Source organism: Acidomonas methanolica (assembly GCF_004346035.1).
GTDB lineage: Bacteria > Pseudomonadota > Alphaproteobacteria > Acetobacterales > Acetobacteraceae > Acidomonas > Acidomonas methanolica.
The window spans coordinates 1-56,783 of record NZ_SLZN01000018.1; the positions used below are offsets into that span (position 1 = coordinate 1).

The window sequence follows — 56,783 nt, forward strand, 5'->3', positions numbered from 1 at the left end:
ATCCCGAACTCGGCCGTCAAATGCCCCAGCGCCCATGATACTCTGCCTCAAGGCACGGAAAAGTCGGTCGCCGCCAGATCAATCAGTCCAGCCTGAATTTATAGCCCTCCTGTACGGCGTATGATGATGACCGTCAGAAGTGGGCCGACCGCGTAGCAGAACGCCGTCAATCCGAGAATAAAGAAATCTGCTGCTCCCAGTCTCATGATCGCGTTTCCTCGCGTGCTCTCCTGGGGAGAGATGCGGGAGTGGGGACGGGAAATCAAGTCGCCTCTTGGAGAGTTGCGCGCGACCCGCTACAGCCTCTCGTGGCAGGTTCTTAACGAGAGGAAAGGTCCGATTGTCGTCATGAGGGCATCATCGGGTTCTGTATGCTCAGGGGACTCGGAACCCGTGCTTGATCTGCGGCCGTTGCGCTGGAGCGATCAGCTTCTGGCCGCCTGGCGGGACATCCGGTGGGCGTTCAGCCTCTTTCCTCTCGCGCTTTCTCTCGGCTGGCTGGATATCAAGCTGCGCTATCGGGGGTCCGTGCTGGGGCCGTTCTGGCTGACGATCTCCACCATCGTGATGGTGGGCGCGCTCGGCGTGCTCTATGCGCGGCTGCTTCATATGGATCTGCGCGGCTTTCTGCCTTTCCTGTCCCTTTCCCTGGTGCTCTGGGGATATATCAGCACCTTGGCCAATGAGGGGCCCGGTACCTTCGTCCAGCAGGCGGCCCTCATCCATTCGGCGCGGATGCCGGTAAGTGGCCACGTATTGCGCGCCATTATCCGCAACCTGCTGGTGCTGGCCCATAATATCGTGGTCATCGTGATCGTCTTCGCGATCTTCCATGTGATGCCGCGGCATGGGCTGCTCATTCTGCCCGCGTTCGCGCTCTGGCTGGCCGACAGCGCCGCGCTCACCTTGCTCCTGGGGCTAATCGGGGCGCGTTTCCGCGATATTCCGCCCCTTGTCGCTGCGCTGATGCAGATTCTGTTTTTCGTGACCCCCATCATCTGGCGTCCCGAGTTGTTGCAGGGCAGCAGGCATATCCTGCTGTTCGACCCGTTCTATCCGCTGATCGAATGTGTACGCGAACCCTTGCTCGGCGCCTTGCCGTCCCGGACGATCTGGGAGGCGGCCCTGCTGCACAGTGTCCTTCTCTGGAGTGTCACCCTGGTGCTCTTCGCCCGCTTTCGCGCCCGCGTGGCTTATTGGGTGTAAAGATTTTGACCCGCGTTCTCGTCGAACAACTCCACATCAGCTTTCCGCTCTATCATGGCGCCAGCCGTTCCCTGCGGGGGACCATGACAGGCGCGGTTTCCACCTGGCGCTCGGGGCCATCCGCCCGTCTCGCGCGTGAGACGCACAGGCGAATCGTGGCCAACGTGCTGGAGGGGCTCAGCTTCACGCTCGAACGCGGGGAGCGTCTGGGGTTGATCGGCGGCAATGGCGCGGGCAAGACCACGCTTTTGCGCGCCCTGGCCGGGATCTACGAGCCTGTCAGCGGCCATGTGCGGATTGAGGGGCAGCTCGGGACGCTGCTCGATCCGTCGCTGGGCATGAATCACGATCTCACCGGGCGGGAAAACATCCGCCTGCGCTGCCTCTATTTCGGTCTGGATCGCGCACATACCCAGCGCGTGATCGACAATGTGACGGAGTTCGCGGGGCTGGCGGCTTTCATGGACATGCCGGTGAAGACCTACAGCGCAGGCATGCGGGTGCGCCTGGCGTTCGGCGTGGCCACGGCCATTACGCCGGACGTGCTGCTCATGGACGAATGGTTCATGGCCGGGGACGCCAGTTTCATGGCGAAGGCGCGGGAGCGTCTCGAATCCCTGTTCAAACGGGCGGAAATCCTCATTGTTTCCACGCATCAGCCGGACGTGCTGCTCCGCTGGTGCACGCGCGTGCTCTGGCTGGAAAATGGCCGGATTCGCATGCAGGGACCGCCGGCCGAGGTATTGGACACCTATCTCGGCGCGTGACGTCCCACGACAGCTGATCGTGCGGAAAAGACGGATTGTCAGGAGAAGTGGCGCGAGTGACGGGGCTCGAACCCGCGACCTCCGGCGTGACAGGCCGGCGCTCTAACCAACTGAGCTACACCCGCAAAAAACGATTTTACTCGTATTTACAACCGCTTGGCGGGAAGGGCTTCAACCGCCCCGCTGCGGTGAGAGGGGAACTACCAGCACGGCTGGCGGAACGCAACAGGGAGAGGCGATTTTTTTTCATTTCCAGGCATGGTCCATGCCTGGTGCGCCGTGCGGGCTCGGCCTTATTGGCGCGGGCGGACGGTGGCAAACAGCGCGGCATTGCTCTAGTCTGCTTCCCTCGTTCCGGACCCATTGAGAGCCGTAGCCGGTCACACCGGTTCACGGATAAGTCTCTAATTTGTTGTTTTGGCGAGCATCTTTATCCGATCAGCCGATTCTGTCTGATCGGATGATGCTCTAATGAAAGAATGTGAGAAGCCATGGCGGGCAGCGTCAACAAGGTCATTCTGGTCGGCAATCTCGGGAAGGATCCTGAGGTGCGCAATGCCCAGTCCGGCAGCAAGATCGTCAATCTGACACTGGCCACGAGCGAGACCTGGAATGACAGGAACAGCGGCGAGCGGCGCGAACGTACGGAATGGCATCGCGTCGTGATCTTCAACGAGCGTCTGGCCGAGGTGGCGGAGCGTTTCCTGCGCAAGGGTCGCAAGGTCTATGTCGAGGGCCAGTTGCAGACGCGCAAATGGACCGATCAGTCCGGGCAGGAGCGTTACACGACGGAAATCGTGCTGGACCGCTTCCGGGGCGAACTCGTCCTGCTCGACAGCGCGCGCGGCGGAGAAGGCGAGCCGGGCGGATACGAGTCATCCGCGTCATCCGGCGCGTCATCCGGCATGTCCTCCGCGCCGCGCCAGATCAATGCGCCGCGCGGCGGCGGCTCATCTCCGGCACGTGGCGGCGCGGGGGGATGGGAACCTCCGGCCGGCGATCTGGATGATGAAATTCCGTTCTGAGGTGTATTGCGCCAGTCTTCTGGCGTAAAATCCCAATTCTCGCCTCGAAAGGTGAGGGTGGGGTGATTGGCACGCTGCTTGCATCGTTTCTCCCGAGAAATCTTCGGGAGTTTCCTTCACCATGCAAGCGCTTCATTTCCGTCGCCTCGTCATCATCGTCGCCCTGCCTGTTTTTTGCCTCGCGGTCGCGCGCACCGCGGCGGAGGCGGTGGACCAGCCGGTCACGATCAACCAGATGGCCAATGACATCGATCGTGATGTCGTCGCGGACGGATCGACTCTCTCCACCATGGGCGGAGACATTCATCTCGGCCGCGCCGAAGGGGAGGTCACCTTGCGGACGATGGGGGGCGACATCAGGGTGGAGAGCGCCCAGGGGCCGCTTCAGGTCCAGACCATGGGCGGAGACGTGCGGATCGGCAGCGTCGCGCGTGACGTGGATATCCGAACCCAGGGTGGCGAGGTCTCCATTCATGCCGCCTCGGGCGCCGTGAGGGCGGATACGGCGGGCGGCGACATTGACGTCGCCCTCGCCGAGGCGCAGGCGCCGCGCGCCGTTTCCCTGCGCGCTCTGGGCGGAGATATCGTCCTTCATGTGCCCGCCGATTTCGACGGCACCGTCGACGCCACGATCAGCTATACCCGTCATTTCGATGGCCTGCCGCGCCTTATCGAGCCTTTCGGCCTGCCGCGCACGGAAACGCCGGGCTGGATCGCCGGCTTCGGCTCCGAGCGCAAGATCATCCATGTGACAGGCACGGTCGGTCATGGTCGCGATCACATCACGCTGAGCACCGTCAACGGCAATATCCGCATCGTGAAGGCGTGAATTCGCGTCCTTGACGTGCAGCCCCTGAGGTGCGGCCCTTGACGCGCGGGGGAGGGATCGCGAAGTCACGTTTACTCCTTTGCGCGAAGGCTCCTCATGCAACTCGTCAATCGCTACGCCACGCTGCCGCCCCGGTTCTATGCGCGCATGACGGCCAGCCCGGTGGCCGCGCCCCGGCTGCTGAAGCTCAACGTCCCGCTTGCCCGCCATCTCGGTCTCGATCCGGAGTGGCTGGCCGGGCCGGAGGGCGTGGCCCTGCTCGCGGGCCATGCGTTCCCCGAGGGGCTCACACCTGTGGCCACCGCCTATGCCGGGCATCAGTTCGGCCAGTTCGTGCCGCAACTCGGCGACGGGCGCGCGCTGCTTCTGGGCGACGGCGTCGATGAGGACGGCCGGCCCTATGAAATCCAGTTGAAGGGCTCCGGCCCCACGCCGTTTTCCCGGCGCGGCGACGGGCGTGCGGCGCTCGGTCCGGTGCTGCGCGAGTATCTGTTGAGCGAGGCGATGGCGGCGCTCGGGGTGCCGACCACTCGCGCTCTGGCCGCCGTCGCCACGGGCGAGTCCGTCATCCGCGAGATCCTGCTGCCCGGTGCGGTCTTCGCGCGCGTTGCCGCCAGTCATATCCGCGTGGGGAGTTTCCAGTATTTCGCGGCGCGGCAGGATGTCGAGGGGCTGAAGGCTTTGGCCGATTTCGCCATCGCGCGTCATTATCCCGATCTGGCGGAAGGAAACGCGCCGTATCTTGCGTTCTTCGGGGCGGTCGTGGCGGCGCAGGCGCGGCTGATCGCGCGCTGGATGGCGCTCGGCTTCATCCACGGCGTCATGAACACCGATAACTGCGCCGTTTCGGGCGAGACGATCGATTACGGTCCGGCGGCCTTTCTCGACGAATACGATCCCGGCAAGAGCTTCAGCTCGATCGATCAGGGCGGCCGATACGCCTACGCCAATCAGCCGCGCATCGGCATGTGGAATCTCGCCCGCTTCGCCGAGGCGTTGCTGCCGTTGATCGCCGAAGACGCGGAGGCCGCGGCCGCGGCCGTCCAGCCCGTTCTCATGCGTTTTCCCGAGACGTTCGAGGCGGAATTCGGTGCGCTCATGCGCCGGAAGATCGGGCTGGCCACGCAGGAGGAGGGCGACAAGGAGTTGCTGGGCGGTTTCCTCGACCTCCTCATGCACGCCAAGGCAGATTTTACGCTCTCTTTCCGCCGTCTAGACGATCCTGACCGGCTCGGCGATCTTGAGGGCTTCCCCGCCTGGCGCGCGCAATGGGAGGCGCGTCTGGAACGGGACGGCGGACGGGACGCCGCGCGGGCGCGGATTCTGGCGGCCTGTCCCGCCGTCATCCCGCGCAATCATCGCGTCGAGGCGGTCATCGACGCGGCGCTGCGTGACGATTTCGCGCCGTTCGAGGCCTTGCTGGACGCCGTGACCCATCCCTTCCGCGACAATCCGGATTATGAGCGGCCCCCGACGCAACAGGAGCGTGTTCATGCGACATTTTGCGGTACCTGAATGGTTGCTTCTCGGCGCGTTGCTTCTGCCGCTATACGCGCAGGCCAGGCAGCCCGCGCCGCCCATGACGCCTCGGCCGCCCGTCGCGGCGATCCAGCGCAGGGAAGACGCCCAGCGGCAGCTTCAGGCGGCGGAGCAGAGGCGCTTGCAGGTGCAGTCCGCCCAGCCGGGCGTCGAGCGGCAGCACGCGCTTCTCAACCAGCGTCTTGCGCCTCCGCCACGCATGCGCCCCAGACCGCCCGCCATCGGGCCGTCCGGGCCGCGCTGACGACGGCCTTGTCCTCCTTCGGCCTGTCCCGCTTCGTCTCCGACCAGCAGATTCGTGACGGCCGGAAACGGCGGAGTGACGTTCAGAGCGACCCGATGATGCCGAACTGGAAGGAGCGGAGAACGACGCCCTTCTGCGCCCAGGACGAGTTGTAGAGATAGGCCGAATATGTGCCGAAATCGTACGGCGCGCGGAAGCCGAGCAGATTATAGACGTTGGCGTAGAGCGACCAGTGCTTGCTCAGCGCGTAGTTGACGGTCAGGTCTACGTCCCAGAACGCCTTGGTGTGGCAGCGATAGGGCACGAAGGAACTGTTCGAGATGACATATGTGCATCCCGAGGTGGAACTGCCCTGGTAATTGTCGTCAGCCACGTCTCGATAGCCGCTCGTATAATAGAGGGTCGGCGTGAGGGACCATTTCTTCCAGATGAAGGTGTTCGACCAGTTGGCGCGCCATTTCGGCGTGCCGGAGGAGGAGACCGCCTGGTACGGGCCGAGCGTTCCGGCATAGCGGTTCACCGTGCCGTTCGGATAGACGAGGTTGAAACGATGAACGAACGTCGCGTTCCCCCTGCTGACCCACTGCACGTCGCGCAGCTTGCCGGGCAGGCGCGTATGCGCGAGGAAGCTCAGATCGAACCCGTCCGTATAGATCTTGTTGGCGTTGATGTAGCCCACATTGACGATGCCGGGCGACGGCGCGCCGTTGGGGTTTTGCGAATCGACCGGATTCGGCGTGATCGTCACCCCCGCCGGCAGCGTGGCGTTGGCCGCCGCGAGGCCGCCGGTGGCGTACGCCGCCGCCCAGTCCTGCGCCGCCTGGTTGGCGATGGAGGAGTTCGGCGTGATGTAATGGTTCTTGCGGATGTAGTAATAGCTCGCCGAGAGCGTCAGCCATTTCGTCGGTGTGAAAACCGGACCCGCCGTGAAGTTGGTTGCGATTTCGGGACGCAGCTTGGAATTGCCGGCGGTGTTGATGCCCAACCCATAGACCTGCGCGTAGGCGTCGGCCTGCCCGTTCGACTGGTGCTGGGACAGCCAGTTCGCGTCCTGAATGGAGATCTGGGTGTAGCCCACATTGCTGCCGTTGGTTTCGGCGAAGCTCGGCACGCGGAAGCCCCGCGAGAAGGTGCCGCGCAGGCTCAGTTGCTCGAAAGGCTTGAACACGACGCCGACCTTCGGCGAGAAATGAGAGAACCCTTCCGAATAATGGTCGTAACGGCCCGAGACGTCCACATCCAGCTTCTTGACGATCGGCGCGTTCACCTCGAAATATCCCGCCTCGACCCAGCGATGGCCCCGGGCGTTGACGGGATTGATCTGACCCGTTCACTGATTCGCGGGATCGAGGGGGTTATAGGGGTTGGCGCTGGGATCGTTGAGGTATTCGTAGCGGATATTCGTGCCGATCGCGAGGCGCACCATGCCGCCGGGCAGCTTGAACAACCCTTTGGAGATATGTGCGTCGCCCGAATATTCCTTTGTCAGGGCATGAATCGTGTTCACGGGCGCGATCATGTTCAGCACCGATTGCGGCGTGGTCCACGGATCGGCGAAATTATAGGCGCCGGTGGAGATCGCCTCCTGCAAGCCGCTGATCTTGGGCACGCCGGTGATCGTCTGGTTGAGCGTCGTGTTCATGCCGACGAAATTGACGTCGTAATCCCACTCCCCGCCCCAATGCGAGTTCAGAAAGCCGCTATAGCGGACCGAACCGCGGAAATTCTGGCTGAACTCGCTCGTGCGCTCGACGAGTTGCGGCATCGTCGCGTAGATCGCTGCCTGATCGCCCTGCGCCGCATAGGGATCGCTGGGATTGAGCTGGCCGTTGGCGAGATAGACGGGCTCGAACGTATTGACCGTCGAAGCGTTCAGGCTCTGTGAGTAGGTGCGCGCGGGCTGCGGCGCGCCGGTCAACTGGGAAAGGACCTGCGAGTAGTTGAACATCACGACGAGCTGCGACTGATCGTTGACGTTATAGGTGCCGTGGATCGTCGCGTTGATGCGCCGCAGGGAGGGGGAGACTTGGGCGTATCTCTGGCTGTTCATTGTGCAGGTCTGGCTCTGGCCGTTATCGCCTGAATACAGCGCCCCCGTCACCGGGGAGCCGAGATAGCCGCAGCCTTGCTGGGCGTTGACGAAGGTGGTGCCCCCTGTCGCCGCCCCGTTGGTGACCGCGCGTGCGATCGCGAACGGTGTCTGGGCGAAGTTCTGAATGGCGCCGTTCTCGACGACATTGTCGTTCCCGTTCGTGCCGCCGATGCCGGTCAGGTCTCCGTTATTGTACGGCGGCTGCAACTGACGGTAAAAGAGCGGATCGTCCTGCTGGTATTCGGAGTTGATATAGATGTTGTACCTGTCGCGATGCAGGTCGCCGAAGCCGTACGTGGCGTAGAGCTTCTGATGCCCCTGGTCCCCGCGCTGGGTCAGTCCGCCCTCGGCATTGCCCTCGAAGCCCTTGATTTCCTTGCGGGTGACGTAGTTGATGACGCCTGCGACGCCATCCGCGCCATAGGTCGCCGACGCGCCGTCCTGCAGCACGTCGATGCGCTCCATGATGGAGGCGGGAAACCAGTTCGTATCGACGAAATTGCGCTCGCCGTCATCGGCCAGAGGGTAATAGGACAGGCGCTGCCCATCCATCAGCACCAGCGTGGAATCCGTCGAGAGACCACGCAGCGAGGGAGCGGAAGACCCCGCCGCGAACCCGCCTCCGGCCGACCAGGCGTTGGTCAGGTTGCCCGCGCCGTTGGATGACAGCGACTGCAGGGCGTCAGTGATGTTGTGGACGCCGCGCTGTTGCAACTCGGATCGCGTAAATTGCACGATCGGCGAGGCGTTGGTCAGGTTCGGATCGTGGAACAAGGTGCCGGTGACGACGATGCTCTCGGATTCTGCTGCGCGCAGCTCGCGGGTACGCGCGCTCAGATCGGCCTGGCGGTGCGCGAGGTTGGCCCCTGCTGTTGCCCCCACAGGGGGCGATGTCTGAGTGCCTTCAAGCGGTTTGCGGAGGGCGCGTCCATGATGCGCCGCGCCATGTTTGATGGACGACGTAACGGATTGCGTCTGGGCAATGGCGGGACCGGCCCACGTGACGAGCCAGCCCGTCGCCAGACGCAAGGACAACCGCACACGGCGTCGAAGAAGGAAATGTCTGATAGGAATCATACGGAAAAATCCTCAGAGCCTGAATTTTTTTGTTTTACTTTTCAAGGTACTGCGGTCACGCTTTTCTGTCCCCCACCGGAAGTGGAAGGCGCGTCGTCTTCAAGCGTGGATAAATTATTACGAAGTCAGATTGTTGCGATATCGTTGCATGGCCGTCGTTGCCCTGACAATGCGTTAAGCCAGAGAACTGTTCGAAGGATGACGATGTGTTGCATTTCTGTCACGAAGCGCCGTCAATCGCTCGCAGCGATCCCGACCGCTTTTCCGCCGTCGTTCAGTTTGATTCCGCAATAATCAGGCTTGACTGAAATTACGTCCTGACGGGCCGGGCCGATAAAATCAGCGTCTCGCGGAAGGGAAGAGGCCGCGATAGAATGTCAGTTCGCGCGCGAAACTGTCCATGATGGTCTCCCGTTGCCGGAAGCCGTGCCCTTCGTCCGGATAGACATGCAACTCGGCCCGGGTTCCGTTCGCCCGCAATGAGGCCGCCATGCGCTCCGCCTGCGCCAGCGGGACGACGCGATCCTGGCCGCCATGCAGGAACAGCACCGGCACATGGATGCGTTCCGGGTGGAAGAGGGGGGAGCGTTCGACGTAAAGCGCCTCCGCTTCGGGCCATGGGCCGATCAGCCGGTCGAGATAGCGCGCTTCGAATTTATGCGTTTCCTGCGCGAGCGCGCGCAGATCGGTGACGCCGTAGAGCGACGTTCCGGCGGTGAAGAGATCGCATGTCGCCAGCGCCTCCAGCACGGTCAGGCCGCCCGCGCTGCTCCCCCGCATGAAGCATCGCGCGGGGTCGGCCAGATTTCGCGCCAGAACATGCCGGACAGCGTCGATGCAATCCATCACGTCCAGCAGGCCCCAGCGGCCCTCCAGCGCCGTGCGATAGGCGCGTCCGAAGCCAGTCGAACCACGATAATTCACATCCAGCACGGCAAATCCGCGCGATGTCCACCATTGCACCTTGAAGGCGAATGCAGTCCCGGCCCGCCCGGTCGGCCCGCCATGAGCCATCACGAGCAGCGGCGGCTTTTCTCCGGGCGCCAGAGAATGACGTGCGTTGGCGGGCGGGTAGAACAGCGCATGCGCCTCCGCGCCGTCCGATGTCGGGAAGCGCAACGGCGCGGGGCTGGAAATATCCACCGCCGCGACGCTGTCCGGCAGGGCGAAGGCCGGACGATGGGTCAGATGAGGGGAGCATGTCGTTTCCCCCGGCCGCCCCGTGACGATGGCCGCCGGCGCGTCCGGCGGCGCGTCCAGCCACGCGAAGCCGTCGCCGAACGGCTCCGGGCTCCAGAACGGCGCGCTCAAGGCGGTGTCTTCCCAGATTCCGTCACGCAGAAGCCGCACCCTGGCGATGCCGTCGCGCACCACCAGCGCCAACAGCGCGCCGCCCGGCAGCGGCGTCAGCGTCCGCTGGCCGAACACCCAGTGCGGGAAGCCCGTTTCTCCGCCCGGATCGGGCAGCCATTCCATCGCCCAGTTCCGGGCGGGGGCGAAGCGCACGGGCGCCCAGCCGTCCCGCGCGTCGCTATTGGCGAGCAGGTTCCCTTCCGGCGTCCAGACCGGCTCGATGACGCTGCACACTCCGTCCGCCCCGGCCAGAACACGCGCGGGGCCCAAGGTCACTTCGCCGCCGCTCCGCTCGATGGGCGCAAGACAAAGCCGGGTCGCGTCCCAGGGCATGTCCGGATGCGCCCATTCGATCCAGGCCAGCCAGGAACCGTCCGGAGAGACACGCGGGGCGGCGTAGAAATCCGCGCCGGCCAGTAGTTCGACCTGCCGTCCGTCCGGTCCGAGCCAGACGATGGACGCACGTGGCTCCGTCAGGCCCTCTGCCTCGGCCTCGCGGACGGCCAACAGGCCGGCTCCCGCCGTATCGAAGGCGAAATCCGCATAACGCGCGCCGCTCTCGCAATCGCCTGCGATCTCCCGCCACGTTCCCGCCGCGTGGCGCAGCCGGACGACGCCAGCCTTGCGATCGCTCGTCACGATACGGCCGTCAGGCGCGACGGCGTAGGGCGCGCCGCCATATTCATGGACATGAGTGCCGAGATCGAACGGCGGCGGCGTCTCGTCCAGGATCGTGCCGTCTTTATCCAGAGAGACCAGCACCACCCGTCCCTTCTCCCGGGGGCGGCTTTCGAGCCAGTACAGCCGGTCTCCGGCCACGCGGGGCTCCGCCAGACCCAGCGCCCGTCCCGCCATCAGCTCGGGCGTGACCCAGGATGACCAGAATCCGGCGGAAGGGCCGGAGCGTCGCGGCGACGAAGCAGACGAAGCGGGCATGCGGCGATCATACTCGGGCCTCCGGACGAAGGCGAGTCGGGCGAAGGCGGTTGCTCTTGACTTCCGAAGCCGGTCGGTCGCTTCTCCCGGAACGATCTCCCTCTCCGGCGGACAAGGATATTCCCCCCTGCTGCACGTCTTCCAGCACCTCCTGAACCAATATGGCTACGGCGTCATCGGCTTGGTGGTGATGCTGGAGGCCATGGGCCTGCCCCTGCCGGCCGAGAGCATCATCATCGGCAGTTCGCTCTACGCCGCCGGCAGTCATCATCTGGAAATCCGCTGGATCGTCGTCTCCGCCGTCGTGGGGGCGATCATGGGCGACAATTTCGGCTATCTGATCGGAAAGGCGCTCGGGCATCGCCTGCTCGAACGCTATGGCGGCAGGGTGGGAATCACCGAGGACCGCCTGCTCCTCGGACGTTATCTCTTCCGCAAATGTGGCGGCCTCATCGTGTTCATCGGCCGCTTCATCGCCGTCTTGCGGGTTTTCGTCGCCCTGCTCGCCGGAGCGAACCGGATGCCGTGGCATTCGTTCCTGCTCTACAACGCGCTCGGCGGCATTGTCTGGGCAGGCGGTTACGCGGTGGCGGCCTATGTTCTCGGCAAGCAGTTCCTGCGCCTGTCGGGGACTGTCGCGATCGTCGCGGGCGTCTGCGCGGTGATCGCCGCGGTGAGTGTGTTCTTCTTTTTCAAACACAACGAAAAGCGTCTGACGGAAGAGGCGATCGCCGATGCGAAGTTGCAGGATGCGGGCGGCCACGGTCATCGCAGAAGAGGAAGGGGAAAATCCCTATGACGACGGCGCGCTGGACCGCATCCGACCTTCCCTCCCTCGAGGGCCAGACCGCTTTGGTCACCGGCGCGACGGGGGGCCTCGGGCTCGAAGTGGCGCGGGAGCTTGCGCGCGCCGGTGCGCACGTCATCCTCACCGGACGCGATCCGGTCAAGGGGAATCGCGCGCTCGTCTCCGTCCGCGCCAGCGTCCCGAACGCCGATCTGCGCTTCAATCCGCTCGATCTGGCCGCGCTCTCCTCCATTCGCGCCGCCGCCGATTCCCTGCGGGCGACCGGCACGAAGCTGGACATTCTCGTCAATAACGCGGGGGTCATGGCGCCTGCCCGCCGCATGACCACGCGGGACGGGTTCGAGCTGCAATTCGGCACCAACCATCTGGGCCACTTCGCCCTGACGGGTCTTTTGCTTCCCGCGCTCGCCCAAGGCAGGGGCGTTGTCGTCACTGTCGCCTCTCTCGCCGCATGGCGCGGCAAGATGCCGTTCGACGACCTGAATGCCCGCAGGCGTTACGGACCGTTCGCGCGATATAGTCAAAGCAAGCTCGCCAATCTCGCCTTCGCGCTGGAACTCGATCGTCGCGCGCGTGTTCATGGGGCGCGCATCCATTCCCGCGCCGCCCATCCCGGCTGGTCCAGCAGCGACATCATCGCCAACAGCGCGGCGCTCGGCGAGGCGTCCGGTCGGGTCGCTCGCACGCTCCGCAAGGCGCAGAAGAGCATTGGCGGCGCGGTGTTCCGCCTTCTCGGCCAGGATGTCGCCCATGGCGCGCTGCCGATGCTCTACGCCCTGTCGCCCGACGCGCTCGACAGCGGATATTATGGTCCTCAGGGCGCGGGCGAGCGCCGCGGTTTTCCCGGCTCGGCGGCCATTCCGCCCGCGGCTTCGGATGCGGTGCTCGCGCGGCGGCTCTGGGAGGTCTCGGAGGAACTGACGGGCGTGCGATACGACTGGGAGACCGTCTCATGAGCATGACCCTGTCGCAGTTCCTCGACTCTCTGGAGGATGTCATTCCCCCGCCGGGCCTTGAGCCTGCCCTGGAGGCGCTCTGGTGGGCCGGCGGGAAGGATTTCGCGCTCGCGCACGAGATCGTCCAGCGTCATGAGGGGGAGCCCGATTGCGACTGGGTTCACGCCTGGTTGCACCGCAAGGAGGGCGATCAGGCGAATGCCCGTTATTGGTATCGCCGCGCCGGCCGCTCGCCCCGGCACGGTCCCGTCGAGGAGGAATGGCGCGCCATCGCCACCGCCCTTCTCGCGGGCTCGGGGTATTGAGCGATATCTAGAGGCGTCGGATCACGCGAAACGCTGTCAGCACGGCGGCGCTTCCGAAGATGAGCACGCCGGCGCACTGGCCATAGAGAATGCCGATCGGGCCGAAATGCGCGCCGATCCAGCAAAAGGGGATCGTCCCCAACGTCGCCCGTCCCCAGTTGAAGCCGGTCGAATAGAGCGGATAGCCGAGATTGTTGAAAGCGGTGTTCGCGACGAACAGCAGCCCGACAAAGAAGTAGCTCCCCACCAGCCAGCAGCAGAACAGTCGGGCGAGTTCCGCGCCCACGCCGTATAGTCCAAAGAGGCGGATCACCTCGCCATGGAACAGCGCAAGAAGCACCCAGGTCACCAGGACGCAGAGCGCGGTCAACAACAGGGCCGCGCCAAGCGTTTCCTGCACGCGGCCCTTCTTTCCCGCCCCGAGATTCTGGGACATGATCGGCCCCACGGAGCCCGTCAGCGCAAAGACCATCGCGAAGGCCACGGGCACGATCCGGTCGATCGCCGCCTGGCCTGAAATCGCCTCCAGCCCGAACTTCGCCATGAAATGGGTGACGAACACCCCGCCCACCGGCGTCGCCAGATTGGTCGCCATGGCCGGAAGCGCGACCTTGCCGATCCGCGCCACCGCCGGGCGGACGGCGAAGAGGCGTGGCCATTCCAGCATATGGTGCCGACGCAGGCTGGCGAACCCCACGACCAGCACGACGCTCCGGGCGCAGAGCGTGGAGATCGCCGCTCCGGTCAGCCCAAGATGCAGAATGAAGATCAGGATCGGGTCCAGCACGGCCGAAATGCCGGCTCCCGCCAGCGTCACCTGCATCGACCGCCGTGCATCTCCGACCGCGCGCAGCAGGGAGGATTGCGCCATTCCGAAACAGATCAGAGGCAAAGATGGTGCCACGATATGCAGGAAATTCGCGGCCTGCATCTTGGCCTCGCCACTCGCTCCGATGAGATCGAGCAGCCATGAGGCCAGCAGCGCCGTCGCACTTCCCAGCACCGCCGTGCCCGCAATCATGACCAACAGAAAGGCGGAGGCGAGCCGTCGCGCCCGCATGGGCTTCCCCGCCCCCAGCAGTCGGCCCGTCACGGCGCCGAGCCCGATCGAAAGGCCGATGGAAACGGCGATCTGCACATAGCTGACGGCGGCGGCGAATCCGATCCCCGCCGTCAGGGCCGGGTCATGCAGGCGGGAAATATAGTAGAAGTTCAACAGATCGACGGCAAAAACCGCCATCAATCCGATCGCGCCCGTCCCCGCCATGACCACCACATGGCGCATGATGTTGCCGGTGACAAAGCGTACCGGGCGCGTGGCGGCCGGGTTATAGACGGGCGGAGGGGCCGATTCGCTCGCCCCGTCCTCGGTTTCACGCTCGCTTGGCATCGGGTTCGGGGAGTCCATGATGAGCGAAGTTTGCCTTCTTCCGCATCGCGCAGGAAGGGAGCCAGCCAAAAAAACGCGCCATAAGGAATTTGTTAACCATCCTCGGTGAATCCTGCTCCCAAGGGCGAGGGACAGCGCGCGCCCCGGCACCACGCGCTGCACGGGGAAGGAATCACCATGTCGATTTTCGGGGCGATCAACACCGCCGTCAGCGGGCTCGACGCACAGTCCAAGGCCTTCAGCAACCTCAGCAACAATATCGCCAATAGCCAGACCACCGGCTACAAGGCCGACACCACCGCTTTCGAGAATTACGTCACGGGAGATGAGGATTTTATCTCCGCGGTTGGCGGCGATGATTCGATCAAGGCCATGACGATCCAGCACAACGACGTGCAGGGGGCGATCACCAGCAGCACCAACAGCCTCGCCGTGGCCATCTCCGGCAACGGCATGTTCAACGTCCTCCAGGCCACCGGCGGCGCGAACAGCGCCAGCCCTGTTTATAATTCGCAGCAATATTATACGCGTAACGGTGATTTTTCAGTCAACGCCAACGGGTATCTGGTCAACACCTCGGGCGACTTCCTCGAGGGCTACGCCGTCGGCTCCACCGGGAGCGTCGCCGGCACGGCCGCGCCGATCCAGGTGACCGGGCTGAACACGCCGTCCCCCACCACGACACTCACGCTCAATGCCGCGATCGGCGATACGGCGGGCGATGTCTCCACGAATACATCCACGGCCACGGCCTATGACGCCTCAGGCAACGCCGTTCCCGTCACGCTGGATTGGGCACAAAGCGGGTCCAATCCGCTGGACTGGACAGTCGGCGTCGCGGGAAGCGGCACGACGACCCCCGTCACCTTCAACAGCGACGGCTCCCTGGCGTCGGTCGGCGGCAGCACGTCGAGTGGAAATGCCAGCATCACCGTTCCCGCTACCTCGACGACCGAGGCCCGCGCCATGACCCTTGATCTCGGAACGATCGGTTCCTCGAACGGCGTCAATCTGGCCAGTTCGAGCGCCGGGGTGACAAGCAACCCCATCATGACCACGGACAGCAAGACACCCACGGGCGTGACCATCACCTCCGCCGGCCTCGTGGAAAAAACCTACTCGGATGGAACGACCGATCCCGTCGCCCAGATCAAGCTGGCCATGTTCACCAACGCGAATGGTCTCGCTTCCACTGACGGACAGAATTACACGGCGACGCCGGCTTCCGGGCCGGTGACCTACGAGACCGTGGGCGCAGGCGCCGCAGGGACGCTCGACACCTCGTCCATCGAAGGGTCGACGACCGATCTGACCGGCGACCTCTCGAATCTCATCGTGGCCCAGCAGGCTTACGGCGCCAATACCAAGGTCGTCACCACAGCCGACCAGTTGATGCAAACCACCATCGCGATGATCCAGTAACCTTCATCAGACGAGGCTTTTCCTTATGCTGGACCTGTCGGCCTCCCTGGCCATAGCGACGAGCGGATTGCGGGCGACTGAATACGCCATGGGCGTCGCTTCGCAGAATATCGCCAATGCTGGCACGACAGGGTATACCGAGGAAGTCGCCAATGTCCGCTCTCTTGACGTGGAGGGGCAGGGCGGCGGCGTCGCTTCAGGCCCTACCGGCCTGGCCAGCGACATGGCGTTGAGCAATGCGGCCAACACTCAGAACGCCGTCGTCGCGTCATGGTCGGTTCAGAGCAATGCGCTCTCGGCCATCGCCTCCCTGCAAGGTTCGACAGACGCCAGCTCAGGCAGCAGCGCGACGTTGTCGGACGAATTGGGTAATATTCAGGGCGCTCTGATCTCCTTGACCTCCACCCCTTCCAGCACAACCGCGCAGAATACCGTCGTCAGCGATGCCCAGACCCTTGTGACGTCGATCCAGACCCTCGCCTCCGCCTATCAGCAGCAGCGCCAGAACGCACAGGACGCCGTTGTCAGCAGCGTGAATACGATCAATACCGATCTCACCACAATCGGCAGCCTGTCCCAGAAGATCATGCTGTTGAATGCACAGGGAGAAGACAGCGCGGATCTTGAAAACCAGCGCGACACGATCGTCAGCCAGCTTTCATCCCAACTCTCTCTCACCACCCAGATCACCTCAAACGGTGACATGATTGTCCGGACGGCGAGCGGAACGGTGCTGCCCACGCATGATACCAATGCCGTTTCGACGGATGGCGTCTCCGACTCATGGCCGCTTTCGACAAGCTCCGCGACGGTGGATGTCACAAAGGCTTATCCCGGCACAAGCTCGTCCAACGCACTGCCGGGCATCTATCTGCACGGGCGGGACATCACGGCGAATCTGACCGGCGGCATCCTGGGGGCAAATATCGTCCTGCGAGACAGCACTCTGCCGACCATGCAAGCGCAACTCGACTCTTTCTCCTACAGTCTTGCCACGCGTTTCCAGTTTCAGGGCCTCCCGCTCTTCGTGAGCAGTGCCAGCGGGGTGATTCCGTCCGGCAATTCGACTGAAACCGCACCGGATGGGCTTGTCGGCTTCGCGCAGAATATTTCCGTGAGCGGCTCTTATACTTCTGATCCGAGTGAGATCGTCGGCGGATCGTCGGCGGACGACCTGACCGCAGTGCAAAACATGCTGTCGACTGGTTTTGCTTCCGGCCTGTCGGCGCCCTCCAGCGGCCTCGGAGTCAATGGCACGTTATCCACCGGATATGACGGCAGCGTCGGGCTGGTTTCGCTGGCGACCACGCTGACCGCCCGGCAGGCCGAGGTGATCGATACGGCAAGCAGCAACCTGACCACGTCACAATCCGCGCAGACTGTTTTGCAGACGAAGCTCAACAGTGCCACCGGCGTATCGGTTGATAACGAAATGTCCAACATCGTCGCGTTGCAGAATGCCTATGCGGCGAATGCCAAGGTCGTCGCTGCGGTACAATCCATGTTCAATGACTTGCTCAGTGCGATCGGAGCCTGACATGACGTCCGTTACCGCCTCTTTCGGCTATTCAGGTATTTCCCTTGGCCTGGTCCGCTCCTCCGCCACGCTGGCGGCACAACTCGATGATCTGGAAACACAATCATCCACCGGAATCGTGTCCGATACCTATGCCGGCCTCGGGGCGGACCGCGCTCAGGCGCTCTCGCTCCAGCCAGCCATCACCCAGATTTCCGCCTGGAGCAGTAACGTTTCACTTGCCCAGACCAATCTTTCGACCACCCAGACCGCGCTTGGCAATATCCAGACTATCGCCGATACCCTGACGACTTCGTTAGAGACATTGAGCGGCACGCCCACGAGTCAGACCGTCTCCGCTGCGTCCGCCGCTGCGAAAGACGCTTTGAGTTCCCTTGGCGGCCTGCTCAACACCCAGTCAGGCGGAAGCTATGTCTTCGCAGGACGCCAGAGCGACGTACCGCCTGTCGAGGATACCGCGCTCGCCCAGTCCTCTCTGGCTGAGACCATTTCAGGCCTCGTCAACCGCGATGATATGTCGGACGGCCAAACCGTTCTTTCCAGCACGCTGGCCGCCGTCAGTTCGACCACCGCCGGTTCGCCATTTTCCGCGCAGCTTTCCGTTTCCCCCACAGCCGCCGCCACACTCAATACCGTCACGAGTATTGGCGAGTCACTGAGTGTCGCCACCGGTGTCACTGCGACGCAAGGAACGAGAGCGACTGCGACGTCCAGCGGCTCTCCCATCCGCGATCTCATGCGGAACCTGATGGTCGTGGCGTCTCTCTCATCCACCAGTACGACGGCCGAGGGGTATCAGCCCCTCATCGGCGGCCTCATTCAGTCCAACACGCAGGTTACGGGTCAATTGACAGATATGTCGGCGGATCTCGGCCTTACGCAAACACGACTTACTGCCCAGTCCAGCCTACTTTCAACTATGGGAAAATCTCTGATCACGCAGCTCGGCAACGCCAAGGACGCCGATCTGGCCAGCGTCTCCACTGCGGTGAGCCAGACGAAAACTCAACTCGAGGCATCCTATTCCCTCATTGCCGATATGAAGGGCATGACGCTTGCCAATTACCTTTGACTCTACGGTACACGTCGGCGAGAACCGATGAGGCTTTCAGGAGAATTCAGGAATGTTCTCATAGCGGCGATAAAGGAATTCATTCTCGCGCTGCTCCTCGACGGCTGCCTTCACGCGGTTATGAAAGGGCGACAAACTGCAAACAGGGTCGGTATTCGCGGCATCGCCCGTCAAGGCGAGGGCTTGGCACCGGCACCCGCCCCAGTCGGTTTCCTTCAAGGCGCAGGATCGGCACGGTTCGGGCATCCACTCCGTTCCCCTGAAAAGGGTGAAGAGAGGGGCGTCATTCCAGATGGCCGACAACGATTCATCACGAACATTGGGAAATATCACGCCGGGAATGGTCTCGGCCGCGTGACACGGCAGCACCCGTCCTGACGGCGATATATTGACGAATCGCTGTCCCCAGCCGCCCATACAGGGCTTCGGCTGATCTGCATAATAATCGGGTGTGACGTAGTCGATGACGAGCGTCGGGCCATATGCGCGTCGGGCGGCCTCGACCGCGGCTGTCGCCTCTTCCAACTGCTCCCGCGTGGGCAGCAGGGCACCACGGTTCTTCAAACCCCAGCCGTAATATTGCGTGTGTGCGATTTCGACGCGGCTGGCCCCCAACTCACGCGCCAGCGTGATCATTGCGGGCACGCGCTCCACATTCAGTCGATGCACGACGAAATTCAGGGTCAGCGGAATCCCCTCGGCGGCGACGAGACGGGCCGCCGTAAGCTTCTTCGCCTGTGCTCCACGCAACCCGCCTATCCGCTCCGCTCCGGCCTCGTCCACATCCTGGAAGGAAAGCTGGACATGATCGAGCCCCGCCTCCGCCAGAGCCTGGAGTCGTGTCGCATCCAGCATGACACCGGAGGTGATGAGATTGGTGTAAAGGTCGCGGCTGCGCGCGTGCGCGACGAGTTCGACCAGATCGGAGCGCGCCATTGGCTCGCCGCCGGAAAAATGCGCCTGCAAGACGCCCAGCGCGGCCGCCTCGTCGAGCACCCGTTTCCATGTCGCCGTGTCGAGTTCCGCCGTTCGGCGTTCGAGTTCCAGCGGATTGGAGCAATAGGGGCAGGCCAGTGGACAGCGATGCGTCAGCTCGGCCAGCAAACTCATGGGGGGAGAGGGAGTGCTCATATTGCCAGCACCTTTCGCTCCACCAGGTCGGTCAGCAGCGCATCGACGTCGCCCGCAATCACTTCGCGGGGAGCGTCATATGCCGCTGCCAGTCGATCGATGATTTCATGGACGGAAACCTGCCCGTCCACCAGTTGCAGAACCGCGGCGGCCGTCGGATCGGCGATGAGAGCCTTCTCCGGCGCCTGTATCACCCACACTCCGCGCACGACATCCTCCCGCAGCCTGTGGCCCCGGGCGAAGGACGGCACGCAGTCAGGGGCGAGATTATTCACGCAAACGCCTCCGCCGTGTCGGCCCCGAGGAAGACGCCCGGCGGCGGATGCCCTTCGACATAGGCGTGCTGAAGCGCGTCGAGTTGAGACCACAGCACGGCGCATTTGAACTCCAGCGCCGCCGCGGCGGCGTCCTGCTCTCCGGCGGTGCGCGCGTGTTCCTTCACATAGGTGAGAGCGAAGTCGGAATCGCGCGGAGCCTGCGTCAGGCGCGGCTTGAAATAGGCCAGAGTCTCCTCGGAGATGAAATCGTAATGCCGCAGCATCCCCGAGACGCGCTCGCTTATGATCGATGGGGAGAACAGCTCCGTCAGCGAGGACGCGATCGCCTCGAGAATGGACCGCTCGCCCACGAAATGCACATAGGCGTCAACAGCGAATTGCGTCGTCGGCAGGAGGCCCCGAAGCGACTCGACATAACGACGCGACAGCCCGAGGCCGTCGGTCAGTTTCAGCCACCGCGCGATTCCACCTGTTCCCGGTTCGCTCCCGTCATGATCCTCAAGCCGCCGCCGCCATTCGCGCCGCAGCTCCGCCGTCGGCAGACGGGCCAGCAAAGTCGCGTCCTTCCGCGGGATGGACGCCTGATAATAGTAGCGGTTCAAGGCCCAGGCCTGCACTTGCAGCCGGTTCAGCTTCCCGTCATGCAGGGCCCGATGAAACGGGTGGCGATCATGATACCGCGCGGCCCCGATCGCCCGCAGGCGCTGTTCGAATGCGTCAGGAGAAAGAACGCCCATTATGGGACTCCCAAGGTGAAACGCTGGCCGTCTTCCCCGATAAGCCAGCCGGCTTTCTCGACTTCCCTGCGCTCCGGCGTGTCGGGCAGCAGGATCGGGTTCGAATTGTTGATGTGAACGAGCACCCGCAGTTCCGGAGCCTCGGTCAGCGTCTCGAGAACGCTTCCGGGACCGGAAACGGACACATGCCCCATCCGCAAGCCGGTCTTGGGGCTCAATCCGGCGCGGATCATCTCGTCATCGCGCCACAACGTCGAATCGAAGAACACGGCATCCGCCTTCCGTACGCGCTCCCGGATGTCCGGTGTGATATCCGCGCAACCGGGAATGAAGAGGAGATGGGAATGCCCGTCCGTGATGTCCAGTCCGATCGTCTCGCCCGGCCGGCTCGGCAGGTGCTCGACATAAAGCGGCGCCTTGCCCGGCACGTCGAACGGTGTGGCGCTCAGGCCGGACGGCGCGCCGGTCGTCAGAGGCAGGTCGATCCGCTCCCCCGGCGTCAGTGCGCGGCGCGGCACGATGGCCGGGTCCAGAGCGCCGAAGATCGGATTGGCGTCAAGCTGCGCGAGGGTGGCGTCCGTCGCATAGAGAGCGAAGGGCTGACGTTCGCGCATGGTCAGCAGACCCACCACCGCGTCGATCTCCCCGCTGGTCAGCAGGACGCCCTGAATGGGGGTCGAGCGTGGCGCCTCGCGCGGATGGAGCGCGGGCGTGGCGATGATCTGCGCGCGCAGATCCGGCGCGGCATTGAGCAGGAACCAGTGCGCGCCGTCACCGCTCACGGCCAGGGAGGTCTGGGTGCGCGCGGCGACGGCGCCGGAGAATGCGGCCTTGCAGCCGGGTGCCGCGGAATTCCACTGGGGAAAACCGCCTCCCGCGCCGCTGCCGAGGATGATGGCCTCAATCATGGCGGGGAAACTAGACCAGCTTGGCGTGACGATACAGGGCCTCTCCCTTCTCTTTATCGTGTGAAGAAGGAGTGGAGTTGTGACGGCATCCGCGTTATGCCGGAAAACCGGATGACCCTGGGGTGGTCGGAAAAGGGAAAAGTGATGGCGGAGAAAACCGCGAACGACGTTCCTGTCATTGGCTATCGCGCGCTCATCGTGCTGCATCTGTGCCTTGTGGCGTTCATCGCGCTGGTCGCCTGGATCGATTATCGCCTGCCGGTCTGAGAGGCCGTTTCAGAACGTCCGAAATCGCCTGTGGAAACTGTTGGCCGCCACCGCCAACAGATAGGCCAGGGCGGCCAGCGCACTGATCCAGAACGAAACAGGCGCATCGCTCCACCAGGACAGGGCCAGTCCGGCCCATCCCAGCAGCACCGCCAGACTCGCCGCGCCCGCCAGCCCGGGCCAGGGAGAGAGCCCCAGCCGCAGCATCGTCGCGGCCGGGCCGGTCAGCAGGCTGAACACCAGCAGGACGCCCGTCACCTCGGCGCAGGCCGCGCTCGACACCGCCACGATCACCATGAAGCCGACCGAGACTCCGCGCAGCGCCACGCCGCGCGCCGCGGCGAGATCCGGCGCAAGGGTTGCGAACAGCAGGGGCCGGGCAATCACCGCCAATGCGCCCAGACAGAGGATCGTCAGCCCACAGAGCAGGATCAGCGTCAGGCGGTCCACGCCGAGAATATTGCCGAACAGCAGGAGCGTGGCGCTGCTCGACGCCGCATTCGCCCATTGCAGGAACAACGCGCCGCAGCCCAGGCTCGCCGCCAGAAGCAGCCCGGTGGCCGTATCCCGGCCGCGCTGGCGATCCGGCGCGCGCGCGGTGTCGCCCGGCGGCTCCCATCCCAGCACCACCCCCGCCAGCGCGGCCGTCAGCGCCATGCCGGAGAGCGGGGGGCAACCGAGCAGCATCGCCCCCGCCGCGCCGGTAAAGGCGATATGAGAGAGCGCATGGCCCGCGAAGGCCTGACCGCGCAGGACGAGAAACCATCCCGTCACGCCGCAGAGCAGCCCGACGAGCGTCACCGCCAGAAAGGCGTGGCGCATGAAGTCGAAAGCCAGCATGGCGCGGTGTCAGCCTCTCGTCACGATGTGGCCGTCTTCCAGCACCACTTCGTGAGTGGCCAGCCGGTCGAGCGGCGACGCCCCGTGGACCGACAGGACCAGCGGGAGATGTCGTGTCTGATGCAGCCGTTCCAGCATCTCCGTCAACGCTGCCTGACGCTGCACGTCCAGCGCCGCCAGAGGTTCGTCGAGCAGCAGCAGATCAGGCGCATCGACCAACGCCGCCGCCAGCCCGATGCGCTGTCTTTCGCCGCCCGAAAGCGTGGCCAGCGGCTGATCGGCCAGATTTTCGGCCTCGACCAGCGCCAGCGCCTCCCGCACCGCCGCCCGGCACCGCCCCCCGACGCCCGGCACGCCGAAGCGGGCGCCATGTCGCGCGGACGTCACCAGCGCCCTGCCGGTCAGGCGCGGCGCGGGCAGGGTGAGGGACTGCGGCAGATAGCCGATCCGCCGCCGCGCCGCGCGCGGTGTGCGTCCCAGCACGCGGATACGCCCCGCATTGGGCGTCGTCAGACCCAGCATCGCCCGCAGCAGCGTCGTCTTGCCCGCGCCGTTGCAGCCGCGCAGCAGGGTGACGCTTCCGGGCGGCAGGACCAGTGTCGCATCCTCCAGCACGCGCCGCGTCCCATGGGCGAGGGTGACGTGCTCCAGATCGAGGACGGCTTCGGCGCTCATCGTCCGCTCGTCTCCACGGCATGGGCCACCGCCTCCAGCCGATCCTGATACCAGCGCTGCCAGTGCATGCCCGGCGGCGGCATTTCCGCGAGGGCGACCACCGGCACGTCATGCGCCCGCGCCACCTCTTCGAGCCGGAGTGTCGCCGGGCTGGTCACTGCGGGATTGATCACCAGCATCGCCACCCGGTGTTCCGCCAGCGCCGTCTCGACGGCGGCCACGTCCCGCGCGGGCGGTTCCTCGCGATGCATGACCGCCAGCGCGAGCCGCTCATCCATCACGCGCATGCCCAGCGCCAACAAAAACGGACCGCCGACCGGCTCCGTCACGGCGACGCTTTTCCCCTGTGTCGTCGGCTTCAACGCCGCGATCCGCGCCCGGCATTGCGCGAGGGTCTCGGCGAAGCTGTCGGCGCGCCTGCGGAATATGGCCGCCCGGGCGGGAAACCGCGCCGTCAGTCGCGCCGTCATCCAGGCCGCCACGCGGGCGACCGCCTCCGGATCGTCGAAAAAATGCGGATTGGCGTCTTTCGGCGCGCCCAGCATCTTCGCGATATCCAGCATCTCGCTCTCGCCGGACGCCAGCCGTTGCGCCCAGAGATCGTAGCCGCCGCCGTTCAGCACCAGCCAGTCCGCTTCCGCCACCTGCCGCGCCATGGCTGGAGTGGCCATCACGTCATGCGGGTCGGCCAGAGGCGAGACCGGAAGCACGGCGATCGAAAGGGATTCACCCCCCAGTTGCCGGGCGATGTCGCACCACACGGCTTCGGCGCAGACCACGCGCAAGGGGGCGGCCTGGGCCGATGTTCCGGCAAGCACGAGCGACAGGAAAAGAAAAAACCGGAACAAATGAGGATGCTTCGTTATGTTATAACATGGACGAGACGCGATATAGAAGAGTGGGCCAGGCAAGGGAAGGCAAAAATTCATGGACAAGCACCAGAGCGGGACGACCGACGCTCCTTTCCCCGCCGCCATCGAGGCGCGACTCGAGCAGGCGGAGCAGGCCTGCTTCACCCGCGGCACCCGCCTGACGGAAACGCGCCGTCAGGTGCTCGGCCTCATTCTCGCCGCGCCCAAGCCGCCGGGCGCCTATGATCTGCTGGAGCAGCTTCGTGTCTGGCATCGCAACGCCGCGCCGCCGACGATCTATCGCGCGCTGGATTTCCTGACGGAGCAGGGGTTGATCCACAAGATCGAACGTCTCTCCGCCTTCGTCCCTTGCACGCACCGGCTGAATTGCGATCATGGCGCCGAATGCGGCCATCGCGCCCAGTTTCTCATCTGCCGGGTCTGCGGACATGTGAGAGAACTGGAAGATCTCGACATCGAGATCGCTCTCTCCCGCGCCGCGCAGGCCCAGGGCTTCCGCATCGAGCTGACGACCATCGAGGTCGAGGGTCTCTGCGCGGCGTGCCGAAGCTGACACGACGGTCGGCCCGCCCGCGCCTCGCGCTCGAAGGCGGCAGCGGAAACCGGCCGTCGCATCGTCTGTCGCGACGGCCTCCGGACCTTGTCTCCGCGCAGCCGCAACCTGATCTCTTCGATCATGTGGCGGAATCCGGCCGCGCCGAGGAACGGACTCACCTCTCTCCGCTGGAGGTGCCAGTCACGCTCGTCTCCCTTGCCGCTCTTGGATCGGGGCTGCGCCCGGATGCGTGGCTCTATTGTCTTTGTCCGGTCCCGCAAAGTCGTCGTCTTCTCCGCGATGGGCTGCGGCTCGACCGGCGCGCCCCGCTTTCCCTGCTGGAGCGGCCCGCCCTGTTCGCTCTCGTCGCGATGCTGGCGGAAGCCGGGGAAGCCTGTCCTTCCATTCTCCGCCTGCGCCGGGCGCTGGTTCAGGATTTCCTCGAACCCGACCCGGATTCCAGCGCGCGGGCGGGCGCGCCGTGCTATTGGCTGGTGCCGGCAGAAAACTGAATATGAAAAAACTGAACATGAAGAAGCGATGATGCAAGACGGAATACTGGCGGAAGCGTTGCGCGGCGGGCGGGTCGAATCCCGCCATGAGGGGCGCGCGGTCGTGGTGGATGCGGAAGGGCGCGTCGTCTGGACGCTCGGCGCGGGCGAGGCGGCGGTTTTCCCCCGTTCCACCGTCAAGGCGCTGCTCGCCATCCCTTTCGTGGAAACCGGCGCGGCCGACAGGCTGGGGGCGACGGTGGAGGAACTCGCCCTTTCCTGCGCATCCCATGACGGCGAGCCCGAGCACGAGCGCGTGGGCGCGTCCCTCCTTGCCCGCGCCGGGCGCGACGTCACCTGCCTCGAATGCGGCGTCCACTGGCCGACCTCAGACGCCGCCGCGCGGGCGCTGGCCGCGCAGGGCCGCGAGCCGACCGCGCTGCACAATAACTGCTCCGGCAAACATGGCGCGATGATCTGCACTGCGTGCGACCAGGGGCTCGACCCGGCGGGCTATGTCTACCCTGAGCATCCGGTGCAGAAAGCCGCGACCGAGGTGCTCGCATCGCTGACCGGCGCGCGCCATGACGAGGTGAATCGCGGCGTGGACGGATGTTCCATGCCCACCTACGCCATCCCGCTCCGTGCGTTGGCGCGCGGCTTCGCCCGTTTTGGCGCGGGCGTCCATATGTCTGCCGATCGGGCGGCGGCGGCCCGGCGATTGCGGGAGGCCGTCGCCGCCGCGCCGTTCATGGTCGCGGGCACGCATCGCTTCGACACGAAATTGATGGCTCATTTCGGCCCGCGCGTGTTCAGCAAGATGGGGGCCGAGGGGGTGATGGTCGCCGCCCTGCCGGAATTGGGGCTGGGAATCGCGCTCAAGGCGGCGGATGGGGCGAACCGTGCGCCCGAAGTCGCCCTGGCCGCGCTTCTGCTGCGGTTCGGCGCCTCTCTCTGGTCCGACGCGGACCGCGTCATGCTGGCGGCGTTGGCCGAAAAACCGCTCAGGAACTGGAACGGCATGCCCGTCGGCACGCTGCGGGCCGCGCCGGCATTGTCAGAGGAATCCTTTGCCTGAACGGACCTGTCGCCCTCCTGCCTCGGCTTATCTGGGCGGTCGTCGCGCGGGCGGCGTGGCCAGGGCGGGGTTTTCGGGCCAGTCATGTTTCGGATAGCGGCCTCGCATGTCCCGGCGCAAATCCGGCCAGCCGGTGCGCCAGAAGGAGGCGATGTCCGCCGTGATGGCCTGCGGGCGTCCGGCGGGTGACAGCAGGGCGAAAAGCAGCTTTACCCGTCCTCCCGCGAGTTGCGGGGTGTCTTTCAGGCCATAGAAACTCTGGGCGCGGGCCGAAACCGTCGGGACGGGCTGGGTGTAATCGACGGCGACGCGGCCGCCGGGCAGAGCGAGGGTCGGGGGCAGGTCGCGGTCGAGGCGTGTCAGCTGGTCATAGGGCAGCCGGGCGCGCAGCATGTCATGCACGGACAGGGACTTGACCTGGGTCAGACGCGTCAGCCCGGCCAGACTGGGTTCGAGCCACTCCTCCAGCGACGCCGTCAGCGCATCGTCGCCGAACGCCGGCACATCCAGCCCGAGCGCGGTGCGGGCCAGTTCCACGCGGGACCGGAACTGCCGGGCGGCATCGGTCCAGTCGAGCGTATTGGCGAGGTCCGAGCGGATCTGGGCGAGCAGCAGCGTCCCGGCCTCTTCGGGCGGCAGGGTGACGTTCCGGTCGCGCAGCACCAGCGCGCCGAGGCGCAGGCGCTTGCGGGCGATCAGCACGCCGTTGGCCGGATCGAGGCTCGTTTCCACCTGTTCGGTCGCGCGATCGAGCAAGGTGCGCGGCAGATCGTCGGGGTCGAGCGGGGCGGCAAGCGTGATCTCGGTCGCCATGCGCGTGTGCAGCCCCGCCACGGCGAGGAGCTTCTCGCGCGCGAGCGGATCGGCGGCAGGAAGCCGCGCGCTGCCGCCGCCGGAGAGGCGATAGCGGCCCGGCTCCCCGGCGGACTGGGCAATGCGGTCGGGAAATCCCGCAGCGAGAAGGGCGGCCGCGGAGTCGGGGTCGAGCGGCGGCTGACCGCGCAGGCCGAGGCGTTGCCGATAGCGCCGGGCGGCGTCGCGGATGCGCGCCATGGTGGCCCGATCCCCTGTGGTCCGATCTCCTTCCGCCTCATGCGCGTGACGGGTTCCGTCGATGAGGGCGAGGCGCATCCGGAGGTCGGCGGGCGGCGAGGCGGCGCGCTGGCCGGGAACGGGGCGGGGGCGGAGCGGGTCGCGTTCCTCCAGCAGGGCGGCGAGGGCGGCGGCGGTGGCCTGTTCTTCCGGCGTCTCGGCGGCGCAGAGCATGGCGGCGAGGCGCGGCTGCGCGCCGAGACGGGCCATGGCCTCGCCCGTCTTCGTGATCTGTCCGGCGGAGTCCAGCGCGCCGAGATCGCGCAGGAGCGCGTCGGCAGCCTGCGTCGCGCCGTTGGGCGGCGGGTCGAGCAGGGGAAGCGCCTCGGGCGGCGTGCCCATCAGCGCGCGCCAGGCGGCGGCGTCGAGACGATGGCCGCCGAGATCGCCGTTGAGGATCTCGGGCGGGTCCTGAAGCGCGAGGGTGCGGCCCGTCGCCTCGGTCCAGAGCCGCAGGGCGATGCCGGGGGCTTCCCGCCCGGCACGTCCGGCGCGCTGGGCGGCGGCGGCGCGCGAGATGCGGCGCGTTTCCAGCCGCGAGAGGCCGGAGCCGGGATCGAAGGCCGGCATCCGGCGGAAGCCGCCATCGACGACGATCCGCACGCCGGGGACGGTCAGCGAGGTCTCGGCGATGGAGGTGGCCAGCACGATTTTGCGCCGTTCGGCGGGGCGGATCGCGCGATCCTGCTCGGCGGTGGGCAGTTCGCCATGCAGCGGCAGGACGAGCGCGGGGAGATCGCCGAGCGCGGCTTCGGCCCGGCGGATTTCGCCGATGCCGGGCAGGAAGGCGAGAATATCGCCCTGTTCGCTCGTGAAGACCTCCCGGATGGCGCGTGCGACGGCGTCAGGCACATCGCGCGGGCTGGCGAGATCGCGTTTCGCGTGGCGGATGTCGATGGGATGGGCGCGGCCTTCGCTTTCGATCAGTTCGCCATCCAGCAGACCGGCGAAGGCGCGGCCATCCGTGGTCGCCGACATGGCGACGAGCCGCAGTTCCGGGCGCAGGGCGCGCTGGAGATCGAGCGCGAAGGCCAGAGCGGTGTCGAGGTCGAGCGAGCGCTCATGCACCTCGTCGAAGAGGATGGCGGCGGTGCCGTCCAGCAGCGGATCGGTCAGGAGGCGGCGCAGGAGCAGCCCTTCGGTGACGACCTCGACGCGTGTCGCGGCCGAGACGGCGGAGTCCGTCCGGGTGCGGAAGCCGACCGTCTGGCCGGTTTCCTCGCCCAGCAATTGCGCCATGCGATGCGCCGCGCCGCGCACGGCGACGCGACGGGGCTCGACGACGATCAGCTTCTGATCGCCGCGCCAGACCGCCGCAAGAAGATGAAGCGGGACGAGCGTGGTCTTGCCCGCGCCGGGCGGGGCGACCAGCACGGCGTTGCGTCCGTCCTCCAGCGCGCGCGTCAGGGCGGGCAGCGCGGCGGCGACGGGAAGAAAGGGAAGGCTGGCGAAAACGGACGAGGCGCTCATATAAGCGTATATGGCGCGCGAGGCCGGGGCGGAGCAAACCCGGGGAGCGTTTTTTCTTCCGATTGGGGATGGGCGGGTGAGTCGGTTTCTCGCGTTTTGCATGGTGGTGCTTTCGCTGCTCGGCAGCCAGGTTCTGGCGGCTGAAAGCTCGCCCGTCGTCTCGGCGCGTGACGTGGCGACGCTGGTGACGAATCGCGATGCGGCGGGACCGGACCAGACGTTGTCGGTGGGGTTGCATCTGAAGCTCAAACCCGGCTGGCATACGTACTGGCTCAATCCCGGCGATGCGGGCGAGGCGCCGACGCTGAAGGTGACGGCCTCGGGCGGCCAGACCGGCATGTCGGGCGCGCTGCATTTTCCGACGCCGGTGCGAATCGCCGATGGCGGACTGATGTCCTACGCCTATGTCGGCGAGGTGACGCTTCCCGCCACGCTGGCGTTGCACGGGACGGGCGGGACGACCCTCAAGGCGCATGCGGAATGGTTGGTCTGCGCCAATACCTGCGTGCCGGAATCGGGCGATTTCACGCTCGATCTGCCCGGGGCGGCGCGCGATCCGGGGCCGGGCGCTCAGGAGCCGCTTTTCGCGCAGGCCATGGCGGCGATGCCGCAGCCCTCGCCCTTCACGGCGCGTTTCGCGCCGGATGGCGGCCTGACGCTTACCGGGGCGGGGCTGTCGCCCGAGACGGCGAAGCAGGCGTGGTTCATGCCGTCAGTGCCGGGGGTGATCGACCAGGTGGCGGCGCAATCTCTGCATGTGAGCGACGGCCGGCTGACATTGACGTTGAAATGGTTGCAGCGCGCGCCGAAAACGCTGTCCGGCATCGTGGTGATTCGTGACGCGTCGGGGCAAGGCAGCGCGCTCTGGATTGACGCCGGGCCAGGGGGCGCGGTGCCGCGTGACGGCGGCGCCCTGCCGCGCCTGCTGGGCCTTGCCTTTCTGGGTGGTCTGATCCTCAACCTCATGCCCTGCGTATTCCCGGTGCTGGCGATGAAAGCGTTTTCCGTCGTGAAGATAGGCGGCGTGGCGCGGCGGCGGGCGCTGATGAGCGCCGGAGCTTACGCGGCGGGGGTGATGGGCAGCTTCGCCGCGCTCGGCGGGCTCCTGCTCGCCTTGCGCGCGGCGGGAGCGGCGGCGGGATGGGGATTCCAGTTCCAGTCGCCGGTTTTCGTGGTGGGCGTCTGCTGGCTCCTGCTGATCATGGCGCTGAACCTGCTCGGCGCGTTCGAGGTGACGACGCGGCTGGGGCAGGATGTCCCGCCGCGGCACGGTCTGGCGGGCGACGCGCTGACCGGGCTGCTGGCGGTCGTGGTGGCGAGTCCCTGCACGGCGCCGTTCATGGGGGCGGCGATCGCCGGGGCGCTGGGCGGTCCGGTCTGGGGGGCGCTGGCGATCTTCCTCGCGATGGGGCTGGGGCTCGCCTTTCCCTACGTCCTGATCGCGGGCGTACCGGCGATCGCGGCGCGGCTGCCGCGTCCGGGCGCGTGGATGGACGTGCTGCGGCAATTCCTCGCCTTCCCTTTGCTGGCGACTTGCGTGTGGCTGCTCTGGGTGGCGGAGGTGCAGGGCGGCGCGGCAATCATGGTGCTGGCGGCTGGCGGCGGCGTGGCGCTCGGCCTCGCCTGCTGGCTGTTCGGGCTGGCGCAGCGGAAAGCCATGCTCGCGGGGGCGACGCCCGGCGTCATGTTGGCGCGCGGGCTGGCGCTGCTGATCGTGGTGGGGGCGCTGGCCGGACTCGGGCGCGTGGCCACGCTGCCGACGGCGGCCATGCAGCCGGGGAAATCCGATGGCGTCGTCGCTTTTTCGCTCGAGGCGCTGGCGACGGCGCGGGCGGCGGGCAAGCCGGTCTTCGTGGACATGACGGCAGCCTGGTGCATCACCTGCATGGTCAATGAGCGCGTAGCACTTGATGCGCCATCCGTGCGCAGGGCGTTCGCGCAGCGCGGCGTTGTGTTCATGAAGGGCGACTGGACCAACCGGAACGGGACGATCAGCGCGTTTCTGCATGAGCATGGGCGTGAGGGTGTGCCGCTCTACGTCTATTATCCGCCTCATGGCGACGGGCAGGTCCTGCCACAGGTGCTGACTCCCGGCGTGGTCGCGCATGTGCTCGACGGGCGGGAAAGCTAGGTCGCGAAGGGAAGTTCTCGCTGTCTCAGGAACCGGATCAACTCTCCCGTATTGCAGGAAAAAACGGCGGTCGGCCTATTTTCAAATCGGGAACATGATGATACCGTAAGCGGAACATTTTGACATCAGGATAGGTGAATGCCCAGTTCGACCGTGGTGAATCGCCCGACGCGGCGTCAGATTCTGACCCGAATCGGAATTGTTGCCGGAAGTGCCGCTCTCTATCAGGCGATGACCGTCATGGGTCACGCTCAAGGCACGGATTTCGCAGGTGAGCCGAAGCTGGCCGGAGCGAAGAAGGGGACGAAGATACTTGTCCTCGGCGCGGGGCTTGCCGGAATGCTTGCGGCGTATGAGCTTCGCAAAGCCGGGTACGACGTCAAGGTGCTCGAATATCAGACCCGGCCCGGCGGCCGCAATTTCACCCTGCGCGGCGGCGATACGTTGGTGGAACTCGGCGGCGCCGTGCAGCATGTCGGCTTCGCGCCGGGGAACTACATCAATCCGGGCCCGTGGCGTATTCCCTATCATCATCAGGGATTGCTGCATTACTGCAAGCTGTTCGGGGTCCAGCTCGAACCGTTCATCGAGCTGAACCACAACGCCTGGCTCCATTCCTCCGACGCGTTCAACGGCAAGCCCGTGCGGTATCGTGAATACGCCGCGGATTTCTATGGGCGCACGGCGGAATTGCTGGCCAAGGCCATCGACCAGCACAAGCTGGACCTGCCCATCACCGATGACGAGCGCCATGCCGTGCGTGCGGCAATGGGCGTGTGGGGCGGGCTGACCGGGGACGGAAGCTACGCGAAAGGCAACGCGAGTTCCTCACGGCGCGGTTTCGCCAAGCCGCAAGGCGGCGGCATGGACGGCGCCCCGGTGCCCTCGGAGCCATTCGCGCTTGGCGAGGTCATGAAGTCGGGCCTGTGGCAGGCTGTGACTCTGCATGACCGGCTGGACATGCAGACCACCATGTTCGAGCCGGTCGGCGGCATGGACATGATCGGCAAGGGATTCGCCAAACATGTCGGCGACCTGATCACGCTGAACTGCAAGGTCTCGGCCATTCATCAGGACGACAGCGGCGTCACCGTCACCTATGCCGACATGTCGCAGGGCGGAGCAGTCAAGACGGCGCAGGCGGATTACTGCGTCTGTACCATTCCGCTTTCGATTCTCTCGCAGCTCGACGTCCAGGTGAGCGGCAAGATGAAGGCGGCGATCGCGGCGGTGCCCTATGCTTCCTCGGTCAAGCTGGGGCTGGAGTTCAAGCGCCGCTTCTGGGAGGAGGATGACCAGATCTATGGCGGCATCAGCTTCACCGATCAGGCGATCAGCCAGATTTCCTATCCCAGCACGCGTTATTTCACCGACGGGCCGGCCGTTCTCCTGGGCGGCTACATGTTCGGCCCCGCCGCCTATGATTTCGCTGGCATGACGCCGGAACAGCGCGTCGAGGAAGGTCTGCGTCAGGGGCAGGTGCTTCATCCGCAATATCGCAGCGAGTTCCGCACCGGCGTCGGTGTCGCGTGGAGTCGGATGCCGTGGACGCTGGGCTGCTGCTCCATGTGGTCCGAACAGGCGCGCAAGGCGCATTACAAGGATCTCTGCGCGATCGACAACCGTGTCGTTCTCGCGGGCGAGCATGCCTCCTATGTCGGTTGCTGGCAGGAGGGGGCGATCCTGTCCTCGCTGGATGCGATCACCCGGCTTCACCAGCGCGCGATTGGAGCGGCCTGATGCGTATGCGTTCGATCATGATCGCCCTGGCGGCGACTGTTTTCGCGCCCGGCGTGGCGCTGGCCGATTCGGCAATGAGCGTTGTCGGCAAGACCGGGCCGCTGCAAACCGGCGCGGCGGTGTACCAGCATGTCTGTCAAGGCTGTCACATGCCCGACGGCAAGGGCGCGGTGGGGGCCGGCGCGCGCTTTCCGGCGCTGGCATCGAACCCGAGGCTCGCCTCGCCGGGCTATCCGGTCCATGTGGTTCTGAACGGTTACGGCGGCATGCCGTGGTTCAGCGGGATGCTGTCGGACAGGCAGGTCGCGGATGTGGTGAATTACGTCCGTACGCATTTCGGCAATCATTACACAGGCAGCGTGACGCCTGAATTCGTTGCGGCGCATGCCGCACACGTGAATATGGAAAAGGAATGAGAAGAATGAAGCTTCTTCTGGCCGGGGCATCCGCCCTGTTTCTTGCCGGTATCGCGTCTGACGGCGTCCGCGCGCAGGACGTCAAGCGTTTTGGCGATCCGGCGGGTCATTTCCCGATTTCCACGGCGGTCGAGGTGCCGGCGGGTGCGTCCGTGGTCTATCTGAGCGGGATGGGCGCGCCGCCGCTCGACCCGACATCGAAGGAGCACACCCTTGCCGCCTATGGCGACATGGCCACGCAGACGACGAATGCGCTCAAGAAAATCCAGTACGAGCTGGAGAAACTCGGCCTGAGCATGGGCAGCGTGGTGCAGATGCACGTCTATATGGTTGCCGATGCCACGACGCATAAGCTCGATTTCGCCGGAATGATGAAAGGCTATACGAAGTTCTTCGGCACGAAGGAACAGCCGAACCTTCCCGTCCGCTCTGCCTTCGCGGTGGCGCAACTCGCCAATCCGGGCTGGCTGATCGAGATCGAGGTGACGGCGGTCCGCCCGGCCGGCAAGTAAGAGGCTGTAGTCGTCAGTCCGGCGGCGGCCCGCAAGGGCTCGCCCTTCGGAAACCATCGCTTTAAAAATGAGGTCCAGGAGCCTGAAGCTCCTGGCGGGTTCGGGCAGATCCCGAATGGCAGTCCGAGACAGTGCCGCATGTTGCGATGATGTCGCAGCCGCCCGCGAATATGACACGATCGCGCGCCGGGGCGAGAAGAGGCACTTTACAGCCCATGCTCGCTTTCCTAAGAGACCGGCGACGGTGCCTTTCCGGATGCGGAAGGGTTAAAAGGGAACGGGGTCGGACTGAAAACGTCCGGCAAGCCCCGGCTGCCCCCGCAACTGTAGGCGATAGCGGCATGTCTCGGTCGCGCTCCCCTGGGGTCTTTCCGCGAGGACTCCGGATCATTGTCTGGGGAGAGCGGGCCACTGACCGGATCTCGGTCGGGAAGGCCGGAGGCATGTGGCGATCATTCGCGAGCCAGGAAACCTGCCGTCAGCGTAGTTGCATCCGGGACAGGCCGGGCGGGGTGCTCCCGGGCTGAGGAACGTGCGTTTCGGCGTGCGGTCTCGTGGCAACGTTCTGTGTCGCGAGGCCTTGCCCGGTCATGTCATTTCGTCACGTCCCTCTGGCGCTCGCCGTGCTGGCGTCCTGTTCCGCAGCTTTCGCGCAGACGCAGGGGGCCGAAAAAGCGAAGCCCCACGCGCGGAAGGCGCTTCCGGCCAATCACGTCGCGCAAAACGGGTCGGAGAGTGTGGAGCGCATCACCGTGAGCGCTACGCGCCGTCCGACGCCGGTGGACGATATCGGCACCTCCGTCACTGTCATCACCGCTCAGGAGATCCAGCAATTGCAGCGCCGGACGCTGCCCGATCTTCTGGAGAACGCGCCGGGGATGAATGTGGTCCGGACGGGCGGTCCGGGTGGCGCGACGTCCATCTTCATGCGCGGCCTGCCCTCCAACGCGGTGAAGGTCCGGCTCGACGGGATGGAGGTCAACGATCCCAGCGCCTATTCCGGCGCGTTCGATGCCGGGCAGTATCTGACGGACGGGATCGGGCGCGTCGAAATCCTGCGCGGGCCACAAAGCGGATTGTACGGGGCGGATGCGTTGGCGGGGGTGATCGATATCACCAGCGTCAAGGGGAAGGGGCGGTTCAAGCCGTTCCTGCGCCTGGAAGGCGGGCAGTTCGGCACGTTCAACCAGACGCTCGGCGCGACCGGCGCGCAAGGGGCGTTCCATTACGCCGTCTTCCTGTCGCATAGCCGCGTCGTGGATGTGCCGAACGTGCCGAAGGCGCTGCGGGGCGGCCGGGACGTGCCGGGATCGCGCAACGACAATCGTTCGGCCAATATACGGCTGGGCTATGACGTGACGCGGCAGTTCGATCTCGGATTGACGGCTCATCTGACCCAGTCGAAATATCTCTATCCGTCGACCGCCTATGGCTACACGGATGCGCCGCCCTATTACACGGTTTACGTGCCGAGCAATTATCGCGACCAGACCGACATGAATCTCGCCGTGGTGCGCGGAACGGCTCATCTGGCCTCGTTCGACGGGCGCTTCGAACAGATTCTCGGGGTCGGGTACGTGGTCTATCGCAATCGCTCCCTGAGCGGCGTAGCGGGTTCGACGCCCACGCTTTATTCCGGCGGCCGGTTCAAGGTGGACTGGCACGGCACCACGCGGCTGGGGCGCTTCGGCTCGCTCCTCGTCGGCGCCGAACATATTCGCGACATGCTGACGCAGAACGATGGCGGCGGCGCCGTCGCCGTGGACAAGGCAATGCAAACCGAGGCGGGCTATGGCCAGTATCAGGGCAACTGGCGCCATATCCTTTATGGAGCCGCGAATATCCGCTTCGATTCCAACTCGCGCTACGGGCAATACGTCACCTGGCGTGTCGCGCCCGCGATCCATATCCCGCAGACCGGCACGGTCCTGAAGGCGAGCGGCGGCAGCGGCTTCCGCGGTCCGTCGCTCGAACAACTCTTCGTCAGCTATCCCAGCGCCTATGGCAATTTCCTGTCCAACCCGAATCTGCGCGCGGAGAGGCTGAACGGCTACGATGCGGGGGTGGAACAGGCGCTGCTCGGGGGAAAGCTGCGCATGGGCGCGACATGGTACGAGAATTTCGTGCGTAACATCATCGAGACGGGCTGCGCGGGCGGGCCGGGCGGCTGCTACGACACGTCGCTCTTCAACGTGTCGCAGGCCGAGACTCACGGCGTGGAGTCATTCGTCAAATGGACGCCGCGCAAGGGGCTCGATTTCGCGCTGGACTACACATGGACGGTGGCGCGGAACACGAAATATACCTCCGCCCAATCCGCCGAGGTGCCGCGCATTCCGCATGACAAGATCAGCTTCGTCACGCGCTGGGATGTGACGCCGAGGCTGAACGTCGCCTCGACATTGCTCTGGGTGAGCCACTGGCGTGATCTCGACCGCTTCGGGGTGATCCGGAATTGCCGCTCGACCTGCGTCCGCGCGCCGGGCTATTTCACCATCAATCTGGCGGCAAGCTACAAGATCAATCGTATGCTTTCGGTCTATGCGCGGGCGGACAATCTGCTGAACCGGCAGTATCAGAATCCGGTCGGCTATCTCCAGCCGGGCCGCGCGGGTTATGGCGGGTTCACGCTGACCTATTGACCGGGGGCGGCGAAACGGGGCGGCGAGTGGCGGGGGAATGATGCGGCGCGCGGCTCTGGCGGGGATTTTGCTGGCGCTCTGGTCCGGCATGGCCGAGGCGCGGGCGCGCCGAATCGTTTCGCTCAATCTCTGTCTCGACCAGATGGTGCTCCTGCTGGCCGATCCTGAGGATATCGCCGGCCTGTCCCCTCTGGCGCGCGATTGCAGCGAGGCGGTGCTCTGCGAGCGCGCGCGCGGCGTGCCGGTGATGCGCCCGTCGGCCGAGGCGATCGTGGCGCGGCGGCCGGATATCGTGCTGGCGGGGAGCTATACGGCGCTGATGGCGGTTCACGCGGCGGAGCAGGTGGGGGTGCGGGTGCTGCGTCTTCCGCCTGTCGAAACGCTGGAGATGTTTCCGCAGCAGGTCCGGGAGGTCGCGCGGGCGCTGGGGCGCGAGGACCGCGCCGGGGCGGTGATCGCGGCGTGGGAGCGCGGGCTGGCGGCGTTTCCGCCTGTGACGCGCCCGCGTTTCTCCGCGCTGATCTATGAGGCGCATGGCTATGCCACGCAGGCGGGGTCGCTGCCGGACGCGCTGTTGCGGCGTGCCGGTTTCACGAACGCCGCAGCCGGCCCCGGCGGGCGGGCGGACGGCGTCTGGACGCTGGAGCGGCTGCTGGCGCACAAGCCCGACCTGCTGGTGCTGGACCGGGATGCGGCGGGCGTGTCGCTGGCGCAGGCGATGCTCGACAATCCCATTCTGCTGGCCAATTTCCCGCCGCCTCACCGGATCGACATTCCGGGGCGGCTCTGGATCTGTCCATTGCCGCAAACACTGGACGTGTTGCGCCGTCTCGCGGCGGCGCGCGCGGCTCTGGAGGGGAAATGAAACACCCGGCTCTCTGGCTCGCGCTTCTGGTGGCGCTGCTCTTCATGCTGGTCGTGGCGCAGGGGGAAAGCGGCATCAACGCCGCGCGCGGGCTGGCCGATCTTCTGGCGGGACGCGACTCGGTGGAAGCGACGATTCTGGGCCAGTTGCGCCTGCCGCGCGCCATTCTCGCCGTGCTCGTCGGCGGGGTACTGGGGCTCTCCGGCGCGGCATTGCAAGGGTATTTGCGCAATCCGCTGGCCGATCCGGCCTTGCTCGGCATCAGCGGCGGCGCGGCCCTCGGGGCGGTCTGCATATTCTACATGGGGATTGCGCGGATTTCGGTGCTGCTGCTGCCGCTGGGCGGTCTGGCGGGCGCGATGCTGGCCGTGGTGCTGCTGATGCTGCTGGTCGGGCGCGGGGGGGCGTTCGTGCTGCTTCTGGCGGGGGCGGCGCTGACCAGCCTCTTCGCGGCGCTGACGGCGCTGACCCTGAATCTGGTGAAGAGCCCCTTCGCCTCGTTCGAGGTCGCCCATTGGCTGATGGGGTCGCTGGCGGATCGGGGGTTCGCGTCCGTGGCGCTCTGCCTGCCGGGGATCGTCGCGGGATCGCTGCTCATGGCAGGGACGGGACGCGCGCTGGATGCGCTGGCGCTGGGCGATGAGGTGGCGGAGAGCATGGGGTTCGTCCTGCGCGGCTGGAGCGGCGTTCAGGCGCGGCTCGTGCTCGGCGTGGCGCTCGCGGTGGGTTCCTGCACGGCGGTATGCGGGGCGATCGGCTTCGTGGGGCTGGTCGTGCCGCATGTGCTGCGCGGCTGGGTCGGCTACCGTCCGGCGGCGCTGCTCTGGCCGTCCTGTCTCGGCGGCGCGGCGATGCTGCTGCTCGCGGACTGGGCGGTGCGCATGTTGAGCGGGGGGACGGAGCTTCAGATCGGCGTGCTCACGGCGATCACCGGCGCGCCGGTCTTTCTCTGGCGGGTTCTGCGTCTGAGGCGGGAGGGGGAATGAACCGGCTGGTGATCGACGGAGTTTCGCTCTCGCGCGGCGGTGTGCGGATCGTCGAGGGGGTTTCGCTCACCGTCGCGCCGGGCGAGGTGGTCGGGCTGATCGGGCCGAATGGGGCGGGCAAGACCTCGCTGCTCTCCCTCGCGGCGGGGCTGGCGGTGCCGGACTCCGGGCAGGTGCTGTTCGAGGGCACGGAGATCGGGCCAGCGGGGGCGGCGTGGCGGGCGCGACGCCTGGCCTGGGTGCCGCAATTCCCTGTCGAGCCGCCCCCGATGGGTGTCCGGGCGGTGGCGGCGCTGGGCCGTCTGCCGCATGGGCAGAGCGGGCGGGCGGCGGAGGTGCATCCCGCCGTGACGCGGGCTCTGGAGGTCACGGGCATGGCGGCGCTCGCGGACCGGAGCGCGGGCAGGCTCTCCGGCGGCGAGCGGGCGCGGCTGGCGCTCGCTCGCGCCCTGGCCGTGGACGCGCCGGTGCTGCTGGCGGATGAGCCGGTGGCGGCGCTCGATCCGGAGCACGCGCTCTCGGTCATGGGGGTGTTGCGAGCCGTGGCGGCGGAGGGACGCTGCGTCGTGGTGGTGCTGCACGATCTGCCGCTGGCGGCGCGGTTCTGCGACCGGCTGGCGCTGATGCGGGGTGGCCGCGTGCTGCTGTCCGGGCCGCCGCCGGAGGTGCTGACGGAGGCGACGATCGCCTCGGCCTATCGTGTCCGGGCGCGCTGGATCGACGGGGCGCCGGTGCCGTGGGAGAGGCTGGGCTGAGGCGTCAGATCGTATCGACGAGCAGCTTGATGTTGAGCGCCAGGATGATCGCGGCCGTCAGCCAGGCGAAGGCGGCGGTCTTGCGCGAGACGACGTGGCGTCCCATCAGGCGGCGATTGGTCACGAACAGCACCAGCGGGATGACGGCGAAGGGAAGCTGGAGCGACAGGATGATCTGGCTGAAGATCAGCAGCGCGTTCACCCCGTGATCGCCCGTCAGGGCGATGACCACCAGCACCGGCACCAGGGCGAGGCCGCGCGTGACGAGACGTTGCAGCCAGTCGGGAATGTGCAGGTCGAGAAAGCCCTGCATCGTGATCTGCCCGGCCAGCGTGCCGGTGACGGTCGAGTTCGTTCCGGCCGCCAGCAGGGCGATCGCGAAAAGAGTCGAGGCGATGCCGACGCCGAGGATCGGCGAGAGCAGATGGTAGGCGTCCTCGATCTCCGCGATGTCATGATGGCCGGTGGTGTGAAAGGCGGCGGCGGCGACGATCAGGATGGCGGCGTTGATGAAAAGCGCGAGCGTCAGGGCGATCGAGGAATCCAGCGTCGCCCAGCGGATGGCCTCGCCGCGCCCCGAAACGCGGTCATAGGCGCGTGTCTGGACGATGGCGGAATGCAGATAGAGATTGTGCGGCATCACCGTGGCGCCGATGATGCCGATGGCGAGGTAGAGCATCCCCCCATGTGTGAGGATGGCCTCTCGTGGGATGAAGCCCGACAGCACCTCCCCGACCGGCGGCGCGGCGGCGACGAGCTGCACGCCGAAGCAGACGGCGATGACGGCCAGCAACGTCATGACGAACGCCTCCAGCCGCCGGAAGCCGCGATTCATCAGCGCGAGCACGAGCGCCGCGTCGCCGGCCGAGATCAGCGCGCCCCAGAAGAGCGGAATGTGGAAGAGCAGTTGCAGCGCGACGGCCGTGCCGATCACCTCCGCGAGATCGCAGGCGATGATGGCCAGTTCGCAGGCGAACCACAGGACGAGATTGATCGCGGGATGGAAATTGTCGCGACAGCTCTGGGCGAGGTCGCGCCCGGTCGCAATGCCCAGCCGCGCGGAAAGCGACTGGAGGAGCATGGCCATCAGGTTGGAGAGCAGGATGACCGAAAGCAATGTGTAGCCGTAGGACGCACCGCCCTGAAGATCCGTGGCCCAGTTGCCCGGGTCCATGTAACCGACCGAGACGAGGTAGCCCGGACCGCTGAAGGCGAGGAAACGGCGGAGCCATGACGCGCCGTCGCCTCCGACATGGATCGACGCGAAGACTTTCGGCAGGCTGGCGTGCTCGGGGGTCATGCGGCGCGCGTCCCTGCGACATAGGTGGCGCGAACGTGCCGGTCGTCCCCCAGCATGGTCAGGGCGAAGAGCACGTCGTTCCACGACTCCGCGCGGCTGACGCGTTCGGCGCTGAGCGGGGTCGCGGCGGGGTCGAGGACGCAGAGATCGGCCTCGATGCCCGGCGCGAGTTCGCCGATGACGCCGCTCAGCTCCAGAGCGCACGCGGCGCCGGTGGTCGCGAGCCAGTACGATTGCGCGGGGTGCAGCCGGTTGCCGCGGGCGTGAGCGACCTTGTAGGCCTCGTTCATGACGCGCAGGATCGAAAGACTGTCGCCCGCGCCGACATCGCTGCCCAATGCCACACGGACGGGGCGGCCCGGATCGAGGGCGGCGAAAAGGTCGAAATTGCCGCTGCCGAGGAAGAGGTTGGAGCGCGGGCAATGGGCGATCGCGCAGCGCGCGTCGTGGCAGTGATGCCGGTCATGTCCGCTGAGATGCACGCCGTGGCCGAAGATGGCGCGCGGACGGACGAGCCCGGCATGGGCATAGACGTCGAGATAGCCGGAGCGGTCCGGGAAAAGCCGCCGCACCCACGCCTCCTCGGTTTGAGTTTCGAGCAGATGGGTCTGCATGTAGAGGCCGGGCGTCTCATCCAGCAGAATGCCCGCGAGGCGCAGTTGTTCCGGCGTGCTGGTCGGCGCGAAGCGAGGGGTGACGGCATAGAGTTGCCGCCCCGTCCCGTGCCAGCGATCGATCAGCAGGCGGGACTGGTCGTATCCCGTCTGCGCCGTATCGCACAGGGCGTCCGGGGCGTTGCGGTCCATCAGCACCTTGCCCGCGATCATGCGCGTGTTCCGGCGGGCGGATTCGGCGAAGAAGGCCTCGACGGATTCGGGATGGACGGTGCAATAGACCGCCGCCGTCGTCGTCCCGGTGCTGAGCAGTTGATCGAGGAAGATCCTGGCGACCTCGGCGGCGTAGGCCGGGTCCGAGAACCGGGTTTCCTCCGGGAAGATGTAGCGCGTCAGCCAGGTCAGAAGCTGCTCGCCATAGGAGGCGACGGCGCGAAGCTGCGGATAATGCACATGGGCGTCGATGAAGCCAGGGCCGATCAGGCAGCCGCTGTGATCGTCCTCGGGCAGGTCGGGCGGCAGGGTGGGGCGCAGGACGCCATACGGGCCGATTTGCGCGATCTTGCCGTTCTCGATGAGAAGGAGCCCGTCGGGTTCGATATCGAGCGCCTCCTCCGCCGCGCCGGAGAACGGTCCATGCGCGAAGGGATCGTGGCGGAAACGCAGAAGGCTACCGCGCAGGATACGGGGCAGGGCACGCGTGGGCGGCGTCATGCGGCGCTCCTCAGCCTCGTACCCGTTTTGCCACGGCTTTCTGGTCCGCGGTGGCCAGGCTGTCGATCCGGCCGGTGAAGTGATGTCTGGTGTCGAGGAATTCCGGATTCTCCCGCATCGCATAATCGATCAATACGAGATAGGAGATACCGCGCTCCAGTTCCAGACGGGTCAGCAGATCCGTTTCCATATGTTCGAGATGACGCAGGCGGCGTATCGCGATCTGCGCGATGCGCGTGGCCGCGACATAATGCGAGCGGGAGCGGGAAATGCGTTCCAGCACGGCGAGGATGGACCGCCGGGCGGAATCCGGCAGCAGGTCGCGGCCCAACAGGCGGTGCAGGCGGATGATGTTCAGCCCCATCGTCATCGTGGCCAGCGCGCCCTTGAGATAATGCTCGACCACCACGCTCGGTTTTGCGCCCGCATGGCGGATCAGCCGCGCAAGCCGGTCGATGGAACGCCCCAGCCAGTGACGGGGGTCCGGCGCGTTGTCCACCGCGCAGAGGGAACGGAGTTCGGCCAGCATTTCCCGGCGCAGGCGGAAACGTTCCGCATTGGTATTGAATGGCAGCACGACATGGAAGATGAGCACCGCCGCCGCGGCACCCAGCACGGTGGCCGAGGAGGCGTTGAAATACTGCACCTCATCGATCCGATGCGCGTTGCCCAGACCCAGCATGGAGGGCATCAGCAATCCATAGGCCGCCGATTGCAGCACATAGCCCGGATGGCCGCGCGCGATGGCGCCGAAGAACATGGCCGGGCCGAGACAGGCGATGGCGAGTTCATAGGTGCTGGCGAGGGGAAGGAACACGAAATCCAGCACGGCGGCCGCCACGGCCGCCCATATCACGCCCCACATGAATTTCAGGCTGGCGAGGACCGGATTGTCCGTGACGGCGAAAAGACCGCAGACGAGGGCGGTGAAGGTGACGAAGGTCTGGCCGGACGGCCACGCCGTCACTTCCCAGACCAGGGCGGAAAACAGGACGGCGGCGGCGACGCGCAGACCGTTCTGGAAAGCGTTGATCGGGTCCCGGTGGATATCCAGGCGGAAGGTGAAGCGGTCCTTCGGGTTGGCATGCAGACTGGCCTCGTATTCGCTGATGGTGGCGTCCAGATCCTGCAACAGTTCGGCGAGGGCGATGAAGAGCACCCGCTCGTTGAGCGGGCGGGGGCTATGGTCCGGGCCGACGGCGTCCGGATGCTCCGACGTGCCGAGGGCGAGGCAAAACCTGATCTGCGCCTGCACGTCCGCCAGCAAGGCGGCCGTCGCCTCGTTTCCCGCCAGCCGGGCCGTCAGTCCGCACAGGAAGGCACGCACCGGCGCCGCGTGCTCGTAGAACCCGGTGTTGCGATGTTCGAGCGCTCTCAGCCTGGCGGAAAGGCCCATCCCGCGGGACAGCAGGAGCGAGACCGAGGCGAGGGCGGCGCGGGCGTGATCGCCTTCATGCCCGTACGGGCCCATCTCGATCTCGGCGTATTCGATCTCGCTGCTCAGTCGCAGGATCACGCCGAACAGCGCCCGCGCCCGGCTGATCGCCTCGGGCGTCTCCTCCATGAGGTCAGCGATGGCGGTGGCGACGGAGGACAGGGCGGTCTGGAGTTTGCTGCGGACGGCCATGCGCGCGGCGTGTTCCTGCCCGCGGGCGAAGATCAGCCCGATCGCCGCCTCGCAGACGATCCCGAGTGTGATGTAGGTCAGCCGGGACACGGTGATGAAGAAGATGTTCTCCGGATGTGAAACGGCGTCCATGCCGACGATGGCGCAGGTATAGCCCGCGAGCACCATGGCGTAGGCGCGGAAATTGCTGACGAAAGTCGCAAGGCCCGAGCAAAGGCCCGTCCAGATGGCGATGGAGGGAAAGAAGAGCCAGGGTTGCTGCGGAAAGGCGATGATCAGGCTCGCAGCGGCCAGACCGCCGAGAATCGTGCCGAAGAGACGCCAACGCGCCTTGGAAAGGCTTTCGCCGCGGGACAGTCCCGCGACGGCCCAGACGGTCATCGGCGCCCAGGCCGGGCTGTCGAGTTCCATCCACATCGCGATGGCCAGCGACAGCAGGGCGGCGAGCGTGTTGCGGGTCGCGAAGGCGAGGATCTGCGGCGACGGCGAAAGCAGCCAGTCCCATTGGCCCGGCTGCGTGGGCGGTGGGGGCAGGGGGATGGCGCTGCGCGGCAACGAGGCGGACGCAGTGCTCATACCGGCTGTGAATGGACCATTTGTGAAATCATGCGGAAGATGATGGCAGGAGCGGGTTTCCGATCATAGGCGGCAAAATCTTAAAAAGCCGTTGCTTTGGGGCCATTACCTCCGGGACGCCGTGCCGCCTGACAGCCGGCTGGAGATGACGGCCATCAGGAAGATGGCGTCGGCTCGGTTTCGGAAGGAAGTTGCAGGGGCGAGCAGGCCGCCTGGGCGGCTCGGCCAAGGACGATCATGCGGCGGGCGGCGACCGCGCCTCCGGCCATGTCGCCCGCGACGTGAGCGAGGAGCGGCGAACTCAGCACGGCATGGGCGGCGGTGTTGACGGCGGCTTCCGTGACGGCGGTGGCTGAGGCGGAAAGGGCCGTACGGCGGAGCAGGCCGAGCGTGGCGAAAAATCCGGGTCTCAACCCGTAGAGCGCCGCGATCTGCCGGATCAGCCGCGTGGCGCGCCAGGCGATGAGAAGCACGACGAGGGACGGCGCGGGGGTGGCGGCGAGCCCGGCGACGATCTGAAGGGCCGCGCGGCGGCCGAGCGCGTCCGCACGGGCGCGGAGATCGGCGGCGAGTCCGGCGCGGAGCAGCGCGAGGACGGCGTCCGGGTCGTTCTGCGCGTCGATGGCGGGACGATAGGCCGCGCCGCCCTCGACTTTCGAGAGCCAGAGGCGCGCGGCATGGAGGCGGCGATGAGCATTCTCCGAGGCGAGGTCGGCGCGGAGCCTGTCGACCGCGTGGAGACCGGCGAGGCCGCGCAATTCATTGAAAATTCCGGCGAGCACGAGGCCGAAACCCGTTACGGCGACCGCCAGCGTCAGCCAGCCGAGCCATGCGGCCCGGGTGAATTGCGCGGCGACGAAATTGCCCACCTGCAAGGCGGCGAGCCCGAGGGCGAGGACGGAAAATCCGCTGAGCAGGAGGATGACGCCGCCGGGCAGGCGGCGGGAAGCGGGCGCGCCGTCCTCGATCGGCGGCGGGGCGGCCTCGACGCGCGCCATCCTGCGATTTTCCGTCTCGATACGCGGCCCGGGGCGCATTCCGGGGCGCAGGGGGGGAGCATCGGTCACAATACGTCCTCGAGCAGGAAAAGCAGCATGTCGTCGATGCCGATCGTCGGCATGGCCTGGCGGCCGAGTGGAAGGCGGCCAGGCTCGAAATCCGGCAAGGCGAGAAAAGGATGGGTCCAGAACTCAGGGCCGGGCGGCTCGGGCGGCACTTCTCCGGGATAGGAGCGCGTCATCCGGTCGTCACCCATCAGGCGTCCGCGCACGGCGGAGACGGGATGGCCGTCCAGTGTCCATACGAAGTCTTCCGTGCAGCGGAGCGCCGCGACGGCGAAGGCGCGTTCCATCGCGTCGCCCCGGACGGAAGCGTCACTTTCCGTCAACGCGCCCATCAGCGCGCGGAGATTGTGTCGCTGGCGCTCGGCGACGTGATCGGCCTTGCTGGCGGCGAAGGCGACGCGCCGGATCGCGGGCGGCGGCAGGCGGCCCCGCATCAGGGCTCCGAGCGCCGCCGCCCAGCTCGACTGTCGGCGCAGGGCCTGCGCCGCCTCGCCCAGCGCCTCGCGCGCATCGGCGAAGGCCACGGGGCCGGTATGCAGCGCCCCGAGCACGTCCGCCAGCACGATCAGTCGATCGACGCGCCCGAACATCGTGTTCACGAGGGAGTTTTCCGTCGCGGCCCTGTAGGCGTCGAAACGGCTCGCGAGCAGGCGGGAGAGCGGAGAGTCGGCATCCAGCGGAAAGAAGTCCATCCAGGCCGGAGCCGGACCGGGCGGCGGCATGAGGAAGCGCCCGGGCTGGAGGAAGGAGAGGCCGTCCGTTTCCCGCAAATGGTGCAGAAACCGGCTGTAGAGCCTGTGTCCCGTGGTCGCCACGGCGTCGCCGGCCTCGGCGCGGGCCGGCAGGGCCTGGGCGAAGGCAAGGAAGGCCGTCTTCGCCTCCGAGTCCGGCGCCTGGGCCAGCCGGGCGAGGGTCGCGCGCGACCATGCTGCGAAATCCTGCGCGATCATCGGCAGGTCGAGCAGCCATTCGCCGGGGTAGTCCAGGAATTCCAGCCGCAAGGCGCGGCGCGGCAAGAGGCCGTCGCGCGTGATATCCAGCGCCAGCCGGGACACGCTGTCCGTCCGTTCGGGCCAATGCGCCGGGTCGGCGGCCAGCGCGTCACGCATCCGCGCATAGGGAAAGCGCGGCAGGTCGTCCGCGCCGGAGTCCGACAGGGCGGCGCTGCGGATGCGCCCGCCCAGCGCGCCCGGGGCGAGGAGTGCCGCCGCGAGCGCGGTGAGCAGCACCGTCTTTCCGGACCGGGCCAGCCCCGTCACGCCGATCCGCACTGTCGCGGGGCGCAGATAGTCACGTGGATCAACTGCCAGTCCGGTCCAGAAGCGCGTCAAATCCCTGTCCTCCGGGTGATACGCTTATCATATGTGGAGCCACGCAGGCAGGGGCCGGCTTCCGGCCGTTTTTGAGGTGCGCCTACCAGAGATAAAGCAGTTTTATATAATAAGCGTCCGTTTCCGGCGTGTAGCGTCCTTCGGCGGAGTGGGAATAGCGCGCCGTGATCGAATAATTCGGCGCGATGTTGAACATCATGCCGACGCCGAGCGCCACTTCCCGGCTGCTGGTGTTGGGAAGCCAATGCGACATCGTGTTGTCGTAGGTGCCCATGACATTTTGCCAGTCCAGCGCGAAAAACGGTTCGACCAGTTTGCTTGCCTTCCAGCTGAAGCGCAGATTGGTGAAGAAGGCCGTTCCCGGATGATAGCTATGCTGCCCCTTGACATGCAGGGTCGAGGACGGGGCGGCCCCGAGATCGCCGTCGAAGCTGAAATGCTTCCACTCATAGTCGAAAAAGAAGGTCGAAATATTTGTCCAGTAATTTGTCGAAAGGGCCTGCCGGGTGCCGAGCGGGGCTTCGAAGAAAACCTGTATGCCGAATGTGCTCTTGTGATTCGGTTTGAACCACGTCGCTATCCCGGCGATGGTCGGCCCCATGCCGCCATAGTTTTTTCCGTTGGCGAGAACAAAGCTCTCCGTCGGGATCAGTTCGAAGGCGAAGCCGACATGGGGAATGGCCTTGAAGGACCGGAAATACACGTATTTCGTCAGCCCGGTCCATGTATGGCTTCCACCCGTCGGCTGCCGCCGCCCCTGCCCGTCATAGGTGGAGCCGGCGGCGTTACCGTCGCCATACTGGACGAGCGCGTTGAATGGCTTGAAATCGACCGGCAGGTCGTATTCATGCGGGCCGATGACCGCGAACGTAATGTTTTCCGCTTGCGCCGAAGGGCTGTATCCGAAACAGAGCGCGGCAACCGCGAGGCAAAGCGGCCCCGTCCGCCGCAAAAATCCGTGCGACGTGTCCATGGATCTGATCCTGTCAGTAAAGTTGCGGGGCGGCCCGCGGGACCGCCCCCGTTTTTGCCGCGCCTAGCGGGCGGCCGTGCCTTCGTTTCCGTCGAGCGTATAGGCGATGATGTAATCGCCCGATCGCGTCGCGAGGCCGCCATGACCGCCGGCGGCGATCAGCACATATTGCTTGCCGCCGGTTTCATAGGTCATCGGCGTCGCCTGGCCGCCGGCGGGCAGGCGGTCGCGCCAGATCACGTCGCCTGTCGCGAGGTCGAAGCCGCGGATGTAGTCATCCGCCGTGGCGCCCATGAACATCACGCCCCCCTTGGTCGCGATATTGCCGCCGATATTGAACATGCCCGTATGCAGCGGCAGGTTGAAATGCACGCCGAACGGACCAGTATCGCGTGTCGTGCCGACCGGATGCTGCCAGACGATCTTCTTCGTCAGGAGGTCGATGGCCGTGAGCGTGCCCCAGATCGGGCCCTTGCAGGGGATGCCGATCGGATTGAGCCACGGCGCGGTATAGGCGATGTAAGGCGTACCGTAATCCGGCGAGACGGCCAGCGCATCGCCTTTCGCGGCGGGTTCTTCGCCCTTGCCGTTCCATTTGGGCAGGATTCCGGCCTTCTCGATCGCGTTCCGTTTTTCCAGCCGGATACGGAAGGGCATATAGGCCGCATTGGCGAACATGAGCTTGCGCTGCGGATCGATGGTGACGCCCTGCCAGTCCACGATCCCGTAGAAGGCGGGATAGACGATCGTGTCCTTTCCGACATGGGGCGGCGTGAACTGCCCGTCATAGGCGGTCTGGCGGAACTGGATGCGGCAGATCATCTGGTCGAACAGCGTCGCGCCCCACATGTCGGATTCCGTGAGGTCCGCCGGCGTGACCGAAGGCATGTTCGCGGGATAGGGCTGTGTCGGCGAGACATGGTCGTCCGGCGCCACGCCGGCCGTCGGAACCTTGCGTTCCTCGACGGGATAGCCCGGCGCGGGCTGGCCCGTGCGGCGGTCCAGCACGAAGAATTCGCCGCGCTTCGTGCTCTGCACGAGGGCGGGAATGACGCTACCGTCAGGTGCGGGCAGATTGACCAGCGAGGGACCGGCGGGAATGTCCATGTCCCAGAGGTCATGGTGAACCGTCTGGAAGGTCCAGCGTCGTTCGCCCGTCACGATGTCGAGCGCGATGAGGGCCGATGAGGTGGCGTCGTCGAACGGGCGACGCGAACCGCCCCAGTTGTCTGGCGGGGCGTTGCCCGTCGGCACGTAGACCATCCCCAGATCGAGATCGGCCGTATAGACGCCCCAGCCATTCGGCGTATCGCGCGTCAGTTCCTCGCCCGGGCCGGGCGTCCACGTCTCCGGATTATGCCCCGCATCCCAGGCCCAGACGAGCTGGCCTGTGGTGGCATCGAAGCCGCGTACTGCGCCGGAGGGCTCGAAATTGGCCTGATTGTCGAAAATCCAGCCCCCGGTGACGAGGCGGTTTTTCGCCACCATCGGCGGCGAGGTCACGAAATGGAAACCGTGCGGCACATTGCCCATATGGTCCCGCAGGGAAATGAAGCCGTGATCTCCGAAATCCTCGCAGGGTTTGCCGGTCTCCGCATCGAGCGCGACCATCCGCACGTCGGCGACGGGCGAATAGATGCGTGTGCGGCAACTCGTCTGGATTTCGTCCGGAATGCGGTAATAGGAAACGCCGCGGCAGGAAAGATACACGTTTTTCGCCTGATCAGCGGCCGCCGGGTGGGGGTCGAACTTCCATTTGATTCGGCCCGTCGCCGCATCCAGGGCCATGACCCAGCTATGCGGCGTGCACATGTAAAGCGTGTCGCCCACCTTGATCGGCGTGACCTCCAGATTGAACTCATGGCCCCGGTCCGGCCCCGCATTGACACCTTCGCCAAGCAACTGGACGTCGCCTGTCCGCGTCATCCACGCGCGTTTGAGATGCCCGATATTGGCCGGAGTGATCTGCGCCAGCGGAGAATAGCGATCGCCGCCGGCCGTGCGGCCATAGGCCTCCCAGTCGCCGGGGGGCACGCCGTCGGCGGCGGGATCGGGCTGGCCATGCGCGTTCATGCGGCCGGCGGGCACGACGCCGTTGATCGAATGGGATTGGAACGAGGCGACGAGCAGAACGACGACGGCGAATCCGACGGCGCCCAGCAATTCCCGCTTGTCGCGCATCCAGTCCGCCTGCTCGCGCCAGATGCCCGGCAGGAGCAGCCATATCCCGATGAGCAGCAGGGTCACGAGCCTGACTTCAAGCCCCCAGATGTCGAGCCCGGACTCGAAAAGCGCCCAGATGACGGACAGGACAAGCAGTCCCGCATAAAGCTGCTTGGCGAGGCGAGGGCGTTGCAGCCCCGTCGCGGCGGCGGCAAGGACGACGCCGCCCGCGAGGATGTAGAACCACGATCCTCCCAGAAACAGCAGTTCCGCTCCTCCAAAAAACAGGAAGAGTCCGACGACTGCGAGCAAGGTCGAGGTTATGACGCTCAATAACCTCCCGTTACCGCTGATCATTGATGTTCTCTCTCTTCAGGTCATGCGCGGCATGGCGCGCTCCCGCATGGAGGGTCGGGTTCTGCATCAGAACACTCACCTGTCCGCGCCGGAGGGGGCGTGCCCGCATGTTTCGCTCCGAAAACGTGTTCCCGGCTGACGCGCGATGTGCGCGTCCCCGCCGGGCACCGCTTTTTCGGTCCCGCATTACGTGACGGTCATGTCATTTTCGTTGAGGCTCACGACTTCGTGCTTGTGGCGGAAAAAACTGTGTCAACCCTGACACAGGGATCGCGAAGCGGAGTCGGGGGGGCTGACTCAGGGCACGGAAGAGCAACGCGCGGGCATGTCGCTCCGCGCGATTCCGCTGGCGGATTCTCAGATGTCGGCGTTTCCGTGTCGCGCGCGCTCGGCGTTCATCGCCCGAATCTTGCGGTGCATGGTGGATCGGCTGATGCCGAGCAGACGCGCGGCGGGCGCGATCTTGCCTTGTGACATGGCCAGCGCGCCTTCGATCACGGCGCGTTCCGCCTCGCGGAAATCGGGCGTGCCTGTCGTTCCCGCGTCGAGATCGAAACAGACCTCGCCCGCGCTGTCTTCCGGCAGGTTGAGCATGTTGCGCGCGGCGAATGTCGCCCCGACGATCACGCGCGCCTCGTCGAGCGCGACCATGGGGAGCGAGATATTGCTGCTTTCACCGAGCATGACCACCGTGCGGTTGCGAAAGACCTCCAGAAAGCTGCGCCGTTCCATGCGCCGCGCCGCATCGATCAGCACCGCTTCCATCATGCTCGCGACCCGCCCCGTCGGGTCCGGGCGCGTGGAGCTGACATCCAGCGCGCCTGCGATCTTGCCGTCCGGGCCGTAGAACGGCACCGCGGAACAGGTGAGGTAGCGCAGCCCCAGACGCCAGTGCTGGTCCATATGCACCGTCACCGGAGCCTGCTCGGTCAGGCAGGTGCCGAGGCCGTTCGTGCCGGCCTCCTCTTCCGACCAGCGTGCGCCCGGCCACAGGTTCCAGCGGCGGCATCCCTTCTCGAAAGGCGGATCGCCGCGCCGCGCCACGACGACTCCCTCCCGGTCGGCGAGGAGCACGGTGTAATCGAGGGTGGAGACGATTCCGTGCAATCTGTCGAGTTCCGGATCGGCGACCTTCATGATCGTGCCCATCCGTTCGCGCGCCTGGCGCAGTTCCGCAGAACACAGGATGTCCTCGACGCCCACGCCGTGCGAGTCGAGTCGATAGGACTCGGCGCAACGCTGCCAGGAGCCATGCAATTTGTGCGGCAGCGTCATGAGCAGTTCGCGGCTGATCGGTCCTGTCGTCATTTTTTTCTCGTCCTTCCGGGTGATACCCATCAGCCGCATCAGATATGCGACACTTTGATGCGCCGCATTTCACATGATCGTTATGATCAAAACATACCATCTTTACGTTTCGCCGCGCGAGACGCTGACGTGTCGCAAGCCAGAAGCGGCGGAACACCGCGCGGCATTCTGACGAACCGCGAGCAGGCGGGAAACGAAACACGCCCAGGCGGCACAGATATTGGGAATGAGAAATGCAGATCGCACGTGAGGTCCTTCTGCGCTCCTATCGCGCCATGCGGACCATCCGCGACTTCGAGGAAAGATTGCATGTGGAGTTTGCCACCGGGGAAATTCCCGGCTTCGTGCATCTCTATTGCGGCGAGGAAGCGTCCGGCGTCGGCGTTTGCGCGCATCTTACCGACACGGACACCATAGCGAGCACCCATCGCGGCCACGGCCATTGCATCGCCAAAGGTGTCGGCGTGGACGGCATGATGGCGGAGATCTACGGCAAGAAGACCGGACTTTGCCGGGGGAAGGGCGGCTCCATGCACATCGCCGACCTGTCTCTGGGGATGCTGGGCGCGAACGGCATCGTCGGCGGCGGCCCTCCGCTCATCTGCGGCGCGGCCCTGTCGCACAAGCTGCTGAAGGATAACGGCGTCGCCGTCGCGTTCTACGGGGACGGCGCGTCGAACGAGGGCAGCACGCTGGAGAGCCTGAATCTCGCGACGGTCTGGAATCTTCCGGCGGTGTTCGTGCTCGAGGATAACGGCTATGGCGAGGCCACCGCCTCGTCCTATGCCTGCGCCGGCTCCCAGAAGGCCCGCGCCGCCGGATTCGGCATGCCTTATCTCGAATGTGACGGGTCGGATTTCTTCTCGGTCTATGAAACCGCCGGAGAGGCGATCGCCCATGCCCGTTCCGGCAAGGGGCCGATCATGGTCCATGTTCATCTCGCGCGCTGGTACGGCCATTTCGAAGGCGATGCGATGACCTATCGCGCCAATGGCGAGGTGGCGAAATTGCGGGCCGAAAAGGACTGCCTCGTGCGGTTCCGGAAGCAGGTCGAGGAATTCAGCCTGCTGGAGGCCGCCGATCTCGATGCGATCGACGGGAGCGTCCGCGCGGAGATCGAGGCCGCCGTCATCGGCGCCAAGGCCGCGCCGGTGCCGGAACCCGCCGAACTGCTTGAAGACGTCTATGTGAATTATTGATCGCGTCAGGAACGGAAATCATGTCAAGAAAAAGCTTTCGGCAGGCCATCAACGAGGCGCTGCGACAGGAGATGCTGCGCGATCCGCGCGTGATTCTGATGGGAGAGGATGTCGCGGGCGGCCAGGGTGGCAGTTCCGGCGTCTCCGACGCCTGGGGCGGCGTGCTGGGCGTGACCAAGGGGCTCTACACCGAGTTCGGGCCCGATCGCGTGCTCGATACGCCGATCAGCGAGGCGTCCTATGTGGGGGCTGCGGCCGGGGCCGCGGCGACCGGCCTGCGTCCCGTGGCGGAGGTGATGTTCATCGATTTCGTCGGCTGCTGCCTCGACCAGATCATGAACCAGGCCGCCAAGTTCCGCTACATGTTCGGCGGGAAGGCCCGCACGCCGCTCGTCATTCGCGGCATGTATGGCGCGGGTTTTTCGGCGGCGGCCCAGCACAGCCAGGCGCTCTATCCGCTTTTCACCCATATTCCCGGGCTGAAGGTCGTCATTCCCTCCTCGCCCTATGAGGCCAAGGGCCTGCTGATCGAGGCGATCCGCGACGATGATCCGGTGATCTTCCTTGAGAACAAGGTCATGTACGATGACGAGGAAGACGTGCCCGACGAGCCCTACACCATTCCCTTCGGCGAGGCGAACCTCACGCGCGAAGGCGAGGACGTGACGATCGTCGCTTTCGGACGCATGGTCAATTTCGCCAATCAGGCGGCGGACAAGCTGGCGAAGGAAGGTATTTCCTGCACGGTCGTCGATCCGCGCACGACCTCGCCGCTCGACAGCGACACGATTCTGGATTGCGTCGCCGATACGGGGCGTCTCGTTATCGTCGACGAATCCAGCCCGCGTTGCAACATGGCGACGGACGTGGCGGCGCTGGTGGCCGAGGAGGCGTTTGATGCGCTGAAGGCTCCGATCCGGCGCGTGACGCCGCCCCATACGCCCGTGCCCTTCGCCTCGATTCTCGAGGATCTCTACATGCCGAACCCCGCCAAGATCGAGGCCGCCGTGCGTTCGGTCATGGGGTACAAAGCAAAGCAGGAGGCCTGACCCATGGCTGGCACGATAATCCCGGTGACGATGCCGAAATTCGGTCTGGCCATGACCGAGGGCAAGATCGCCGGCTGGCTGGCGCATCCCGGAGACGACATTTCCGCAGGCGCGGAACTGGCCGAGATCGAGACGACGAAAATCACCAATGTCTATGAAAGTCCCGCGAGCGGCATTCTTCGCCGTCAGGTCGCGTCGGAAGGGGAAACGCTGCCTGTGGGCGCGCTGATCGGCGTGTTGGCGGAAGGCGAGGTGACGGATGACGAAATCGATTCATTCGTCACGACATTCCAGAGCGAGATGGCGACAACCGGGAACGACGACAAGGCCGACGGCGCCGTCATGCCGGAAATCGTCACGGTGGGGTCGCGCCGCATCCGTGTCCAGGACGCGGGGAAGGGGGCTGACGGCGCGCCGCTGCTCCTCATCCACGGGTTCGGCGGCGATCTGACCAACTGGATGATGACCCAGGGAGGTCTGGCCGGTCAGGTTCGCGTGATTTCCTTCGATCTTCCGGGGCATGGGGAATCGACGAAAGATGTCGGGGATGGGTCGCCCGCGACGCTCGCCGCGATCACGAACGACCTGCTCGACACGCTCGGACTCGCGCGCGTGCATGTCGCGGGTCATTCTTTGGGCGGCGCGGTGGCGCTCGAACTCGCGAAGATCGCGCCATCCCGCGTGGCGTCGCTGACTCTCGTGGCGCCGGCGGGGCTGGGAGACACCATCAATGAGGCGTTCATCGACGGGTTCATCAACGCCGACCGGCGCAAGACGCTGGAGCCGGTATTGCAGATGCTCGTGCATGACAAGGCCCTGATCTCGCGCCAGATGGTCGATGGAATCATCCGCTTCAAGCGCCTCGACGGCGCGATGGCGGCGCTGAACGCCATAGCCCGCGCCAGTTTCGAAAACGGGCGCCAGAAGGAAAATCTGCGCGGCGTTCTGGAGCGGTTCGACGGGCGGGTTTCGGTGATCTGGGGGGCCGAGGATGAAATCCTGCCTGTCAGCGGTGCGGAGGGACTGCCGGCGAAGGTGGCCGTCCATGTGCTGCCCGACACCGGACACATGCCGCAGCTCGAGCGCAGCGCGGAGGTCAACGACCTGTTGACGGCGACCATCTCCGCCTGATCCCCGGAGACCTCGACGAGCCGGCACGCCTCAATCGAGGATGTCAGCCGGACAGGATCATGCAGGCCTCATGTATGATCCGCGAGGCGATGCCGTCGCTTCACTTCTGTCCAGAGGCTTTCCAGCGTGGAGAGGTCCTGCTCCTGGAGCGCCTCGCCGCGCGCGGCGAGGATCGCTTCCATATCGTTGAAGCGTCGGGTGAATTTCGCGTTGGCGCGGCGCAGGCAGGCTTCGGGGTCGAGGTCGAGCTTGCGGGCGAGGGTGGCGACGGTGAAGAGCACGTCGCCGATCTCGTCCTCCAGCCGGTCGCGGTCGCCTTCCGGCAACTCCGCGCGGACCTCGCCGATTTCTTCCTCGATCTTCTCCAGCACGCCTTCGGGTTCGTCCCAATCGAACCCCGCCCGCGCGGCGCGGGCGCCGAGCTTGGCGGCATGGAGCAGGGCGGGAAGGCCGCCCGCGATCCCGCCGAGAATGCCGTGCTCCGCCTTCTCCGCGCGCTCGGCGGCCTTGGCCGCTTCCCACGCGCCGGGAGCCGAGGCGGCTCCTCCGAAAACATGCGGGTGGCGATGCACCATCTTGTCGGCGATCGCGCGGGCGACGGCGGCGAAATCGAAGCGGTTCTCCTCCTCGGCGATCCGCGCCTGATAGACGACCTGCAACAGCAGGTCGCCGAGTTCGCCGGGCAGGGCGGACCAGTCCTCCCGGTTTACGGCGTCCATCACCTCATAGGCTTCTTCGATCGCGTAAGGGGCGATGGTGGCATGGGTCTGCACCCGGTCCCAGGGGCAGCCGTTTTCCGGATCGCGCAGCCGGGCCATGATGGCCAGAAGACGCCCGATTTCCTGTTCCGCCGCGCTCATGCGCCCGTCCTCCGCCCCGAACTTTGGCCCGTTCGGCGTTTCATCGCATAGATCAGCGAAAGAACGGCCACGCTGCCGATGCTCGACAGCACGGTCCCTCGTTGATCCGGCTGAATCAGCATGGCGAGCATCACCATGGCCATGCCTCCCAGCATCAGCATGTTGAGACCACGTCCCAGGGGCAGCGTAAAGACCGGGTCGTCCGGCTGTTCGCCGCGCATCGCCCAATGGGCGGACACGATGAGCCCGTAGACGACGAGGATCACCGCGCCGGTCGCGCTGATGAAGAAGGCGAAGATCACGCCGGGGGAGAGGATGGAGCAGAAGGCGACGAAGAGTCCGATGAGGCTCGATGCCAGCACGGCGCGCTGCGGCACGGCATGACGGCTCAGATGGCGGAAGGCATCCGGCGCGTCCCCTTTCTCCGCAAGGCCGTACAGCGTGCGGGAGGTGATGTAGATGCTGGAGTTGAGGCAGGAGAGAACCGCCGAGAACACCACGATTTGCAGTGCCATTGACGCGCCGGGAATGCCGAGGGCCTGCATCACCGTCACGAAGGGGGAGTGGCCCGGCACGATGCTGGTCCAGGGCACGAGGCAGAGGATCACGCCCACCGACACGAGACAGAACAGCGTCAGGCGGAGCCCGATCCGCCGTGTCACCTTGCCGAGATTCTCCCGCGCGTTTTCCGATTCGGCGGCGGCGACGGTCGCCGCCTCGGAGCCGATCATGGAGAACAATACGGTGGGGATCGTCGCGACGACCGCGGCGAGGCCGTTCGGCATGGGGCCGTTCCCGGCCATGATGTTGGCCAGGGGCGAAATTTTCGGGCCGACGAGATGCAGGAGCGCCGCCGCGCCGAGAGCGGCGAAGGCGATGATGCAGGACACCTTGATGAAGGAGAGCCAGAACTCGCACTCGCCGAAGAGATCGACCGAGACGGCGTTGACGATGTTCACCGCCACGATCAGCAGGGGCGCGAGCATCCAGACCGGCAGGCCGGACCAGCCGTTGAGGATGATCGCGCCGCCGATCGCCTCCGCCCCGATCGTCACCACCCAGAACAGCCAGTAGAGCCAGCCCGCGAGAAACCCCGCGCCCGGTCCGTGCGCGGTGCGGATGCAGTCCACGAACGTGCCGATGCCGGGGCGGAAGAGCAGCATCTCCCCCAGCATCCGCATGACGATGACGACCATCAGTCCGGTGACGACATAGGTGGCGAAGACGGCGGGACCGGCGTCGTGAATCGCAGCCGAACTGCCGACGAACAGCCCCGCGCCGATGGCGCCGCCCAGCGCGATCATGGCGATATGCCTGTCCTTCAGCTTGCCGCCCGCGATCAGGGGAGAGTCGGCGGCCGGATCGACGGTAGGCGGGCTCATGGCGGTGGACGCGGGAATGGTGTAATTCTGTTGCATGGCAGGGGATGAGACACCCATCCGCCCGATCCGTCCAGAACGGACGTTTGCCGTCATGGAACGTTTACCTGAGGAAACGATCAGAATGTCCGGTCCTGTGCCCCGCATTTTCATCGACGG

The 56,783-nt window shown here is 65.8% G+C and carries 50 protein-coding genes, 1 tRNA gene and 1 riboswitch (1 of these 52 running past the window's edge); of the genes, 28 read left to right on the top strand and 23 right to left on the bottom strand.

The genetic code is table 11. From position 1 onward, the window contains the following. The first annotated feature begins 393 nt into the window (after positions 1–393). Positions 394–1,206 carry an ABC transporter permease gene (locus EDC31_RS17930; RefSeq protein WP_164468405.1) on the top strand — a complete coding sequence of 271 codons (813 nt, stop codon included), beginning with the start codon at positions 394–396 and terminating at the stop codon, positions 1,204–1,206. A gap of 5 nt (positions 1,207–1,211) precedes the next feature. Further along, positions 1,212–1,973 (top strand): ABC transporter ATP-binding protein, encoded by a 762-nt coding sequence (locus EDC31_RS12165; RefSeq protein ID WP_042060854.1) that lies wholly within the window; start codon positions 1,212–1,214, stop codon positions 1,971–1,973. A 48-nt stretch (positions 1,974–2,021) separates the two neighbouring features. Here the strand turns inward: EDC31_RS12165 and EDC31_RS12170 are convergent. Further along, a tRNA-Asp gene (locus EDC31_RS12170) sits at positions 2,022–2,098 on the bottom strand. A 366-nt stretch (positions 2,099–2,464) separates the two neighbouring features. Between EDC31_RS12170 and ssb the strand changes: the two genes are divergently transcribed. The 4 genes from ssb (at position 2,465) to EDC31_RS12190 (ending at position 5,610) form a co-directional block, all read left to right on the top strand. Next, a complete protein-coding gene (gene ssb, locus EDC31_RS12175; RefSeq protein WP_042060857.1) occupies positions 2,465–2,998 on the top strand; it encodes a single-stranded DNA-binding protein in 534 nt (177 codons plus the stop codon). Between the two features lie 121 nt (positions 2,999–3,119). Next, entirely contained in the window at positions 3,120–3,827 is a 708-nt protein-coding gene (locus tag EDC31_RS12180) for a DUF4097 family beta strand repeat-containing protein (RefSeq protein ID WP_052512118.1), read from the top strand. 96 nt (positions 3,828–3,923) lie between these two features. After that, positions 3,924–5,342, top strand: coding sequence for a protein adenylyltransferase SelO (locus EDC31_RS12185; RefSeq protein WP_042060859.1), 1,419 nt, complete (start codon positions 3,924–3,926; stop codon positions 5,340–5,342). Next, positions 5,320–5,610 (top strand): hypothetical protein, encoded by a 291-nt coding sequence (locus EDC31_RS12190; protein WP_132127076.1) that lies wholly within the window; start codon positions 5,320–5,322, stop codon positions 5,608–5,610. Before EDC31_RS12185 ends, EDC31_RS12190 begins: the two co-directional genes overlap by 23 nt. Positions 5,611–5,692: 82 nt before the next feature. Here EDC31_RS12190 and EDC31_RS18185 read toward each other — a convergent pair whose 3' ends face one another. From EDC31_RS18185 to EDC31_RS12200, 3 genes are all read right to left on the bottom strand, one after another. Beyond that, complete coding sequence (locus EDC31_RS18185) at positions 5,693–6,931, bottom strand: TonB-dependent receptor domain-containing protein (RefSeq protein ID WP_261753809.1); 1,239 nt, start codon at positions 6,929–6,931, stop codon at positions 5,693–5,695. Between the two features lie 9 nt (positions 6,932–6,940). Continuing rightward, positions 6,941–8,779 (bottom strand): TonB-dependent receptor plug domain-containing protein, encoded by a 1,839-nt coding sequence (locus tag EDC31_RS18190; RefSeq protein WP_052512122.1) that lies wholly within the window; start codon positions 8,777–8,779, stop codon positions 6,941–6,943. A gap of 339 nt (positions 8,780–9,118) precedes the next feature. Then, the gene (locus tag EDC31_RS12200; RefSeq protein ID WP_042060862.1) at positions 9,119–11,068 is read right to left on the bottom strand and encodes a S9 family peptidase; all 1,950 of its coding nucleotides are present in this window, start codon (positions 11,066–11,068) and stop codon (positions 9,119–9,121) included. Here EDC31_RS12200 and EDC31_RS12205 point away from each other — a divergent pair. Genes EDC31_RS12205 through EDC31_RS12215 form a run of 3 tightly spaced genes read left to right on the top strand, consistent with a single transcriptional unit; the run spans position 11,067 to position 13,137 of the window. Continuing rightward, on the top strand, positions 11,067–11,867 hold the full coding sequence (locus EDC31_RS12205) for a DedA family protein (RefSeq protein WP_408735064.1): 801 nt from the start codon (positions 11,067–11,069) through the stop codon (positions 11,865–11,867). The genes EDC31_RS12200 and EDC31_RS12205 overlap by 2 nt on opposite strands. After that, positions 11,864–12,832: an SDR family oxidoreductase gene (locus EDC31_RS12210; RefSeq protein WP_042060863.1), complete on the top strand. Its 969-nt coding sequence runs from the start codon at positions 11,864–11,866 to the stop codon at positions 12,830–12,832. The genes EDC31_RS12205 and EDC31_RS12210 overlap by 4 nt, the downstream gene beginning before the upstream one ends. Continuing rightward, entirely contained in the window at positions 12,829–13,137 is a 309-nt protein-coding gene (locus tag EDC31_RS12215; RefSeq protein ID WP_239641730.1) for a hypothetical protein, read from the top strand. The genes EDC31_RS12210 and EDC31_RS12215 overlap by 4 nt, the downstream gene beginning before the upstream one ends. Before the next feature lie 7 nt (positions 13,138–13,144). Here the strand turns inward: EDC31_RS12215 and EDC31_RS12220 are convergent, their stop codons facing one another. After that, the gene (locus EDC31_RS12220; protein ID WP_042060884.1) at positions 13,145–14,422 is read right to left on the bottom strand and encodes an MATE family efflux transporter; all 1,278 of its coding nucleotides are present in this window, start codon (positions 14,420–14,422) and stop codon (positions 13,145–13,147) included. Positions 14,423–14,704: 282 nt separating this feature from the next. On the opposite strand from EDC31_RS12220, the gene EDC31_RS12225 reads away from it, so the two are divergent. From EDC31_RS12225 to EDC31_RS12235, 3 genes are read left to right on the top strand one after another with little or no spacing between them, the layout of a single operon-like run. Beyond that, positions 14,705–15,949: a flagellar hook-basal body complex protein gene (locus EDC31_RS12225; protein ID WP_042060864.1), complete on the top strand. Its 1,245-nt coding sequence runs from the start codon at positions 14,705–14,707 to the stop codon at positions 15,947–15,949. A 25-nt stretch (positions 15,950–15,974) separates the two neighbouring features. Then, positions 15,975–17,486, top strand: coding sequence for a flagellar hook-associated protein FlgK (gene flgK / locus EDC31_RS12230; RefSeq protein WP_306310130.1), 1,512 nt, complete (start codon positions 15,975–15,977; stop codon positions 17,484–17,486). 1 nt (position 17,487) lies between these two features. Then, the gene (locus tag EDC31_RS12235) at positions 17,488–18,558 is read left to right on the top strand and encodes a flagellin (RefSeq protein ID WP_042060866.1); all 1,071 of its coding nucleotides are present in this window, start codon (positions 17,488–17,490) and stop codon (positions 18,556–18,558) included. 36 nt (positions 18,559–18,594) lie between these two features. On the opposite strand, the gene pqqE is transcribed toward EDC31_RS12235, so the two are convergent. Genes pqqE through pqqB form a run of 4 tightly spaced genes read right to left on the bottom strand, consistent with a single transcriptional unit; the run spans position 18,595 to position 21,612 of the window. Continuing rightward, entirely contained in the window at positions 18,595–19,689 is a 1,095-nt protein-coding gene (gene pqqE, locus EDC31_RS12240) for a pyrroloquinoline quinone biosynthesis protein PqqE (RefSeq protein WP_042060868.1), read from the bottom strand. Next, entirely contained in the window at positions 19,686–19,964 is a 279-nt protein-coding gene (gene pqqD / locus EDC31_RS12245) for a pyrroloquinoline quinone biosynthesis peptide chaperone PqqD (RefSeq protein WP_042060871.1), read from the bottom strand. The genes pqqE and pqqD overlap by 4 nt, the downstream gene beginning before the upstream one ends. Further along, positions 19,961–20,704 carry a pyrroloquinoline-quinone synthase PqqC gene (gene pqqC / locus EDC31_RS12250; protein ID WP_042060873.1) on the bottom strand — a complete coding sequence of 248 codons (744 nt, stop codon included), beginning with the start codon at positions 20,702–20,704 and terminating at the stop codon, positions 19,961–19,963. The genes pqqD and pqqC overlap by 4 nt, the downstream gene beginning before the upstream one ends. After that, on the bottom strand, positions 20,704–21,612 hold the full coding sequence (gene pqqB / locus EDC31_RS12255) for a pyrroloquinoline quinone biosynthesis protein PqqB (protein WP_042060875.1): 909 nt from the start codon (positions 21,610–21,612) through the stop codon (positions 20,704–20,706). Before pqqB ends, pqqC begins: the two co-directional genes overlap by 1 nt. 144 nt (positions 21,613–21,756) lie before the next feature. Between pqqB and EDC31_RS18395 the strand changes: the two genes are divergently transcribed. Beyond that, positions 21,757–21,879, top strand: a complete 123-nt coding sequence (locus EDC31_RS18395; RefSeq protein ID WP_256889250.1) for a hypothetical protein — start codon at positions 21,757–21,759, stop codon at positions 21,877–21,879. A gap of 9 nt (positions 21,880–21,888) precedes the next feature. Here the strand turns inward: EDC31_RS18395 and EDC31_RS12260 are convergent, their stop codons facing one another. Genes EDC31_RS12260 through EDC31_RS12270 form a run of 3 tightly spaced genes read right to left on the bottom strand, consistent with a single transcriptional unit; the run spans position 21,889 to position 24,242 of the window. Further along, positions 21,889–22,719, bottom strand: a complete 831-nt coding sequence (locus EDC31_RS12260; protein WP_132127077.1) for a metal ABC transporter permease — start codon at positions 22,717–22,719, stop codon at positions 21,889–21,891. A 9-nt stretch (positions 22,720–22,728) separates the two neighbouring features. Then, the gene (locus EDC31_RS12265) at positions 22,729–23,394 is read right to left on the bottom strand and encodes a metal ABC transporter ATP-binding protein (RefSeq protein ID WP_042060815.1); all 666 of its coding nucleotides are present in this window, start codon (positions 23,392–23,394) and stop codon (positions 22,729–22,731) included. Further along, positions 23,391–24,242 carry a metal ABC transporter solute-binding protein, Zn/Mn family gene (locus EDC31_RS12270; protein WP_042060818.1) on the bottom strand — a complete coding sequence of 284 codons (852 nt, stop codon included), beginning with the start codon at positions 24,240–24,242 and terminating at the stop codon, positions 23,391–23,393. Before EDC31_RS12270 ends, EDC31_RS12265 begins: the two co-directional genes overlap by 4 nt. A 79-nt stretch (positions 24,243–24,321) precedes the next feature. Between EDC31_RS12270 and EDC31_RS12275 the strand changes: the two genes are divergently transcribed. From EDC31_RS12275 to EDC31_RS12285, 3 genes are read left to right on the top strand one after another with little or no spacing between them, the layout of a single operon-like run. Further along, entirely contained in the window at positions 24,322–24,819 is a 498-nt protein-coding gene (locus EDC31_RS12275) for a transcriptional repressor (RefSeq protein WP_042060820.1), read from the top strand. After that, positions 24,807–25,313: a hypothetical protein gene (locus tag EDC31_RS12280; protein WP_052512112.1), complete on the top strand. Its 507-nt coding sequence runs from the start codon at positions 24,807–24,809 to the stop codon at positions 25,311–25,313. Before EDC31_RS12275 ends, EDC31_RS12280 begins: the two co-directional genes overlap by 13 nt. Before the next feature lie 28 nt (positions 25,314–25,341). Then, entirely contained in the window at positions 25,342–26,370 is a 1,029-nt protein-coding gene (locus EDC31_RS12285; RefSeq protein WP_042060822.1) for an asparaginase, read from the top strand. 27 nt (positions 26,371–26,397) lie between these two features. Here the strand turns inward: EDC31_RS12285 and hrpB are convergent, their stop codons facing one another. After that, positions 26,398–28,932, bottom strand: coding sequence for an ATP-dependent helicase HrpB (hrpB, locus tag EDC31_RS12290; RefSeq protein ID WP_042060824.1), 2,535 nt, complete (start codon positions 28,930–28,932; stop codon positions 26,398–26,400). 100 nt (positions 28,933–29,032) lie between these two features. On the opposite strand from hrpB, the gene EDC31_RS12295 reads away from it, so the two are divergent. From EDC31_RS12295 to EDC31_RS12330, 8 genes are all read left to right on the top strand, one after another. Then, complete coding sequence (locus tag EDC31_RS12295; protein WP_042060837.1) at positions 29,033–31,063, top strand: protein-disulfide reductase DsbD family protein; 2,031 nt, start codon at positions 29,033–29,035, stop codon at positions 31,061–31,063. A gap of 138 nt (positions 31,064–31,201) precedes the next feature. Next, entirely contained in the window at positions 31,202–32,803 is a 1,602-nt protein-coding gene (locus EDC31_RS12300; protein ID WP_042060827.1) for a flavin monoamine oxidase family protein, read from the top strand. 5 nt (positions 32,804–32,808) lie between these two features. Next, positions 32,809–33,219, top strand: coding sequence for a c-type cytochrome (locus tag EDC31_RS12305; RefSeq protein ID WP_042060840.1), 411 nt, complete (start codon positions 32,809–32,811; stop codon positions 33,217–33,219). After that, positions 33,216–33,731, top strand: a complete 516-nt coding sequence (locus EDC31_RS12310; RefSeq protein ID WP_204366696.1) for a RidA family protein — start codon at positions 33,216–33,218, stop codon at positions 33,729–33,731. Before EDC31_RS12305 ends, EDC31_RS12310 begins: the two co-directional genes overlap by 4 nt. Positions 33,732–33,956: 225 nt before the next feature. Further along, positions 33,957–34,225, top strand: a riboswitch (cobalamin riboswitch). A gap of 96 nt (positions 34,226–34,321) precedes the next feature. Beyond that, a complete protein-coding gene (locus EDC31_RS12315) occupies positions 34,322–36,373 on the top strand; it encodes a TonB-dependent receptor plug domain-containing protein (RefSeq protein ID WP_042060829.1) in 2,052 nt (683 codons plus the stop codon). Between the two features lie 37 nt (positions 36,374–36,410). Further along, positions 36,411–37,238 (top strand): ABC transporter substrate-binding protein, encoded by an 828-nt coding sequence (locus EDC31_RS12320; RefSeq protein ID WP_052512116.1) that lies wholly within the window; start codon positions 36,411–36,413, stop codon positions 37,236–37,238. Beyond that, positions 37,235–38,224 carry a FecCD family ABC transporter permease gene (locus EDC31_RS12325; RefSeq protein ID WP_042060831.1) on the top strand — a complete coding sequence of 330 codons (990 nt, stop codon included), beginning with the start codon at positions 37,235–37,237 and terminating at the stop codon, positions 38,222–38,224. Before EDC31_RS12320 ends, EDC31_RS12325 begins: the two co-directional genes overlap by 4 nt. Beyond that, positions 38,221–38,979 (top strand): ABC transporter ATP-binding protein, encoded by a 759-nt coding sequence (locus tag EDC31_RS12330; protein WP_132127078.1) that lies wholly within the window; start codon positions 38,221–38,223, stop codon positions 38,977–38,979. Before EDC31_RS12325 ends, EDC31_RS12330 begins: the two co-directional genes overlap by 4 nt. A gap of 4 nt (positions 38,980–38,983) precedes the next feature. Here the strand turns inward: EDC31_RS12330 and EDC31_RS12335 are convergent, their stop codons facing one another. The 8 genes from EDC31_RS12335 to EDC31_RS12370 all read right to left on the bottom strand — a co-directional run bounded on the left by EDC31_RS12335 (position 38,984) and on the right by EDC31_RS12370 (position 51,006). After that, complete coding sequence (locus EDC31_RS12335) at positions 38,984–40,279, bottom strand: Nramp family divalent metal transporter (protein ID WP_042062274.1); 1,296 nt, start codon at positions 40,277–40,279, stop codon at positions 38,984–38,986. Continuing rightward, positions 40,276–41,607, bottom strand: a complete 1,332-nt coding sequence (gene guaD, locus EDC31_RS12340; RefSeq protein ID WP_132127079.1) for a guanine deaminase — start codon at positions 41,605–41,607, stop codon at positions 40,276–40,278. The genes EDC31_RS12335 and guaD overlap by 4 nt, the downstream gene beginning before the upstream one ends. A gap of 10 nt (positions 41,608–41,617) precedes the next feature. Then, on the bottom strand, positions 41,618–43,810 hold the full coding sequence (locus EDC31_RS12345; RefSeq protein WP_081797466.1) for an FUSC family protein: 2,193 nt from the start codon (positions 43,808–43,810) through the stop codon (positions 41,618–41,620). Positions 43,811–43,965: 155 nt separating this feature from the next. Then, positions 43,966–44,877 (bottom strand): DUF697 domain-containing protein, encoded by a 912-nt coding sequence (locus tag EDC31_RS12350; RefSeq protein WP_132127080.1) that lies wholly within the window; start codon positions 44,875–44,877, stop codon positions 43,966–43,968. Then, the gene (locus EDC31_RS12355; RefSeq protein ID WP_132127081.1) at positions 44,874–46,205 is read right to left on the bottom strand and encodes a YcjX family protein; all 1,332 of its coding nucleotides are present in this window, start codon (positions 46,203–46,205) and stop codon (positions 44,874–44,876) included. Before EDC31_RS12355 ends, EDC31_RS12350 begins: the two co-directional genes overlap by 4 nt. A gap of 82 nt (positions 46,206–46,287) precedes the next feature. Continuing rightward, complete coding sequence (locus EDC31_RS12360) at positions 46,288–47,178, bottom strand: transporter (protein WP_042059572.1); 891 nt, start codon at positions 47,176–47,178, stop codon at positions 46,288–46,290. 63 nt (positions 47,179–47,241) lie between these two features. Further along, positions 47,242–49,698 carry a membrane-bound PQQ-dependent dehydrogenase, glucose/quinate/shikimate family gene (locus EDC31_RS12365; RefSeq protein WP_042059575.1) on the bottom strand — a complete coding sequence of 819 codons (2,457 nt, stop codon included), beginning with the start codon at positions 49,696–49,698 and terminating at the stop codon, positions 47,242–47,244. A 357-nt stretch (positions 49,699–50,055) separates the two neighbouring features. After that, complete coding sequence (locus EDC31_RS12370; RefSeq protein ID WP_042059600.1) at positions 50,056–51,006, bottom strand: helix-turn-helix domain-containing protein; 951 nt, start codon at positions 51,004–51,006, stop codon at positions 50,056–50,058. Between the two features lie 233 nt (positions 51,007–51,239). Between EDC31_RS12370 and EDC31_RS12375 the strand changes: the two genes are divergently transcribed. From EDC31_RS12375 to EDC31_RS12385, 3 genes are read left to right on the top strand one after another with little or no spacing between them, the layout of a single operon-like run. Further along, positions 51,240–52,205, top strand: coding sequence for a thiamine pyrophosphate-dependent dehydrogenase E1 component subunit alpha (locus tag EDC31_RS12375; RefSeq protein WP_042059578.1), 966 nt, complete (start codon positions 51,240–51,242; stop codon positions 52,203–52,205). Positions 52,206–52,225: 20 nt separating this feature from the next. Then, positions 52,226–53,254, top strand: a complete 1,029-nt coding sequence (locus EDC31_RS12380) for an alpha-ketoacid dehydrogenase subunit beta (RefSeq protein WP_042059581.1) — start codon at positions 52,226–52,228, stop codon at positions 53,252–53,254. 3 nt (positions 53,255–53,257) lie between these two features. Then, positions 53,258–54,385: an acetoin dehydrogenase dihydrolipoyllysine-residue acetyltransferase subunit gene (locus tag EDC31_RS12385; protein WP_042059583.1), complete on the top strand. Its 1,128-nt coding sequence runs from the start codon at positions 53,258–53,260 to the stop codon at positions 54,383–54,385. A 68-nt stretch (positions 54,386–54,453) separates the two neighbouring features. Here the strand turns inward: EDC31_RS12385 and mazG are convergent, their stop codons facing one another. Next, the gene (gene mazG / locus EDC31_RS12390; protein WP_042059586.1) at positions 54,454–55,245 is read right to left on the bottom strand and encodes a nucleoside triphosphate pyrophosphohydrolase; all 792 of its coding nucleotides are present in this window, start codon (positions 55,243–55,245) and stop codon (positions 54,454–54,456) included. Beyond that, complete coding sequence (locus tag EDC31_RS12395) at positions 55,242–56,684, bottom strand: amino acid permease (protein ID WP_239641686.1); 1,443 nt, start codon at positions 56,682–56,684, stop codon at positions 55,242–55,244. The genes mazG and EDC31_RS12395 overlap by 4 nt, the downstream gene beginning before the upstream one ends. Positions 56,685–56,748: 64 nt before the next feature. On the opposite strand from EDC31_RS12395, the gene argC reads away from it, so the two are divergent. Continuing rightward, positions 56,749–56,783, top strand: the 5' end (the start) of a protein-coding gene (argC, locus tag EDC31_RS12400; protein WP_042059588.1) for an N-acetyl-gamma-glutamyl-phosphate reductase. It continues 877 nt past the right edge of the window; only the first 35 of its 912 coding nucleotides appear in the window; its start codon is at positions 56,749–56,751; its stop codon lies off the right edge, out of view.

Bases quoted from the DNA above. Each gene is read 5' to 3' on its own strand.
- ssb (WP_042060857.1), top strand. From the start codon at position 2,465: ATGGCGGGCAGCGTCAACAAGGTCATTCTGGTCGGCAATCTCGGGAAG.
- EDC31_RS12180 (WP_052512118.1), top strand. From the start codon at position 3,120: ATGCAAGCGCTTCATTTCCGTCGCCTCGTCATCATCGTCGCCCTGCCT.
- EDC31_RS12185 (WP_042060859.1), top strand. From the start codon at position 3,924: ATGCAACTCGTCAATCGCTACGCCACGCTGCCGCCCCGGTTCTATGCG.
- EDC31_RS12190 (WP_132127076.1), top strand. From the start codon at position 5,320: ATGCGACATTTTGCGGTACCTGAATGGTTGCTTCTCGGCGCGTTGCTT.
- EDC31_RS18190 (WP_052512122.1), bottom strand. From the start codon at position 8,779: ATGATTCCTATCAGACATTTCCTTCTTCGACGCCGTGTGCGGTTGTCC.
- EDC31_RS12205 (WP_408735064.1), top strand. From the start codon at position 11,067: ATGCGGCGATCATACTCGGGCCTCCGGACGAAGGCGAGTCGGGCGAAG.
- EDC31_RS12200 (WP_042060862.1), bottom strand. From the start codon at position 11,068: ATGCCCGCTTCGTCTGCTTCGTCGCCGCGACGCTCCGGCCCTTCCGCC.
- EDC31_RS12210 (WP_042060863.1), top strand. From the start codon at position 11,864: ATGACGACGGCGCGCTGGACCGCATCCGACCTTCCCTCCCTCGAGGGC.
- EDC31_RS12215 (WP_239641730.1), top strand. From the start codon at position 12,829: ATGAGCATGACCCTGTCGCAGTTCCTCGACTCTCTGGAGGATGTCATT.
- EDC31_RS12220 (WP_042060884.1), bottom strand. From the start codon at position 14,422: ATGCGCCATGTGGTGGTCATGGCGGGGACGGGCGCGATCGGATTGATG.
- EDC31_RS12225 (WP_042060864.1), top strand. From the start codon at position 14,705: ATGTCGATTTTCGGGGCGATCAACACCGCCGTCAGCGGGCTCGACGCA.
- flgK (WP_306310130.1), top strand. From the start codon at position 15,975: ATGCTGGACCTGTCGGCCTCCCTGGCCATAGCGACGAGCGGATTGCGG.
- EDC31_RS12235 (WP_042060866.1), top strand. From the start codon at position 17,488: ATGACGTCCGTTACCGCCTCTTTCGGCTATTCAGGTATTTCCCTTGGC.
- pqqE (WP_042060868.1), bottom strand. From the start codon at position 19,689: ATGAGCACTCCCTCTCCCCCCATGAGTTTGCTGGCCGAGCTGACGCAT.
- pqqC (WP_042060873.1), bottom strand. From the start codon at position 20,704: ATGGGCGTTCTTTCTCCTGACGCATTCGAACAGCGCCTGCGGGCGATC.
- pqqB (WP_042060875.1), bottom strand. From the start codon at position 21,612: ATGATTGAGGCCATCATCCTCGGCAGCGGCGCGGGAGGCGGTTTTCCC.
- EDC31_RS18395 (WP_256889250.1), top strand. From the start codon at position 21,757: ATGGCGGAGAAAACCGCGAACGACGTTCCTGTCATTGGCTATCGCGCG.
- EDC31_RS12260 (WP_132127077.1), bottom strand. From the start codon at position 22,719: ATGCTGGCTTTCGACTTCATGCGCCACGCCTTTCTGGCGGTGACGCTC.
- EDC31_RS12265 (WP_042060815.1), bottom strand. From the start codon at position 23,394: ATGAGCGCCGAAGCCGTCCTCGATCTGGAGCACGTCACCCTCGCCCAT.
- EDC31_RS12275 (WP_042060820.1), top strand. From the start codon at position 24,322: ATGGACAAGCACCAGAGCGGGACGACCGACGCTCCTTTCCCCGCCGCC.
- EDC31_RS12285 (WP_042060822.1), top strand. From the start codon at position 25,342: ATGATGCAAGACGGAATACTGGCGGAAGCGTTGCGCGGCGGGCGGGTC.
- hrpB (WP_042060824.1), bottom strand. From the start codon at position 28,932: ATGAGCGCCTCGTCCGTTTTCGCCAGCCTTCCCTTTCTTCCCGTCGCC.
- EDC31_RS12295 (WP_042060837.1), top strand. From the start codon at position 29,033: ATGGTGGTGCTTTCGCTGCTCGGCAGCCAGGTTCTGGCGGCTGAAAGC.
- EDC31_RS12300 (WP_042060827.1), top strand. From the start codon at position 31,202: ATGCCCAGTTCGACCGTGGTGAATCGCCCGACGCGGCGTCAGATTCTG.
- EDC31_RS12305 (WP_042060840.1), top strand. From the start codon at position 32,809: ATGCGTTCGATCATGATCGCCCTGGCGGCGACTGTTTTCGCGCCCGGC.
- EDC31_RS12310 (WP_204366696.1), top strand. From the start codon at position 33,216: ATGAGAAGAATGAAGCTTCTTCTGGCCGGGGCATCCGCCCTGTTTCTT.
- EDC31_RS12315 (WP_042060829.1), top strand. From the start codon at position 34,322: ATGTCATTTCGTCACGTCCCTCTGGCGCTCGCCGTGCTGGCGTCCTGT.
- EDC31_RS12320 (WP_052512116.1), top strand. From the start codon at position 36,411: ATGATGCGGCGCGCGGCTCTGGCGGGGATTTTGCTGGCGCTCTGGTCC.
- EDC31_RS12325 (WP_042060831.1), top strand. From the start codon at position 37,235: ATGAAACACCCGGCTCTCTGGCTCGCGCTTCTGGTGGCGCTGCTCTTC.
- EDC31_RS12330 (WP_132127078.1), top strand. From the start codon at position 38,221: ATGAACCGGCTGGTGATCGACGGAGTTTCGCTCTCGCGCGGCGGTGTG.
- EDC31_RS12335 (WP_042062274.1), bottom strand. From the start codon at position 40,279: ATGACCCCCGAGCACGCCAGCCTGCCGAAAGTCTTCGCGTCGATCCAT.
- guaD (WP_132127079.1), bottom strand. From the start codon at position 41,607: ATGACGCCGCCCACGCGTGCCCTGCCCCGTATCCTGCGCGGTAGCCTT.
- EDC31_RS12345 (WP_081797466.1), bottom strand. From the start codon at position 43,810: ATGAGCACTGCGTCCGCCTCGTTGCCGCGCAGCGCCATCCCCCTGCCC.
- EDC31_RS12360 (WP_042059572.1), bottom strand. From the start codon at position 47,178: ATGGACACGTCGCACGGATTTTTGCGGCGGACGGGGCCGCTTTGCCTC.
- EDC31_RS12365 (WP_042059575.1), bottom strand. From the start codon at position 49,698: ATGATCAGCGGTAACGGGAGGTTATTGAGCGTCATAACCTCGACCTTG.
- EDC31_RS12370 (WP_042059600.1), bottom strand. From the start codon at position 51,006: ATGACGACAGGACCGATCAGCCGCGAACTGCTCATGACGCTGCCGCAC.
- EDC31_RS12375 (WP_042059578.1), top strand. From the start codon at position 51,240: ATGCAGATCGCACGTGAGGTCCTTCTGCGCTCCTATCGCGCCATGCGG.
- EDC31_RS12380 (WP_042059581.1), top strand. From the start codon at position 52,226: ATGTCAAGAAAAAGCTTTCGGCAGGCCATCAACGAGGCGCTGCGACAG.
- EDC31_RS12385 (WP_042059583.1), top strand. From the start codon at position 53,258: ATGGCTGGCACGATAATCCCGGTGACGATGCCGAAATTCGGTCTGGCC.
- mazG (WP_042059586.1), bottom strand. From the start codon at position 55,245: ATGAGCGCGGCGGAACAGGAAATCGGGCGTCTTCTGGCCATCATGGCC.
- EDC31_RS12395 (WP_239641686.1), bottom strand. From the start codon at position 56,684: ATGGGTGTCTCATCCCCTGCCATGCAACAGAATTACACCATTCCCGCG.